Annotated in this window: 45 protein-coding genes, 1 tRNA gene and 1 pseudogene (2 of these 47 only partly in view); 20 read left to right on the forward strand and 27 right to left on the reverse strand. The window is 61.5% G+C overall.

Features of this window, described 5'->3' with window-relative positions:
* The 7 genes from tssH to tssA all read right to left on the reverse strand — a co-directional run.
* Positions 1–1,980, reverse strand: partial view of a type VI secretion system ATPase TssH gene (gene tssH / locus P7C00_RS19530; protein WP_404937147.1) — the 5' portion only. Its footprint begins 663 nt before the window's first position; only the first 1,980 of its 2,643 coding nucleotides appear in the window; the start codon lies at positions 1,978–1,980; its stop codon lies beyond the left edge, outside the window.
* A gap of 13 nt (positions 1,981–1,993) precedes the next feature.
* Positions 1,994–3,001, reverse strand: coding sequence for a type VI secretion system baseplate subunit TssG (gene tssG, locus P7C00_RS19535; RefSeq protein WP_404937148.1), 1,008 nt, complete (start codon positions 2,999–3,001; stop codon positions 1,994–1,996).
* Positions 2,965–4,752, reverse strand: coding sequence for a type VI secretion system baseplate subunit TssF (gene tssF / locus P7C00_RS19540; RefSeq protein ID WP_404937149.1), 1,788 nt, complete (start codon positions 4,750–4,752; stop codon positions 2,965–2,967). Before tssF ends, tssG begins: the two co-directional genes overlap by 37 nt.
* Before the next feature lie 196 nt (positions 4,753–4,948).
* The gene (gene tssE, locus P7C00_RS19545; RefSeq protein WP_404937150.1) at positions 4,949–5,356 is read right to left on the reverse strand and encodes a type VI secretion system baseplate subunit TssE; all 408 of its coding nucleotides are present in this window, start codon (positions 5,354–5,356) and stop codon (positions 4,949–4,951) included.
* 14 nt (positions 5,357–5,370) lie between these two features.
* A complete protein-coding gene (gene tssC / locus P7C00_RS19550; protein ID WP_053152386.1) occupies positions 5,371–6,846 on the reverse strand; it encodes a type VI secretion system contractile sheath large subunit in 1,476 nt (491 codons plus the stop codon).
* A 26-nt stretch (positions 6,847–6,872) separates the two neighbouring features.
* Complete coding sequence (gene tssB, locus P7C00_RS19555; protein ID WP_404937151.1) at positions 6,873–7,376, reverse strand: type VI secretion system contractile sheath small subunit; 504 nt, start codon at positions 7,374–7,376, stop codon at positions 6,873–6,875.
* 33 nt (positions 7,377–7,409) lie between these two features.
* Positions 7,410–8,966: a type VI secretion system protein TssA gene (gene tssA / locus P7C00_RS19560; protein WP_404937152.1), complete on the reverse strand. Its 1,557-nt coding sequence runs from the start codon at positions 8,964–8,966 to the stop codon at positions 7,410–7,412.
* Between the two features lie 646 nt (positions 8,967–9,612).
* On the opposite strand from tssA, the gene P7C00_RS19565 reads away from it, so the two are divergent.
* Positions 9,613–13,143, forward strand: coding sequence for an RHS repeat-associated core domain-containing protein (locus P7C00_RS19565; protein WP_404937153.1), 3,531 nt, complete (start codon positions 9,613–9,615; stop codon positions 13,141–13,143).
* A gap of 153 nt (positions 13,144–13,296) precedes the next feature.
* Here the strand turns inward: P7C00_RS19565 and P7C00_RS19570 are convergent.
* The 4 genes from P7C00_RS19570 to uvrY all read right to left on the reverse strand — a co-directional run bounded on the left by P7C00_RS19570 (position 13,297) and on the right by uvrY (position 16,497).
* Positions 13,297–13,372: transfer RNA gene (locus P7C00_RS19570), tRNA-Gly, on the reverse strand.
* Between the two features lie 65 nt (positions 13,373–13,437).
* Positions 13,438–13,998 carry a CDP-diacylglycerol--glycerol-3-phosphate 3-phosphatidyltransferase gene (gene pgsA / locus P7C00_RS19575; RefSeq protein ID WP_346636244.1) on the reverse strand — a complete coding sequence of 187 codons (561 nt, stop codon included), beginning with the start codon at positions 13,996–13,998 and terminating at the stop codon, positions 13,438–13,440.
* A gap of 32 nt (positions 13,999–14,030) precedes the next feature.
* Positions 14,031–15,854: an excinuclease ABC subunit UvrC gene (gene uvrC / locus P7C00_RS19580; protein WP_402887548.1), complete on the reverse strand. Its 1,824-nt coding sequence runs from the start codon at positions 15,852–15,854 to the stop codon at positions 14,031–14,033.
* A gap of 1 nt (position 15,855) precedes the next feature.
* Positions 15,856–16,497, reverse strand: a complete 642-nt coding sequence (gene uvrY / locus P7C00_RS19585) for a UvrY/SirA/GacA family response regulator transcription factor (RefSeq protein ID WP_011061841.1) — start codon at positions 16,495–16,497, stop codon at positions 15,856–15,858.
* Between the two features lie 280 nt (positions 16,498–16,777).
* On the opposite strand from uvrY, the pseudogene P7C00_RS19590 reads away from it, so the two are divergent.
* A pseudogene (locus P7C00_RS19590) lies at positions 16,778–16,941 on the forward strand (DNA-binding protein); the annotation flags it as partial.
* On the opposite strand, the gene P7C00_RS19595 reads toward P7C00_RS19590, so the two are convergent.
* Together P7C00_RS19595 and P7C00_RS19600 are read right to left on the reverse strand one after the other, a co-directional pair.
* The gene (locus tag P7C00_RS19595; protein ID WP_404937154.1) at positions 16,940–17,404 is read right to left on the reverse strand and encodes a GNAT family N-acetyltransferase; all 465 of its coding nucleotides are present in this window, start codon (positions 17,402–17,404) and stop codon (positions 16,940–16,942) included. The pseudogene P7C00_RS19590 and the gene P7C00_RS19595 overlap by 2 nt on opposite strands.
* Positions 17,404–18,159, reverse strand: a complete 756-nt coding sequence (locus tag P7C00_RS19600; RefSeq protein WP_404937155.1) for a carbon-nitrogen hydrolase family protein — start codon at positions 18,157–18,159, stop codon at positions 17,404–17,406. Before P7C00_RS19600 ends, P7C00_RS19595 begins: the two co-directional genes overlap by 1 nt.
* Before the next feature lie 157 nt (positions 18,160–18,316).
* Here P7C00_RS19600 and P7C00_RS19605 point away from each other — a divergent pair, with 157 nt between their 5' ends.
* From P7C00_RS19605 to P7C00_RS19665, 13 genes are all read left to right on the forward strand, one after another.
* Positions 18,317–18,451 (forward strand): hypothetical protein, encoded by a 135-nt coding sequence (locus P7C00_RS19605; RefSeq protein ID WP_404937156.1) that lies wholly within the window; start codon positions 18,317–18,319, stop codon positions 18,449–18,451.
* A gap of 346 nt (positions 18,452–18,797) precedes the next feature.
* Positions 18,798–19,889, forward strand: a complete 1,092-nt coding sequence (locus P7C00_RS19610; RefSeq protein WP_346636241.1) for a 3-deoxy-7-phosphoheptulonate synthase — start codon at positions 18,798–18,800, stop codon at positions 19,887–19,889.
* A gap of 205 nt (positions 19,890–20,094) precedes the next feature.
* Positions 20,095–20,376 (forward strand): peptidylprolyl isomerase, encoded by a 282-nt coding sequence (locus tag P7C00_RS19615; RefSeq protein ID WP_007924449.1) that lies wholly within the window; start codon positions 20,095–20,097, stop codon positions 20,374–20,376.
* A gap of 131 nt (positions 20,377–20,507) precedes the next feature.
* Positions 20,508–22,370 (forward strand): extracellular solute-binding protein, encoded by a 1,863-nt coding sequence (locus tag P7C00_RS19620; RefSeq protein ID WP_404937157.1) that lies wholly within the window; start codon positions 20,508–20,510, stop codon positions 22,368–22,370.
* Positions 22,370–23,434 (forward strand): microcin C ABC transporter permease YejB, encoded by a 1,065-nt coding sequence (locus P7C00_RS19625; RefSeq protein WP_102864941.1) that lies wholly within the window; start codon positions 22,370–22,372, stop codon positions 23,432–23,434. Before P7C00_RS19620 ends, P7C00_RS19625 begins: the two co-directional genes overlap by 1 nt.
* Positions 23,434–24,456, forward strand: coding sequence for an ABC transporter permease (locus P7C00_RS19630; protein WP_346636239.1), 1,023 nt, complete (start codon positions 23,434–23,436; stop codon positions 24,454–24,456). The genes P7C00_RS19625 and P7C00_RS19630 overlap by 1 nt, the downstream gene beginning before the upstream one ends.
* A gap of 14 nt (positions 24,457–24,470) precedes the next feature.
* Positions 24,471–26,045, forward strand: a complete 1,575-nt coding sequence (locus P7C00_RS19635) for an ABC transporter ATP-binding protein (protein ID WP_346636238.1) — start codon at positions 24,471–24,473, stop codon at positions 26,043–26,045.
* 184 nt (positions 26,046–26,229) lie between these two features.
* The gene (locus P7C00_RS19640; protein ID WP_404937158.1) at positions 26,230–27,648 is read left to right on the forward strand and encodes a sigma-54 interaction domain-containing protein; all 1,419 of its coding nucleotides are present in this window, start codon (positions 26,230–26,232) and stop codon (positions 27,646–27,648) included.
* Positions 27,649–27,934: 286 nt separating this feature from the next.
* Positions 27,935–29,326 carry a GntP family permease gene (locus P7C00_RS19645; protein ID WP_346636236.1) on the forward strand — a complete coding sequence of 464 codons (1,392 nt, stop codon included), beginning with the start codon at positions 27,935–27,937 and terminating at the stop codon, positions 29,324–29,326.
* Between the two features lie 7 nt (positions 29,327–29,333).
* Positions 29,334–30,107 (forward strand): 3-hydroxybutyrate dehydrogenase, encoded by a 774-nt coding sequence (gene hbdH, locus P7C00_RS19650; RefSeq protein WP_404937159.1) that lies wholly within the window; start codon positions 29,334–29,336, stop codon positions 30,105–30,107.
* Between the two features lie 124 nt (positions 30,108–30,231).
* Positions 30,232–32,187 carry an acetoacetate--CoA ligase gene (locus tag P7C00_RS19655; protein WP_404937160.1) on the forward strand — a complete coding sequence of 652 codons (1,956 nt, stop codon included), beginning with the start codon at positions 30,232–30,234 and terminating at the stop codon, positions 32,185–32,187.
* A 298-nt stretch (positions 32,188–32,485) separates the two neighbouring features.
* Positions 32,486–35,026: a PAS domain-containing protein gene (locus tag P7C00_RS19660; protein ID WP_346636233.1), complete on the forward strand. Its 2,541-nt coding sequence runs from the start codon at positions 32,486–32,488 to the stop codon at positions 35,024–35,026.
* A 51-nt stretch (positions 35,027–35,077) separates the two neighbouring features.
* Complete coding sequence (locus P7C00_RS19665) at positions 35,078–35,353, forward strand: peptidylprolyl isomerase (protein WP_011061856.1); 276 nt, start codon at positions 35,078–35,080, stop codon at positions 35,351–35,353.
* Between the two features lie 91 nt (positions 35,354–35,444).
* On the opposite strand, the gene P7C00_RS19670 is transcribed toward P7C00_RS19665, so the two are convergent.
* From P7C00_RS19670 to P7C00_RS19715, 10 genes are all read right to left on the reverse strand, one after another.
* Entirely contained in the window at positions 35,445–36,362 is a 918-nt protein-coding gene (locus P7C00_RS19670) for a sugar kinase (protein ID WP_346636232.1), read from the reverse strand.
* Between the two features lie 120 nt (positions 36,363–36,482).
* Positions 36,483–37,700 carry an amino acid deaminase gene (locus P7C00_RS19675; RefSeq protein ID WP_346636231.1) on the reverse strand — a complete coding sequence of 406 codons (1,218 nt, stop codon included), beginning with the start codon at positions 37,698–37,700 and terminating at the stop codon, positions 36,483–36,485.
* Between the two features lie 47 nt (positions 37,701–37,747).
* A complete protein-coding gene (locus P7C00_RS19680) occupies positions 37,748–38,512 on the reverse strand; it encodes an IclR family transcriptional regulator (RefSeq protein WP_404937161.1) in 765 nt (254 codons plus the stop codon).
* A gap of 169 nt (positions 38,513–38,681) precedes the next feature.
* Complete coding sequence (locus P7C00_RS19685; protein ID WP_102881511.1) at positions 38,682–39,071, reverse strand: RidA family protein; 390 nt, start codon at positions 39,069–39,071, stop codon at positions 38,682–38,684.
* A 1,123-nt stretch (positions 39,072–40,194) separates the two neighbouring features.
* The gene (locus P7C00_RS19690) at positions 40,195–40,740 is read right to left on the reverse strand and encodes a hypothetical protein (RefSeq protein WP_404937162.1); all 546 of its coding nucleotides are present in this window, start codon (positions 40,738–40,740) and stop codon (positions 40,195–40,197) included.
* Positions 40,741–40,786: 46 nt separating this feature from the next.
* Complete coding sequence (locus P7C00_RS19695; protein ID WP_346636227.1) at positions 40,787–40,966, reverse strand: hypothetical protein; 180 nt, start codon at positions 40,964–40,966, stop codon at positions 40,787–40,789.
* A gap of 135 nt (positions 40,967–41,101) precedes the next feature.
* A complete protein-coding gene (locus tag P7C00_RS19700; protein ID WP_404937163.1) occupies positions 41,102–42,535 on the reverse strand; it encodes an RtcB family protein in 1,434 nt (477 codons plus the stop codon).
* 224 nt (positions 42,536–42,759) lie between these two features.
* Positions 42,760–43,728: a hypothetical protein gene (locus P7C00_RS19705; RefSeq protein ID WP_404937164.1), complete on the reverse strand. Its 969-nt coding sequence runs from the start codon at positions 43,726–43,728 to the stop codon at positions 42,760–42,762.
* Positions 43,729–44,145: 417 nt separating this feature from the next.
* Positions 44,146–44,547 (reverse strand): hypothetical protein, encoded by a 402-nt coding sequence (locus P7C00_RS19710; RefSeq protein ID WP_404937165.1) that lies wholly within the window; start codon positions 44,545–44,547, stop codon positions 44,146–44,148.
* Positions 44,548–44,725: 178 nt separating this feature from the next.
* A complete protein-coding gene (locus P7C00_RS19715; RefSeq protein ID WP_346636223.1) occupies positions 44,726–45,550 on the reverse strand; it encodes a hypothetical protein in 825 nt (274 codons plus the stop codon).
* Between the two features lie 239 nt (positions 45,551–45,789).
* Between P7C00_RS19715 and P7C00_RS19720 the strand changes: the two genes are divergently transcribed.
* Positions 45,790–46,362, forward strand: coding sequence for a type 1 glutamine amidotransferase family protein (locus P7C00_RS19720; RefSeq protein WP_404937166.1), 573 nt, complete (start codon positions 45,790–45,792; stop codon positions 46,360–46,362).
* 118 nt (positions 46,363–46,480) lie between these two features.
* Here the strand turns inward: P7C00_RS19720 and P7C00_RS19725 are convergent, their stop codons facing one another.
* From P7C00_RS19725 to P7C00_RS19740, 4 genes are all read right to left on the reverse strand, one after another.
* Complete coding sequence (locus tag P7C00_RS19725; RefSeq protein WP_404937167.1) at positions 46,481–46,948, reverse strand: DUF6368 family protein; 468 nt, start codon at positions 46,946–46,948, stop codon at positions 46,481–46,483.
* A gap of 154 nt (positions 46,949–47,102) precedes the next feature.
* Positions 47,103–47,495, reverse strand: a complete 393-nt coding sequence (locus tag P7C00_RS19730) for a hypothetical protein (protein ID WP_404937168.1) — start codon at positions 47,493–47,495, stop codon at positions 47,103–47,105.
* Between the two features lie 156 nt (positions 47,496–47,651).
* Positions 47,652–48,740: a polyamine ABC transporter substrate-binding protein gene (locus tag P7C00_RS19735; protein WP_404937169.1), complete on the reverse strand. Its 1,089-nt coding sequence runs from the start codon at positions 48,738–48,740 to the stop codon at positions 47,652–47,654.
* Positions 48,741–48,790: 50 nt separating this feature from the next.
* Complete coding sequence (locus tag P7C00_RS19740; protein ID WP_404937170.1) at positions 48,791–50,092, reverse strand: NAD(P)/FAD-dependent oxidoreductase; 1,302 nt, start codon at positions 50,090–50,092, stop codon at positions 48,791–48,793.
* 136 nt (positions 50,093–50,228) lie between these two features.
* Between P7C00_RS19740 and P7C00_RS19745 the strand changes: the two genes are divergently transcribed.
* The 4 genes from P7C00_RS19745 to P7C00_RS19760 form a co-directional block, all read left to right on the forward strand.
* Entirely contained in the window at positions 50,229–51,149 is a 921-nt protein-coding gene (locus P7C00_RS19745) for a LysR substrate-binding domain-containing protein (protein WP_404937171.1), read from the forward strand.
* Positions 51,150–51,716: 567 nt separating this feature from the next.
* Positions 51,717–52,868 (forward strand): non-hydrolyzing UDP-N-acetylglucosamine 2-epimerase, encoded by a 1,152-nt coding sequence (gene wecB, locus P7C00_RS19750; RefSeq protein WP_404937172.1) that lies wholly within the window; start codon positions 51,717–51,719, stop codon positions 52,866–52,868.
* Entirely contained in the window at positions 52,865–55,042 is a 2,178-nt protein-coding gene (gene nrfB / locus P7C00_RS19755; RefSeq protein WP_346636215.1) for a cyclic di-3',5'-guanylate-activated glycosyltransferase NrfB, read from the forward strand. Before wecB ends, nrfB begins: the two co-directional genes overlap by 4 nt.
* Positions 55,039–57,671, forward strand: partial view of an NfrA family protein gene (locus P7C00_RS19760; RefSeq protein WP_404937173.1) — the 5' portion only. 532 nt of this gene lie beyond the right edge of the window; the window shows 2,633 of its 3,165 coding nt (coding positions 1–2,633); it begins with the start codon at positions 55,039–55,041; the stop codon falls past the right edge of the window. The genes nrfB and P7C00_RS19760 overlap by 4 nt, the downstream gene beginning before the upstream one ends.

Here is a 57,671-nt window from a genome sequence, read left to right on the forward strand (position 1 = left end):
AACGGTGTGTTTCTCCTGGAACTCGGACATGTTGATGGTGGTGATGAAACGCTCACCGCCATACAGCAGGTCTGCCAGGGCCAGGGCGGTTTCGGTCTTGCCCACACCGCTGGGGCCCACCAGGAGAAATACCCCGACCGGCGCGTCCGGTTTGTTCAGGCCTGCGGCCACGGCACGCATGGAACGATCCAGAACCTGCACCGCCTGGTCCTGACCGCGAATACGGGCACTCAGGTCAGTGGCAAAACTCGCCACCTTGGCGTTGTGCTCACGGGCCAGTTGCGCCAGCGGTACACCGGTCCAGGCGCTGATGACTTCAGCCACCAGGCGTGGACAGACCTCGAAACTGACCAGCCGCTCCCGGGCTTGTGCGTCGCTCAGGGCGCGATGGGTGTCGTTGAGTGCCGACTCCAGCTCCCCCACGCCAGGTCCGCTTTGCACATCAGTCTCCAGGCTTGCATCCGGCGAGCCTTCGTTCTCCGGTGTCGAGCGCAGGATGCTGGCGTCACGGGCCTTGGCCAATTGCACGCGCAACTGCAGCACGCGCTCGGCCAATGTGCGTTGCTCGTGCCAGAGTGTTTCCAGGGCCTGCTGTTGCTCTGCGGCTTCGGCCAGTCGCGCTTCCAGGCTGTCCAGGGCCTCCTGGTCGATCTTCAATCCGGCTTCGGCATCGCGCCGCAGCGCCTGGCACTGACGCCGCCCTTCAGCGCTCTCGCCCCGCAGACGCTCCAGACGCTCAGGGGCCGCCGCAAGGCTGATGCGAACCCGGGCACAGGCGGTGTCGAGGACATCGACAGCCTTGTCCGGCAACTGACGTCCGGCGAGGTAGCGGGCTGATAGCTCGGCAGCGGCTACCACCGCGTCATCACGCAGGTAGATACCGTGGCTCTTCTCATAGACCTGAGCCAGACCTCGCAGAATGGTCACCGCCTCGGCAACGGTGGGTTCGTGCAATTGCACGGGTTGGAAACGGCGGGCCAGGGCCGGATCTTTCTCGAAGTATTTTTTGTATTCGGTCCAGGTGGTGGCCGCAATGGTACGTAGCTCACCGCGGGCCAGGGCCGGCTTGAGCAGGTTGGCCGCATCGGAGCCTCCGGCATTGCCGCCTGCGCCGATCAGGGTATGAGCCTCATCGATGAACAGAATGATCGGCTTGGGCGAGGCTTTGACCTCGTCAATCACCCCTTTCAGGCGACGCTCGAATTCACCTTTGACGCTGGCGCCCGCTTGCAGCAGCCCCATGTCCAGAGAGAGCAGCTCAATGTCCTTGAGCACGGGCGGTACTTCTCCGGCGGCAATGCGCGAGGCCAGGCCTTCGACGACTGCGGTTTTCCCGACGCCGGCCTCACCGACCACAATCGGGTTGTTCTTGCGGCGACGGGCGAGGATGTCGACCATCTGCCGGATCGCATCATCGCGGCACAGCACCGGGTCGAGTTGGCCGTCTCGCGCCTGTTGGGTGAGGTTATGAGTGAAGCGCTGCAACAGCGACTCCCCCGCTGCCGCCGGCCCGCCGCCGGAGGTTCGTTCCTGTTGTGACAGGGCAAAATCCTTCAGGCGTTCGATGTCCAGTTTCGCCAACAACGGCTGGTAGCGACTGCCGGCATAACGCATCGGGTTGCGCAGCAAGGCCAGAATCAAGGCCGCCTCCTCGACCTGGCTTTGACCCAGTTCAAGATTGGCCACCAGTAACGCGTCCTGCAGCCACTGCACCAGTTCCGGAGCGAACACCGGGCTGCGTGAGCCGCTATCGCCGACTTGCGATTGCAATGCCTCGGTCAACTCGCCGGCATCAACTTGCGCGTCCTGCAACGCCCGGGCAAGCAAACCCTGGGGGCGCTCCAGCAAACCCAGCAGCAGGTCTTCGACCAGCACCTTGTTGCCGCCACGGGCGACACAGCGTTCAGCGGAGCGCTCCAGGTCGCGGCGGGTTTCAGCGTCCAGTGCCTGGATAAGTTGTTGCAGGTCTAGATTGATCATGGGTCATCTGTCCTTAATGAATTTTGCTGCCCAAGGTCACCACGCCGTCGGCCTTTTCATGACCGAGCCAACTGGTCCACCCCAGACGACAGGTGTTCTGTTCGCCGATGCACAGTTCGCGGATTTCCTCCTGGCGCAGCACCAGGCGAATGTCGTAGTTCAGCGGGTCGCGCAGGGTGAATCGCACCAACGCGCACAGCGGCTGGTAACCGAAACCGATCGGCAGGAACTCGTGGAAACGTTGCCAGTCGAGCTGACTGATATGAATGCGAAACTTGCCGCTGCGGTCGCGTACCCGCTCGCCCAGTACCAGGTCCTCACCGAGCAGGCTGTTGGCCTGCCCCAGGCAGTTGCGCTGTTCGTCGAGAATCTCTACCCGGCGCTCGATGCACTGCTCGATCACCAGATCGGCGTGTTTGAAGTAATAGCGCAGCACCGCCTCGATCAGGGCGGCCGAATGGGCGCGCAAGCTGAGCAATCCGAGGTAAGGCAGCAAGCGTTTCCAATTCAGTTCCTGGGCCTTGCGGATGTCTTCGCCACCCAGGCCGATCAAGGCAAACAACTGAGCTGAAAACGGGTCCAGGGCACCGCTCTTGAAGCTGGCACGGTAGCGATATTTACTCCAGATCGGCAGCATCAGGCGTTGCAGGCGGTGATGGAACAGATCGAGGAAGTTGCGCGTGGGGTTGCCCTCTTCGCTATCGCCCAGGGCCTGCTCGCCGTAGAACGCCGGCAAGGGCGAGCCCGCGCCGAACAACCCGATCAGGTTGAAACGCAAACGCGCACGCATCTGACCGTACTCTTCGAAAAACTCCACGCGATCGACATCGCTGCCAGGGAAACCCAGGCTCGGATTGGCCTGGAACTCCAGCTGATCGTAGAGTTCCTCGTCGCTCAGGTGCGGGTGGGCATCGCGCAAGCGATCGACGACCAACAGTACGGCCTGAAACAGCGAATACTCTCGTATTACCGTGCTCAGTCGGCTTAAAGCAGGGGCTGCAGCCCCATGCGTGGTACCCATTTGTACACCTCTCCCTGTGTACTTTTTACCCGCAGCTCGTGGTAGGAATTGAGACTGGCGTAAAGAGCAAAAAACTCGTTAAGAACCGACGCGAAAACGAACAGGTCGCCTTCACCGATATAGCCTTGGGGATCGATGCTCAGCTCGGTGCGCAACCCGCGCAGCGGCAGACCTCGGTGCAGGCGATCAACGTGCTCGTGACGAATCGACTTGAGCCCGCCCAGCAAACGCTTGCTGACCTTCTCCAGGTGCTGGTCGTAGTAGCGTGGCAAGTCGTAGGTTTCGAGGATGACCTTCAACGCATCAACGTTGGCCAACGACAGATAGTTGAGCGACATGTTGCTGATGAGCTTCCACAAAAAATCGCGGTTCAACGGCGGTGCGTAGCTCGACGTGACCGGCGTGATATTGCGGAAACTGAGGAACTCCGGGGTTTCCTCGCACAACTGGTTGATGTCGCCGAGCTTGAGCCGGCGCGGCAGGTTCTGGTTAGTGCACGTCAGCTCGATCGACAGGGTTTCCTGAGCATCGGTGTGACGGATACCGAAGCTCAGGTAGGTGTCGAGGCCGTCGTGCAGCAGTGATGAGCGCTGGCGAATGCTGTAGTGCGGACGGCTGTGGGGCACGTCGAAACTCGGATCATGCTCGAACGACTCGAAGGGTACATACGCCTGATAACCCAGGCCGCCCGGCTTCCAGCCGGTGACGCTTTCAATGGAAAACACGCCGCAATGTTCCAGTTCGTACTTGGCCGGCAGCAGCAGGTACTCGTCCTGCTTGCCGTCGAGACGAATCGGCAAAGCATCGTGCTTGAACAGATTGACGATAGGTGTGCAGTAGAGCTTCACGTTGTCCAGGGTCGGACGCAGACGTTGTACCCCACTGTTGCGAATATCGAAGCGCAACTCCAGGCCGTGCATGCGCTGGAGAACGTCTTGTGGCAGCCTCTGCAGCAGATCCAGGCCACTGAGGTCGACGAACAGGAACTTGTCCTGGAAGGCAAAATACTCCTGCAAGTAGCGATAACCGCGGAAGGTATTCAGCGGGTACGGGATCAGCGCTTCCTCTTCAGCAAAGCCCACGGGCTGTACAAGGTTGCCCGGTATCTTGAAGGACATCCCGCTGCCGTTGGCCCCGGCAAGCGGCTCGCCACCCGCCCCCAGCGGCACCAGTTCGATGCCCTCGAGGTTGCGCAGCAGGCTGAGGTAAAGCATTTGACTGATGTAGCGCTCACCGGCCAGGTGCAGGCGCAGGCGCTGCAGGTTCAGTTCACCGAAATGACCGTCGCAACTCATTTCCAGGCGCAGGCTCAACAGTGCACCATCGCCCTTGACCGAGTAGCTCAATGCCGTCAGGTCCAGAGGCAGCACCTCGGTCGGATAGCAGGTGCGAAAGCGACAGCTGACATCATCGATGGGCTGGCTCTCTACCGGCGTATCTCGCGGTATTCGCTGGGCAGGTCCGGACTGCTGCAGGGGGTCGAACTGCAAGATGCTGAACGCCGGCAATGGCCGCATGTAGTTCGGCCACAGCAGATGCATCAGCGAGTGGCTCAGCTCGGGCAGCTCATCATCGAGCTTCTGGCGCAGACGCCCCGTCAGAAACGCAAACCCTTCGAGCAGGCGCTCCACATCCGGGTCTCGTCCAGCCTGCCCGAGAAAGGGGGCCAGGGCCGGACTGCGCTCGGCGAAGCGACGGCCCAGTTGGCGCAGCGCGGTAAGCTCACTTTGGTAATAGTGGTTAAAGGACATGGGCTCAGTGCCTGGTAGTAGGAGTCATGGATCACTTCGGTGGAACGCGTTGCCGGTACCCGTGCCGCATTACCCCGCGCGCCAGAGGTCCCTGCTGTGTTCGCGACGCGTACGGGATAGCCAACAAAGGTCGTGGCCTGGGCAGTCAAAAGACCGGCTGGCGCAGACTGCATGGTTTCCTGTCATAGTCGTCTCCTTAACTGACCTTGACCTGTCCACTGCCATCCAGGCAGGCGGAAAAACTGACCTGACGCTTGATCCCTTCCACCTCAAGCAAGCCTTCAATACTGAACGCCAGCTTGAGCGGGTCATGATCACGCGGCAGAGAAACGACACGCACCTGACTGAGCCGCGGCTCGTAGGCTTCGATGAAATGCTCAATGGCCAACCGGGCCTGGCTCAGGGCATCGTGCAAGCTCAAGCGCATGTCGTTGAGATCGGGCAACCCGTAGTCGGACAGCGTTTGCACGCTCCCCGCTCGGGTGCTGAGCATCTTGCCCAGATGGGCAGCCACCGATGCCATCGCGCTTACCTCGCGGCTCCAGCCGACGCGCTGGCCGGCCTCGGCACTCAGGCGTTCGAAAAGGCTGCCGTATCCGTTCATGGCCTGACTCCCGGTTACTCTTTGTCCAGCTTGCCAACCAGAGAAAGCGTGAAGTCGGCCCCCATGTACTTGAAGTGCGGGCGTACGTTCAGACTGACGCGATACCAGCCCGGCTCGCCTTCCACATCGCTGACAATGATCTGCGCAGCGCGCAGCGGACGACGGCCACGGACTTCGGCACTGGGGTTTTCCTGGTCAGCCACGTACTGACGGATCCATTTATTGAGCTCCAGCTCAAGATCGGTACGCTCCTTCCATGAGCCAAGCTGTTCACGCTGCAGCACTTTGAGGTAATGGGCCAGGCGGTTGACGATCATCATGTAAGGCAGTTGCGTGCCGAGCTTGTAGTTCAGCTCCGCGGTCTTGCCTTCGGCGCTGATGCCAAAGAACTTCGGCTTCTGTACCGAGTTGGCAGAGAAGAACGCCGCGTTGTCACTGCCCTTGCGCATGGTCAAGGAGATGAAGCCCTCCTCGGCCAATTCGTACTCGCGACGATCTGAAACCAGCACTTCAGTCGGGATCTTGGTTTCGATTTCGCCCATGCTTTCGAAATGGTGCAACGGCAAGTCTTCCACCGCGCCACCGCTCTGCGGACCGATGATGTTCGGGCACCAGCGGAACTTGGCGAAGCTGTCGGTCAGTTTGGTGCCGAACGCATACGCGGTATTGCCCCACAGGTAGTGCTCGTGGTTGTTGGCAACGGTTTCCTTGTAGACGAAGGACTTGACCGGGTTCTCTTCCGGATCATAGGGATTGCGCAGCAGGAAACGCGGCAAGGTCAGGGCGATGTAGCGCGAGTCTTCCGATTGACGAAAGCTCTGCCACTTGGCAAATTGCGGGCCTTCGAAATGATCCTTCAGATCCTTCAGGTCCGGCAGGCCGGTGAAGCTTTCCAGGCCGAAGAAGTTCGGACCTGCCGCGGCAACGAACGGCGCATGGGACATGCAGGCAACGCTGGAGACGTACTGCATCAACTTCACGTCGGGAGAGCTGGGCGACATGAAGTAGTTGGCGATGATTGCGCCTACTGGCTGGCCACCGAACTGACCGTACTCAGCGGTGTAGATGTGTTTGTAAAGACCGGCCTGCATCACTTCCGGCGAATCTTCGAAGTCGTCCAGCAGGTCCTGCTTGGAGACGTTGAGGATTTCTATCTTGATGTTTTCACGGAAATTGGTGCGCTCCACCAGCAACTGTAGCCCCCGCCAGGCAGACTCCAGCGACTGGAAGTCCTCGTGGTGGAGAATCTCATCCATCTGCTGGCTGAGCTTGGCATCGATCTCGGCAATCATGCGATCGACCATAGCCTTCTTGACCGGCTCGCCACTGTTCTGCGGCTTGAGCAACTCCTCGATGAAGGCTGACACACCGCGCTTGGCGATGTCATAGGCTTCGTCGTTCGGAGTCAGACGGGTTTCGGCGATGATGCCGTCGAGAATGCTGTACTCGCTGCTCTCGTTGCTTTGGTGTTGCGCGGCACGGGTAGTCATGTGTTGTGGCTTCCTTGTCTGATGGGTCAGGCGTCTGGGGCGGCGGCGTTCAGGCCCAGTTCACCGAGCACGCGAACGCGGGATTCGTCGTCGGCGAGAACGCCTTCGATGGCTTTGCGGAACGCAGGGGCATTACCCAGCGGCCCCTTGAGTGCCACCAGGGCATCGCGCAGTTCCATCAGTTTTTTCAGCTCGGGCACCTGCTCTACCAGGCTGGCCGGGTTGAAGTCCTTCATCGAGCTGACCCGCAGACTGACCGCCAGCTCATCAGCGTCACAGCCCTCCTGAAGGCGGTTAGGCACGCTCAGCGTCAGGCTCAGTTCCTGCTTGGCCAAGACTTCGTCGAAGGTCATCTTGTCGATACTGATCGGCTTGCGATCTTCTACCTTGCGCTCGTCCGAGCGCTGGGTGTAATCGCCGATCGCCAACAGTTTCAGTGGTAGCTCAATTTCCTCCTGAGCTCCGCCAGTCGCGGGTTTGAAGGTGACGTTGATGCGTTCCTTAGGGGCTACAGAGCCTTCTTTGGCCATGGGTTCTTTCCTTGCGATTGTCGGCCCGTGGGCCTATTCGAGTACCACCTCGAGGTCGAGATGGCACAGCCTGCGATAAATCTCTTCCTTGCGTTCTCGCACTGCGTGGTTCTGCGGCAACAACTCACAGCAGCTATGCAGGAGGTGCAGCACTTCCAACGCAAGATCCGGCTCCCAGGCGTGCAAGCCTGAGTTCTGCAATTCTTGGTCAAGGGTTTCCAGCTGGGTCTTGGCCAGCTCGTACTTCTTGGCGATGAAACACAGCCGGGCCAGGCTGAAATGCCAGAAGAACCTCACGCGACCGCCACGCGCACTCTGCAAGCCGGGCTTGAGCACCTGCACAGCCGCCTTGAGGCCATCCTTGCGCAGAATCGGCAAGACCTCTTCCAGGGCTTGCTCCCAAATCGGCTGGCTGGAACTGGCTTCGACCTGGCGCGGCGCGCTGGTGGCGGATAGGTGAGGCATGACATGGGCGCTGATCCAGCTTCGGGTGGCCGGATCGGCGAAGGGGGTGCCGTCGTGAAAACGCAGCTCGACCACTCCCGGCAGACGCTGCAGCAAGAGCGCAAAGTGAAACTCGACTTCACGCATGGCCTGGTCGGCGTTCAACTCTTGCAAGCACTCCCAGACCAGGCGCTGCCCGTCGAACCAAAAGGGCGCCCTCGACAGGCTGGCTTCGAGCTCCAGCAACAAATCGGCGAACTGACCGCCGGCAAAGCGTTCCTGGTAATTATTGAGCTTGTCCCCTGGCAGCCCTCGCAATGCCGTGACCTGTTCAGCGTTACGCTCAGGGACAGTATCGATGGGCAACCACAGCATGGTGCGGTTCAGGCGCAGGGAACGCACATCGGTAGCCTTCTGCTTGAGCCACCAGGCGCACAGAGGTCGAGCATGTTCCTGCAGCGCACGCAGGACCCTCTGGGCATCCTTTTCGTTATCGATCGAAGAAGCCGATGAGAAGAGCTGGGTCGCGGCCTGCTTGACCTGTGCTACCACGGTGCCCACGGCGCCGGGCTCCGGCTGATGCTCGACGGCACGCTGGATCATGCTCGACAGGCGCCGACAGATGGGCAGCAACAAGGGGGCATCATCGCCAAGATGCTGGGTCAGTGCAGCATCAAGTTTTTCCAGATTCAGCACCAATCGACGGAACAGCGGCAACTGTTCCTTGATCGCGATACTTTCGCTTAACGCCTGCTCCAGTCGTGGCACCAGCCAACTGATGGCGGCACCACGGGTACGCGGTTTATTGGGATGGACAACGACCCAATGCTGTTCACACAAGTACTGCAAGAGGCCGGAACCCGCCAGCAATCCCGCGAAGGACTCACGCTGATACAGCGCCCAAGTGAGCCAGGCCGCCACCCGCAGATCCTTGGACTGCACGCGTAGCAGGGTTTCACTGTTTTCAAGAACTTTCAGCCAGTCGATCTGACCGCTTTCATGCATGGACTGGGCTTTACTCAACTCGCTTTCAAGGGCTTCATACTCACTCGAAAAACGAACATCAGCGCCCGCAAAACTCTCTTTGGAAATAGAGGTTTTAGCGACTTCAAGATAATGAGCAGACAGTTTATTTGAGTGGTTCATCCATGACCTATTTAAAGCTTTGCCGCAAAGCAGGCGGCTAATGCTTTAAAAATATACCCCCTAAGCCAGAAGCATTAATTTAAGAAAAATCCTAAATTCACGAGAATAATTCCCTGACTAATTCGGTTTTTCCTAAAAACGCACACTGCACCGGTTTTTTTGTTTCTAGATGACTCGTTCACGCCGTATGACCGCGACTTATTGTCACAGATCAATGTCTCAACTTACTATGTTGCATGAGCAAGCAACATCGAGCCGGCACGATCTCATTCAGCCATTGGCGCATCGAGAGACAAATAAAATTAACTGATAATTATCAAAAACATAATGCACTTATTTAGAAATAAACATTAAAAACAGTCTCCTTTCGAGGTCGCACCCAATGAAAGGAACACCGGCATAAAGGTGTAAACCCTCGCAATAGGCGGCACAACAGATCACCCAAAAATTGAAACTTTTCAGCAATCACTCTCCACATTAAAAATAAGCCAGACGTTATCCATGCAAGTTTCGGACTTTTCTTATATCGATCAGTTGCGAATTAAGTACAACCTCTTTGCCGCCATACAATTTTTCTGACTTTGGATTCACCACACACTCAGAAAAACAGACGTATTTAAACAAAGAACTCAGGGAGGGATAGTCAGTGCCGTTAAGGGATTCGTTCCTCAAGGAGTTGACCCTCCCACTGCTTCAGCGGATAAACACCGACGCGCCGGTTCAGGGTAAACAAGGCCAATCCCGGCAAGGGCCGGCCACCCAGGACCCATCCCCGCAAAAGGCCGGAACCTGCACCGGCAGCTGCGCCAGCATCAGTTTTGCCATGGGCAGCGAGATCATTTCCCATACCGATTTCACCTTGCCCGGCCCCTTCCCCATCGACTGGACCCGGACTTACCGCTCCAGTCTGGGCGCCTATGACCAAAGCGAACTGGGCGCACGCTGGATCACCCCCTTCACCACACGCCTGGACCTGATTGGCGACGGTTTGCGCTACCACGCGGCCGATGGGCGCAGCTTCGACTACCCACTGCCCAAGGTGGGTGAGGCCCACGATGATCGAGTGGAAAACCTCACGCTGATTCGCATCAGCGATGTGCAAATTGCCCTATGTCGCGGCTTCGATCGGCGGGAAACCTATCGCCGCGATGGCGAGCGTTTTTTGCTCGTGCAAATCGAACTGCGTGGCGGTGCCGGCATGCTGCTGGGCTATGAACACCGCATGGGTAAAAAGGCTGTGCTGTCCGACTTGATGACCTATCAGGACGAGCCCGGTCAGGTTCATACCCACCTCGGCACACTGGTGGATGAAGACGGGCGCATTACTGGCTTGTGGCTGATGGGTGAAAAAGAACCCCAGCGTCGCCTGAGTCTTTATCAATACGATGCCGCCGGGGACCTGATCCTCGCCCAGGACGAGAACGCCGCCACCTGGACCTATCAGTACCAGCACCACCTGGTGACCCGCTACACCGATCGCAGCGGACGCGGCATGAACGTGCGCTGGCAAGGCGAAGGCCCCGATGCTCGCGCCATCCATGAATGGGCCGACGATGGCAGTTTCGAAACGCGCCTGGAGTGGGACCGCAATATCCGTCTGACCTATGTCACCGACGCCAATGGCCACGAAACCTGGCACTACTACGACAGCCTCGGCTACCCCTATCGCGTTCTACACCCGGACGGTCTTTCGGAATGGTTCTTCCGCGACGATGCCAAGAACGTCGTGCGTCATGTGCATACCGACGGTAGCGAGGATCGCTACGCCTATGACGAACGCGGGGGCAACCTGCTTGAACATACGCAAGCCGATGGCAACACCCTGCACTACGCCTGGGATGCCCAGGACCAACTGATCAAGATCAGCGACGCCGAAGGCGGTCAATGGAGCCGTGACTACGACTTGCGCGGCAACCTCACCGAGGCCGTCGACCCCCTCGGCAACAAGACCGAATACCAGTACAACCAGATGGGCCTGCCCACTGCCATTACCGATGCCAATGGCAATGAAAAAAAGCTGAAGTACAACGACAGCGGGCAGCTCACCGACTATGTCGACTGTTCCGGCAAAGCCAGCGCCTGGGAATACGATGCCCGTGGTCAACTGATCTGTTTCACCGACGCCCTAGGGCAAAAAACCAGCTACCACTATGAAGCCGGCCAGTTGGCCGTCATTGTTCATCCCGACAAGACCGAGGAACGCTTTGAGCGCGATGCCGAGGGCCGGCTACTCGGTCATATCGACGCCCTGGGTCAAGCCACTTCCTGGTCCTACAGCGAAGCGGGACTGTTGTCCGAACGCATCGATGCCGCCGGACACACGCTGCGTTATCAATGGGACCGGCTCGGGCAACTGCAGCGCCTGCAAAACGAAAACGAGCAATACACCACCTTCGTTTATGACCCGGTCGGTCGCCTGCTTAAAGAAACAGGTTTCGACGGGCACAACACCCGCTATGAATACGCCCCTGAAACAGGCCGCCTCGCCCGGACCATCGATGGCCAGCGTGTCATCAGCCTCGAGTTCGACCCCATGGGCCGACTGACCGAACGCCGGGCCAGCCTCAGTATTGAAGGCGCCGACTCTTCGAAAGCCAAGGAGCAGCTTGAACGCTACGCCTACGATGGTAATGGCCACCTGCTGCTGGCCAGCAACAACGACAGCAAGTTGCAGTTCTTCCATGATGCCGCCGGCAACCTGACTCGCGAGCATCAGCACTACAGCTGCCTGAAACAACCCCAGGTCGCGGTCTGGCAGCACCAGTACGACGCCCTCAACCAGCGCATCGCCACCGTCCGCCCTGATGGCCACAAGGTCAGTTGGTTGACCTATGGCAGCGGGCACCTGCTCGGCATGCGCCTGGACGCGCATGAACTACTGGCCTACGAACGCGACGACCTGCACCGCGAAGTTGCCCGACACCAGGGCAACCATCTGCTCCAGAAGCAAAAATGGGACCCGCTCGGGCGACTCCAGGAACAACTGCTGGGCAGCGGCGACGGCAAGAGCACATTGATCAAACGCGGTTATCAATACGACGCTATCGGCCAACTGCTGCAAATCGACGACAGCCGCCGCGGTACGCTGAGCTATCAATACGACCCAGTGGGCCGCCTGCTCGGGGCAACGTCGCGCCTGGGGCAAGAGACTTTTGCCTTCGACCCCGCCAGCAACCTCCTCGACCCCAAAACAGCGGACCTTCCACAACGCGGCCTGCCCCGCAGACGCCTGCTGGACAACCTACTGCGCGAGTACGCCGGCACCCACTACCAATACGACGACCGGGGCAACCTCGCCCAACGCCTGCGCGATGGCCAGCGCAGCCACTTCACCTGGGACCTGTTCGACCGCCTGGTGAGCTGCCGCGACAATCGCCTACAAGCGAACTATGCCTACGATGCCCTCGGCCGACGCCTCTACAAACAGACCGAGGCCCACTACAGGGATCGGCCTAAAGCCGGCTCCGAGTTCAATCGCCTAGAGCGCCGCAAACGCAACAGCCAAGCCGGTTGCGGCGTGACGCTATACGGCTGGGATGGCGATACCCTTGCCTGGGAAAGCCGGGCTCCGGACCATATCGGAGAAGGCGCACGCACCACCCACTACTTCTATGAGCCGGGAAGTTTTGTACCGGTGGCCCAGGCGATAACCCATCAGTTCATTTATCTGATTCCTGAGCCCGAATACGGCGCCTTTTACCAACTGGACCATGACCCGCTTTGGGCCAATGCACCAGAACCCAATCAGATCGTTGCGCTGGCCTGGTATCAGTGCGACCACCTGGGAACACCACAAGAGTTGACGGATCAGAGGGGAGAAGTGATCTGGAGCGCGCAGTACAGGGCTTGGGGTGGGATCAAAGAGCTACATTCGGATACCGCTCGGCAGCAAGAGATTACCAACCCGATCAGGTTCCAGGGGCAGTATCAGGATCATGAGACGGGACTGCATTACAACCGGTACAGGCACTATGATCCGGAGTTGGGGCGGTTTGTTAGTCGAGATCCGATTGGGTACGCGGGCGGACTCAACGTCTTCCAGTACGTGCCGAACCCCGTGGGCTGGATTGATCCGCTTGGCTTACTGAAGAAGCGTCGCGTCGCGTCCCACCACACATTTCACAACAGAAACAGGCCAGGCATGTTTTGGGTGAGCCACAGTATGACAATCGTATAAAGCAAGGTTGAGCGTTTTGGGAGGTGCCCCATTCCGGACTTTAAAGCGCTGGATGGTGCTGAATCACTGCGGAACCCACAGAAACGCAAAAAGGACCCGAAGGTCCTTTTTGCGATCGCTGCAGAATTCATTCGAACTCTACAGCGCTATGTTTGGAGCGGGAAACGAGACTCGAACTCGCGACCCCGACCTTGGCAAGGTCGTGCTCTACCAACTGAGCTATTCCCGCATCGTCTTGGTGTTGCGCATTCTATAGAAATCCGAATGCGCGTCAAGCCCTTGATTCAAAAATACTTATTTTTTCTCGTTGTCGATTTTCAGATGCGGCCATGCAGCCCGCAGATACTGCAACATCGACCACAAAGTCAGGCCCGCCGCTACCAGCAGCAAGGCATAGCCTACCAAGACCCAGAAGCTGAAGTCCGAAGGGTTGGCCAGGAGGATCACCAGCGCCAGCATCTGCGCCGCTGTTTTCCATTTGCCCATGTTGGACACTGCCACCTGGGCCCGGGCGCCAAGTTCAGCCATCCATTCGCGCAGTGCCGAGACAACGATCTCGCGACCGATGATCACGGCTGCCGGCAAGGTCAGCCACAGATTGCCGTGCTCTTGCACCAACAGCACCAGGGCCACCGCCACCATCAGCTTGTCGGCCACAGGGTCGAGGAACGCGCCAAACGGCGTGCTCTGCTCCAGGCGTCGTGCCAGGTAGCCATCCAACCAGTCAGTGGCAGCCGCGAAGGCAAAGACTGAACTGGCCGCCATGTAGCTCCAGCTATAGGGCAAATAGAACAGCAATATGAAAATCGGTATGAGCAGGACGCGTAGAACGGTGATCAGATTAGGGATATTCATCGGCACAACTGGCTACGAGGTGATTGGGCATTCTACTCGCTGTGCAGGTTTGCATAAATCAACTCTGCGAGCTTTTTACTGATTCCCGGTGCTTTGGCTATCTCGTCGATGCTGGCACGAGACAGTTCTTGCAATCCACCAAAATGTTTAAGAAGGTCCCGCCGACGCTTCGGACCGACGCCCGCCACCCCTTCCAGGGTCGAGGTACGCCGGGTCTTGCCACGTCGGGCACGGTGACCGGTGATCGCGAAGCGGTGAGCCTCATCGCGGATTTGCTGAATCAGGTGCAACGCCGGCGAGTCGCCCTTCAGGGTGAACTCATGGGCGGCGTCATTCAGGTACAAAGTCTCGAAACCGGCCTTGCGGGTCGCCCCCTTGGCCACGCCGAGGAGGATCAGGTCCGGTACCGCCAGTTCGTTGAGCACGTCGCGAGCCATGGACAGTTGCCCCTTGCCGCCATCCACCAGAAGGATATCCGGCAGCTTGCCTTCGCCTTCCTTGAGCTTGCTGAAGCGGCGGGTCAGCGCCTGATGCATGGCGGCATAGTCGTCGCCAGCGGTGACACCTTCAATGTTGTATCGGCGGTAATCGGATTTCAGCGGCCCTTCTGGCCCGAAGACCACGCAAGAAGCCACAGTAGCCTCGCCACTGGAGTGGCTGATGTCGTAACACTCCAGGCGCTGGGGCGGCTCGTCCAGATTCAGGACTTCAGCCAGGGCTTCAAAGCGCGCTGCTACGTGCTGGCGGTTGGCCAAGCGTGCACTCAGCGCCTGTTCGGCATTGGTCACCGCCAGTTGCTGCCAGCGGGCACGGGTGCCACGGACCCGGTGACTGATGGTCAGCTCGCGGCCCCGCAGTTCGTCGATGGCGGCGATCAGGATCGGGAAGTCTTCGTGCACCACGTTGACGATCAACTCCGCAGGCAGATCGCGCTCAGGGCTGCTGACAAAATACTGGCCGAGAAAGGCCGACATGACTTGCGCCACGTCTTCCTCGATGCCCACCTGGGGAAAGAAGTTCTTGCTACCCAGCACCCGACCGCCACGCACGCTGATCAGGTGCACGCAGGCGCCGCCCGGGTTGACGAAGGCCGCGACTACATCCACATCACCCGTGCCGCCTTCCATGCTTTGCTGGTCCTGGACCCGGCGCAGCAGGGAAATCTGATCTCGCAGCTCGGCGGCCTTTTCGAAATCCAGGGTGCCGGCGGCCGCTTCCATGGCACTGGAAAGTTCGTCGGTCAGGGCATTGCTGCGCCCCTCCAGGAACATTACCGAGTGGCGCACGTCGTCGGCATAGACCTCAGGCTCCACCAGGCCGACGCAAGGCGCCTTGCAGCGCTTGATCTGGTACTGCAGGCAGGGCCGCGTGCGGTTCTTGTAATAGCTGTCCTCGCACTGGCGGACCATGAAGGTCTTCTGCAACAGGCTGAGGCTTTCACGAATGGCGCCGGCACTGGGGTATGGCCCGAAATATTTGCCCTTCTGCTTCTTCGCCCCACGATGAATGCTGAAACGCGGAAAATCGCCGTCCGAAAGAAACACATAGGGATAGGACTTATCGTCGCGCAGAAGAATGTTGTAGGGCGGCCGCCACTCCTTGATCAGCGTCTGCTCCAGCAGCAGTGCTTCGGTCTCGTTGGCGGTAATGGTGGTTTCGATCTGCGCGATGCGCGCCACCAGGGCTGCGGTCTTCGGTGCCTGGCCGGTCTTGCGGAAATAGCTGGACAGCCGGTTTTTCAGATTCTTGGCTTTACCCACGTAAAGCAGGCGTGCATCGCTGTCGAACATGCGATACACGCCGGGGCGGCCACTGCAGGTAGAAAGAAAAGCACTGGGATCAAACAGGTCAGTCATTTCAGAGGCTGGCATCAACCATGCCATGACGAACCGCCAGCAGCGTCAACTCGACATCACTACTGATCGACAGTTTCTCGAAGATACGATAGCGGTAGGTGTTCACGGTTTTCGGCGACAGGCACAACTTGTCGGAGATGATCTGCACCTTTTGGCAGCCGACAATCATCAGCGCAATCTGAATTTCCCGCTCCGACAAGGCATCGAACGGGGAATCGCTGGAAGGCTGGAATGATTTGAACACCAGTTGCTGAGCAATCTGCGGGCTGATGTAACGCTGACCGGCAAAAACCAGGCGAATGGCCTGGACCATTTCATTGAGGCCCGCGCCCTTGGTCAGGTAGCCCGCCGCTCCGGCCTGTAGCAACCGAGTCGGAAACGGATCTTCCTCGCAGACAGTCACTGCCACGACCTTGATGTCCGGATGACTGCGCAGCAATTTGCGCGTGGCTTCGAGGCCGCCGATCCCGGGCATCTTTACGTCCATCAGGACCACATCGGGCTTCAACTCCCGAGCCTTGAGCAGGGATTCTTCCCCTGACTCCGCCTGCCCGACTACTTGCAGGCCATCGATGTCAGCCAACATTCGTGTAATGCCCGTACGAACGAGATCATGGTCATCGACTACTAGCACCCTAATCAAGCAGACACCTCGCGATTTGGTCTTTATAGGTTGCCGGATACCTTAGCAAAAAAGCGACGTACAAACCTAATCACAAGCGCTATATAAAAAACATCAGCACGCGATAAGAGACGCCGCCGGCCAGATGCAAGAAAGCGCTCTGGCTTCAGGGCTCGGCGATCTGTGGCTTTTTGCGCAGGCTCTGGGTCTGCGACAACTCGCCAGGGTCCTGATCAGGCGACAGATTACCTTCTGATCGTCCTTGAACAGCACCCTCCAGCAATTTGAACGGCTTTGAACTATGCCCGGTATCCACATTGCCGCACAAGCCAAGCCTGACCGAACGATCAAGGTCAATCGGTTCAACAGTTTTCCCACGAGCACAGACTCGATCCTGTGCCCACCGATCAACCACTGGCAGGCCGCAAGAACGGCAAACGGGGTAAAGCCCACAAGGTTGCGCTCAATTGCCGCAGGAGCCTGCCTCAGTATCTGAGGCGCAGGAGCGCTCCATCCGCAAAAAACACTCCTCCTCCCCCACCACCTTCAACCCCATCCGCTCATATAGACGCTGTGCTGGGTTGCCTTTGAACACGGTCAGGCGCAGCAAACCCCGCCGCTCCGAGCGCGCCCTTTCCATCACCTGCAATAGAGTCCAGGCTCCGGCGCCCTGCCCCCGCCACGCCTCAAGTACATGCAACTCACGGATGTAGGCGGCGCGCAGGTCCCGGCTCAGGCTAACAAACCCCAATACCCGGGCTCCCGAGCAAATCAAAAGATTCTCACGACCGGCCCAAGCTACATCAAACGCTTCATCAAGCCACAGCAGATCATTGCGGATGTAATAACGCAGCATTGTGGAACGAGTCAGATCCCGGGCGAAGGCCAAATCCGCCTCAGCCGCCGGACGCAATTGAAAGGCGCTCATCAACCCGTAACCGCCCGCGCTTCGACCCGCCATTGCCGCCCATCGCGCCGGGCGATCAGCAGCGCTTCGCCGACGCCTTCCACAGCCCCCAGCAATTGCCCCTGAGTGCCCCAGATTGCGCTGCGCCCGGCACAAGACCAGCCACCGCTGGGGCCGCCATGGTTAGCCATCAGCACCAGTATCCCGTGGTCCCGGGCATACCCTTGCAGCAGAGCACTGTCGACGGCGTACCCGCCTTCACTGATCAACACCCCGGCGGCGTAGATGCCAGCGCCAGCGTCCACCGCAGCCTGCACATGGCTGGCATCACAGAAATCCGCGCATACCGCCAAGGCCAGGACCTCATCCCCCAACTGCAACGGCGCGCCACCGCTACCCGGAGCAAAAACTCGCTCCTCTCCAGGGTGCAGATGCTGCTTGCTATAAACCGCCAGCGTGCCGTCCGCCCCCAGCACCAGTGCGCCAATCAGCACCGGCCCATCGACGGACAAGCGAATCGGCATGCCCACCACCGTCGTCAGCTTCAGCTCGCGGGCCAGATCCCGCAGCGGCTGCAACTGCGGGGAATCGGGCGCCAGCGCCAGCTCAGCGGCCAACTGCGGTTCATAACCGGTCAGGGACAGTTCAGGAAACACCAGCAACTGCACCCCCTGCTGCGCTGCCAACCCCATCAAGTGCTGATGTCGAGCCAGATTCGCCGGCAAGTCTCCAGCAATGGACACCGATTGGGCGGCAGCGAGGGTCAGCATGGTCATGGAGGTTCCTTGGCAAGACAACGAGAGGCAGCGGCGAGTGTGGCATAAATCCTTTCACGGCTTAATCCAAGGCTCATTGCATCAGCCTCCATAGAAATTACTGATTGAATCGCGGCCCCGGCCTCTAGTAAGCTCGCCCCACTTCACGGAGAAACTCATGTTGTCCCAGACCCTTTCCCTGCATCGCCACACCGCCAGCGCACTGCGTTCGGTTGCGGCTGCCTGGGTCAACGGCACCACGGCTCCGATCAACTTTTATTTTGGGTATTGGTTTAGCCACTGGCGCGCCTGATACCCAACCGGCGCCCACTTTAACGGGTCGCCTACCAGAGAAATCTCAACCCCCGGTCGGCCTCCCGACCGGGGGTTTTGTTTTTTCAGGCCCAACGTTTTTAACCACGACTTTCAGCGACACACCGAACTTACTGAGGATTGCTCCATGAACTACGCCACCTATTACCGTTACGACATGTTCTGCGCCTGGCGATTTAGCAGCCTCCGCTCGGGACAGCCTGCCGCCTCCGATCGGTCACCTACCGGTGGCAATTGCACACTTGTGGCCAGTACGGCCAATTGTCGAACACCCCAGTAGGGCCGCGCGCGGGACATCGCCCGCCGCCCGCCCAGGAAGACCGAACATGAACTCGTCCGTATCCGCTCTGCCCCTGTCCGCCCACGTCAGCGCCAACGAAACTCTGACCCAGCGCCTGCCCAGCTCTCTGGAGCTCAAACAGCAATTGCCGCTGTCTCTGGCCCTGAGCCAGCAAGTTGCCGCCCACCGCCAGGCGGTACGCGCCATTCTCGAAGGCCGCGACCAGCGCCTGCTGGTGGTAGTCGGTCCCTGCTCCATCCATGACCCGCAATCAGCCCTGGAATACGCCGCCAACCTGGCCCGCCTGGCCGAAGAGGTGAGCGACCAGATGCTCCTGGTGATGCGCGCCTACGTCGAAAAACCCCGCACCACCGTGGGCTGGAAAGGCCTGGCCTACGACCCGGACCTGGATGGCAGCGACGACATGGCCGGCGGCCTGACCCTGTCCCGGGAGCTGATGCGCGAAATGCTGCGCCTGGGCCTGCCGATTGCCACCGAATTGCTGCAGCCCATGGCCGCCGGCTACTTCGACGACTTGTTGAGCTGGGTCGCCATTGGCGCCCGCACCACCGAATCGCAGATCCACCGCGAGATGGCCAGCGGCCTGGAAATGCCTGTGGGCTTCAAGAACGGCACCGACGGCGGCGTCGCCATCGCCTGTGACGCCATGCGTTCGGCTGCCCACCCCCACCGCCATTTCGGCGTCGACAGCCAGGGCCATCCGGCGATCATCCAGACCCCGGGCAACCCCGACACCCATCTGGTGCTGCGAGGCGGCCACAGCGGCCCGAACTACGACCGCCAGAGCGTGGCCCAGGTCCAGCGCGACCTGCACAAGCTGAAGATCCCGGCGCGGATCATGGTGGACTGCAGCCACGCCAACAGTGGCAAGGACCCATTGCGCCAACCGGCCGTATTCAACGACGTACTGGAACAGCGCCTGCAGGGCGACACCTCGCTGATGGGGGTGATGCTGGAAAGCCACCTGTTCGAAGGCTGCCAGCCCCTGAGCGGCCAGCTGCGCTACGGCGTATCAGTGACCGACGGCTGCCTGGGCTGGAACGCGACCGAGCAATTGCTGCGCAATGCCGCGCAACAACTGCAGCACGCACACAAGGTCGCTGCCGTTCCCGCCTGACCACGGCCCTCTGTAGGAGCTGGCTTGCCAGCGAAGACGTCCCCAAGAGCACCGCCCCCTCCAAGGAACTCTTCGCCGGCAAGCCGGCTGCTGCAATACCCGCCGCCCGCACAGGCGCCAGATGGCAACGCTTTGAAGGAACTTTGAGAAGAAATAGCCACCTGAATCCGGTAGGCTCTCAACTTTCTTGAAAGGAGCAATATCCATGGCCAAAGCCACTGCCCGTCACATCCTGGTTGCCAGCGAAGCCAAGTGCAACGAACTCAAAGCCGAGATCGAAGCCGGCGCCGACTTCGCCGAAGTCGCAAAAAAGAACTCCACCTGCCCGTCCAGCCGTGACGGCGGCAACCTGGGCTCCTTCGGTCCGGGCCAGATGGTCAAGGAATTCGACACCGTGGTGTTCAGCGCTCCGGTAAACGTGGTGCAAGGTCCGGTGAAAACCCAGTTCGGCTACCACCTGCTGGAAGTCACCAGCCGCCAGGACTGATCCCCTCGCGACTGCGTCTGCTCAACGGCCCGCCTCCTGGTGGGCCGTTGTGCATGTGAAAGCGGCTGGCCAGTCACGCGCCGCTAGCGTACAAATCGTGGTCATCGATCACCCGGCTCGTAAGGCTGACAATGCGACTGCTTTTCCCCACCGTGCTTTTCACCGCCCTGTTGCTGGGGGCCACGGGTGCCCAGGCGGCACCGCAACACGCCATGACCGTCTACGGCGAACCGGCCAAATACCCCCAGGGCTTCAGCCACTTCGACTACGTCAATCCCCAGGCCCCCAAAGGCGGGACCCTGCGCCGCTCGGCCATCGAGATCGGGCGCTTCGACCACGTGCTGCCTTATATAGACAAAGGCATCGGTGTGTCCCAGCTCGACGGCCTGGTCTATTCGCCCCTGGCCCTGCGCTCCCTGGACGAGCCGTACACCGTCTACGGTCTGGTGGCCGAAAAGATGGAGCGTGCCGAAGACGGCCTGTGGCTGCGTTTCTACCTCAACCCCAAGGCACGCTTCGCCGACGGCACTGCGATCACCGCCGAGGACGTGCGCTACAGCTACGACCTGCTGATGACCCAGGGCAGCATGCGCTACCGCACCCAATTCGAAGACGTCAAAGGCGTCACCGTGGAATCGCCACGAGTGGTGCGCTTCGACTTCAAAAGCAATGAAAACCGCACCCTGCCCCTGGATATCGCGACCCTGCCGGTGTTCCCCGAACACTGGTGGAAGAGTCGCGACTTCGCCAATGGCGGCGGCTACGAAGCCCCCCTGGGCAGTGGCCCCTATCGCGTGGACAAAGTGGACTCGGGCAACAGCATCACCTTCGCCCGCAACCCCGACTGGTGGGGCAAGGACCTGCCGGTCAGCCGCGGTTTGTATAACTTCGACCATTTCAGCGTCGAGTACTTCGGCGACATAGACGTCGCCCGCCAGGTGCTGCGCGGCGGCGCCTACGACTACAACCGCGAGTTCTCCGCCACCGGCTATTCCATCGGCTACGACAGCCCGGCCCTGAACGACGGTCGCCTGCAAAAGGCCCACCTGGCCCAGTCGGCGCCGCAACCGGCCCAGGGCTACGTGTTCAACCTCGACCGGCCAGTGTTCAAGGACCGTCGGGTGCGCCAGGCCCTGGCCATGCTCTGGGACTTCGAATGGAGCAACCGGCAGATGATGCGCAACCTCTACATCCGCCAGCAGAGCTTCTTCTCCAACACGCCCCTGGCCGCACGCAGCCTGCCGGACGCCGAGGAGCTGAAGATCCTCGAGCCCCTGCGTGGACAGATCCCCGACGAAGTCTTCACCCAGGTGTTCGAGGCGCCGAAAACCGACGGTAGCGGCGTGATCCGCGACAAGCAACTGCAAGCCCTGGCCCTGCTGGAACAGGCCGGTTGGAAAGCCGAAGGCGACAAACTGGTCAACGCCGAAGGTGAGCCCCTGAGCTTCACCTTCCTCATCACCCAAGGCTCCATCGAGCGCCTGCTGCTGCCCTACAAGCGCAACCTGGCGCAGATCGGCATCAGCCTGAACATCCGCCGCATCGATTCCTCGCAGTACGTCAACCGCCTGATGGCCCGGGACTACGACATGATCGTCACCGGCTACCCTGTGACTACCTCGCCGGGCATGGAGCTGTACAACTACTTCGGCTCCGCGGCAGCCAACGATCCGGGTTCCAACAACTACATGGTGCTCAAGAACCCGGCAGTGGACACCCTGGTCAATGGCCTGGTGAAGGCCACCAGCCAGCCGGAGATGTTGCGCTACGCCCACGCCCTGGACCGGGTGCTGCAGTGGAACTACTACTGGATCGCCAACTACTACCCGCCGGGCACCTCCACCGTCTGGTGGAACCGCTTCGGCATCCCCAAAGTGCCGGCAAGCAACGACGAAGCCATCGAAAGCTGGTGGGAAGTCAGCAGCACGGCACTGACCGATGAACAAATGGCCGCCGAACTGATCCGCCGTGGCAAACCCGGAGGACGCCACTGATGCTGGCCTACATTCTGCGGCGCCTGCTGCTGATCATTCCGACCCTGCTGATCATCCTCCTGGTCAACTTTGTCATCGTCCAGGCGGCCCCCGGCGGCCCGGTGGAACAGGCCATCGCCCGCCTGCAAGGCATTGGTGGCGGTGGCAGCGTCGGCGGCTCCGCCGATGCCATGAGCAGCAGCGGCTCCCGAGCCAGTCGCGGGCTCGATCCCAAGCTGATCCAAGACATCGAAAAACAGTACGGCTTCGACAAGCCGGCCCATGAACGCCTGTGGCTGATGCTCAAGAACTACGCCCAGCTGGACTTCGGCAAGAGCTTCTTCCGCGGCGCCACAGTCACCGATCTGATCCTGGAAAAGATGCCGGTGACCATTTCCCTTGGCCTCTGGGCGACCCTGATCACCTACCTGGTGTCGATCCCCCTGGGGATTCGCAAAGCGGTGCACCACGGCAGCCACTTCGACATCTGGAGCAGCACCGCGATCATCATCGGCTACGCCATGCCGGCCTTTCTGTTCGCCATGTTCCTGATCGTGCTGTTTGCCGGCGGCACCTCGCTGAACTGGTTCCCGGTACGCGGGCTGGTCTCGGACAACTTCGAACAGTTGAGCACCCTGGGCAAGATCGCCGACTACTTCTGGCACCTGGTACTCCCGGTAAGCTCCCTGGTGATCGGCGGCTTCGCCACCCTGACCATCCTCACCAAGAACTCCTTCCTCAACGAGATCACCCGCCAGTACGTGGTCACCGCACGGGCCAAGGGCCTGAGCGAGCGCCGGGTGCTCTATGGCCATGTATTCCGCAACGCCATGCTGCTGGTGGTCTCGGGGATTCCCCAGGCCTTTATCAGCGTGTTCTTCGCCGGTTCCTTGCTGATCGAGGTGATCTTCTCCCTCGACGGGCTGGGGCGCATGAGCTACGAGGCGGCGGTGTCGCGAGATTACCCGGTGGTGTTCGGTTCGCTGTTCATCTTCACCCTGTTTGGCCTCTTGATAAAACTCATCGGCGACCTGTGCTACACCCTGGTCGACCCGCGTATCGACTTCGCCGCGAGGAACGCCTGATGCTCAAGCTTTCTCCCGTCGCCCGCCGACGCTTCGACCGTTTCAAGAAAAACCGCCGCGGCTGGTGGTCGCTGTGGCTGTTCATCGGCCTGTTCATCCTGACCCTGGGCGGCGAGCTGATCGCCAACGACAAACCTCTGGTGGTCAGCTACCAGGGCTCGCTGTACTTCCCGGTGTTCAAGCGCTACACCGAACAGGAGTTCGGCGGCCAGTTGCCGTTCCAGGCCGACTACCGCAGCGAATATGTACAGCAGCTGATCCGCAAGGACGGTGGCTGGCTGCTGTTCCCGCCGATCCCCTTCAGCGAGGACACCCCCAACTACGACCTGACCCGTCCGGCTCCCAGCCCACCGAGCAACGTCAACTGGCTCGGCACCGACGACCAGTCCCGGGACGTGGCGGCGCGGGTGATCTACGGTGCCCGGGTGTCGATCCTGTTCGCCCTGGCCCTGACCGCCATCAGCGCCCTGATCGGTATCGCCGCCGGTGCCCTGCAAGGCTATTACGGCGGCTGGGTCGACCTGCTGGGCCAGCGCCTGCTGGAAGTCTGGTCCGGGCTGCCGGTGCTCTACCTGCTGATCATCCTCTCGGGGTTCGTCGAGCCGAACTTCTGGTGGCTGCTGGGAATCATGGCGCTGTTTTCCTGGCTGGCGCTGGTGGACGTGGTGCGTGCCGAATTCCTTCGCGGGCGCAACCTGGAATACGTCAAGGCCGCCCGGGCCCTGGGCCTGACAGACCGCAAGGTGATCCTGCGGCACATCCTGCCCAATGCCATGAACGCCACCCTGAGCTACCTGCCCTTCATCCTCACCGGCGCCATCTCGACCCTCACTGCCCTGGACTTCCTCGGCTTCGGCATGCCCGCCGGTAGCGCCTCTCTCGGCGAGCTGATCGGCCAGGGCAAGCAGAACCTGCAGGCACCGTGGCTGGGGCTGACGGCGTTTTTCACCCTGGCATTGATCCTCTCGCTGCTGGTGTTTATCGGCGAGGCGTTGCGCGATGCCTTTGATCCACGATCTTGAAGCGGATTGTAGAAATGACTGAAAACCTGATCGAAATCCGCCAGCTCAACGTCGCCTTCGGCGAGCAGACTGTGGTTCGCGACCTGAGCCTGGACATCCGCCCCGGCGAATGCCTGGCCCTGGTGGGCGAGTCCGGTTCGGGCAAGTCGGTGACCGCCCACTCGATCCTGCAACTGCTGCCGCAGACCGGCTGCAGCAGCTCCGGCAGCGTGCGCTACCGCGGCCAGGAGCTGAACGGCGCCACGGCTGCGACCCTGCAAAAACTGCGGGGCAACCGCATCGCCATGATCTTCCAGGAGCCCATGACCTCCCTCAATCCGCTGCACAGCATCGAGAAGCAGATCGGCGAAACCCTGCTGCTGCATCGCGGCCTGGGGGGCAAGGAGGCCCAGGCGCGAATTCTCGAACTGCTGGAACTGGTGGGCATCCAGAAACCCAAGGAGCGACTCAAGGCCTACCCCCACCAGCTTTCCGGCGGCCAGCGCCAGCGGGTGATGATCGCCATGGCCCTGGCCTGCGAACCGGAGCTGCTGATTGCCGACGAACCCACCACCGCCCTCGATGTCACCGTGCAGCGCAAGATCCTGCTGCTGCTCAAATCCCTGCAACAGCGCCTGGGCATGTCCCTGCTGCTGATCAGCCACGACCTCAACCTGGTACGGCGCATCGCCCAGCGGGTGTGTGTGATGAAGGCTGGAGAAGTCGTCGAACAGGCCGACTGCGAAACCCTGTTCAACGCCCCGCAACATCCCTACAGCTGTGAGCTGCTGCATGCCGAGCCCGAGGGCGAACCGCTGTGTCGCGACACCCGGGAAACCGTGCTGGAGGTGAATAATCTCAGCGTCGAATTCCAGATAGGCGGCGGCCTGTTCCGGCGCAAGGAATACCTGCGGGCGGTGGATGGCATCAGCCTCAGCGTGCAGCAAGGCAAGACCCTGGGGATTGTCGGCGAGTCCGGCTCGGGCAAATCCACCCTCGGCCAGGCGATCCTGCGGCTGCTGGATTCCCAGGGCGGCATCCGCTTCCAGGGCCAGGCCCTGGATGGCCTCAACCAGAAGCAACTGCGCCCCTGGCGCAAGCAGATGCAGGTGGTATTCCAGGACCCTTTCGGCAGCCTCAGCCCGCGCATGTCGGTGGCGCAGATCATCAGCGAAGGCCTGGAAGTCCACAGCCAGTACGACGCCCGTCAGTGCGACGAACAAGTGATCCGCGCCCTGGAGGAAGTGGGCCTCGACCCCGACAGCCGCCACCGTTACCCCCACGAGTTTTCCGGTGGCCAGCGCCAGCGTATCGCCATCGCCCGAGCCCTGGTCCTGAAACCGGCGCTGATCCTGCTGGACGAACCGACCTCGGCCCTGGACCGCACCGTACAGAAACAAGTGGTGGCCCTGCTGCGCCAACTGCAGGAAAAGTACGGCCTGACCTACCTGTTCATCAGCCATGACCTGGCGGTGGTGCGAGCCCTGGCCCACGACATGATCGTGATCAAGGACGGCAAGGTGGTTGAGCGCGGCGCCAGCCACGACGTATTCGAAACCCCACAGCATCCCTACACCCAGGAACTGCTTGCCGCCGCCCATCCCGGCTGACCCAAGGGCCCCTTCGCCGGCAAGCCGGCTCCTACACGGGCGAACACATTCACCGCCACCGTAGGAGCTGGCTTGCCAGCGAAGACGCCCGCAAGATCACCACTCCGCCCAAGGCCCCATTCGCCGGCAAGCCGGCTCCTACAAATCGGGCATAATCCCTGGCGCCCATTTTCAGGATGCCGCCATGAACGACAGCGAAAGCCTCAAGGATTACCAGCGTGTACGCCAACTGGCGATCCGTTCGCTGTTCGAGATCATCGAGCAGTCCAGTGAAGGCACGGTGATCGTCGATCGCGACGCTAATATCGTCTGGATGAACGAGCGCTACGCAAGGCGCTTCGGCCTGGAATCCGCTGCCTTCGCCATCGGCAAGCCCTGCGAAAGCGTGATCCCCGGCAGCCTGTTGCGAGAAGTGGTACGCACCGGTCGCCCGATCCTGCTGGACATGCAGGACACCCCCAAGGAGCCCCTGGTGGTGATGCGCCTGCCAATTCACGACGCCGCCGGCACAGTGATCGGCGCCATCGGCTTCGCCCTGTTCGACGAACTGCGCAGCCTATCCCCCATGCTCAAGCGCTACCTGAGCATGCAGGAAGAGCTGGCCTCCACCCGTTCCTTGTTGCGGGCCCGGCAGACCAAATACAACTTCGCCCATTTCATTGGCACCAGCGCCGCCAGCCTGGAAGTCAAACGCCGGGCTCGGCGCAGCGCCAGCGCCGAATCCCCGGTGCTGCTGCAAGGCGAGACCGGCACCGGCAAGGAGCTGCTGGCCCAGGCCATCCACGCCGCCTCGCCCCGGGCCCACAAGCCCTTTGTCAGCATCAACAGCGCCGCGATTCCCGAGGCCCTGCTGGAAGCCGAGTTCTTCGGCACCGCCCCCGGCGCCTTCACCGGTGCCGACCGCAAAGGCCGCGCCGGCAAGTTGCAGATCGCCCAGGGCGGCACCCTGTTCCTCGATGAAATCGGCGACATGCCCCTGCCTCTGCAAAGCAAGTTGCTGCGAGTGCTGCAGGAAAAAGAGTTCGAACCGGTGGGCTCCAACGAAGTGATCCACAGCGACGTGCGGGTGATCGCCGCCACCTCCACCGACCTTGAAGCCGCGATCAAGCGCGGCGAGTTTCGTGCAGACCTGTATTACCGGCTGAACGTGCTGCCGATTCAGGTGCCGGCTTTGCGCGAGCGCCTTGACGACCTGCCGGCCCTGAGCGAGGGGATACTCGAAGAACTGCGCAGCCAGCATGAGCTGGATCGAGAAGCCCTGGACCTGCTGGCGCAACATGCCTGGCCGGGGAATATCCGCGAACTGCGCAACGTACTGGAGCGCGCGGCACTGCTCAGCGATGACCTGATGCTCAATGCCGCGGACATTCGTGCGGCCATCGGCAGTTTCAGCCCGGTGCAGCGCAATGCAGCGGCGATGCCGGCCGAGTCGGCGGACCAGGAAACCTTCGCCGCGGCCCGGGAGCGATTCGATCGGCAATTGATCAGCACCACCCTGGCCCAATGTGCCGGCAAGGTGGATGAAGCGGCCCGACGCCTGGGGCTGGGGCGCTCCACGCTGTACAAGAAGATGGCGGCCTTGGGGATTGCCGAGTCTCCATAGCGAGACATCAATCTCCATTTGGAGAATTGGCCGGGCACGCTGCGCGCTTTTCGCTGGCAAGCCAGCTCCTACGGCGGGCTGAACGATCTTTGTAGGAGCTGGCTTGCCAGCGAAGAGGCCGGCCAATCCAAAAAAGTCTCAAAACAGAGACAATCAACTCCAGCCCGCCCCCAGAAAAATAAAAATAATCATATATTTCAACAGCTTACGCATCTGGCACAGTTCTCGCTATAAGCCTCTCCACACGCAACACCCGACAACAATAACAATCCTGGAGAGACACACCATGAGTGTGATCATTGCCTTGGCAGCCCTGGCGCTGCTGATGCTGGCTGCCTACCGTGGCTACAGCGTTATCCTCTTTGCCCCCATCGCCGCCCTCGGCGCGGTCCTGCTCACCGATCCCTCCGCCGTTGCGCCCGCCTTTACCGGGGTGTTCATGGAGAAGATGGTCGGCTTCATCAAACTGTATTTCCCGGTATTCCTGCTGGGCGCGGTGTTCGGCAAGCTGATCGAGCTGTCGGGCTTTTCCCGCTCCATCGTCGCCGCGGCCATCCGCCTGCTGGGCACCCGCCAGGCGATGCTGGTGATCGTTTTGGTCTGCGCCCTGCTGACCTACGGCGGGGTTTCGCTGTTCGTGGTGGTGTTCGCGGTCTACCCGTTCGCTGCCGAGATGTTCCGCCAGAGCAATATCCCCAAGCGCCTGATCCCGGCCACCATCGCCCTGGGTGCATTCTCCTTCACCATGGATGCACTACCCGGCACCCCACAGATCCAGAACATCATCCCCAGCACCTTCTTCAATACCACCGCCTGGGCAGCGCCCTGGCTGGGCGTGATCGGCACCATTTTCGTGTTCTGCGCCGGCATGCTGTTCCTCCAGCGTCAGCGCAACAAGGCGCAAAAGGCCGGTGAAGGCTATGGCACCGAGCTGCGCAATGAGCCAGAAACCGCCGAAGACCTGAAGCTGCCCAACCCCTGGCTGGCACTGTCGCCGCTGCTGCTGGTGGGCATCATGAACCTGCTGTTCACCCATTGGATTCCCCAGTGGTACGGCAAGACCCACAGCCTCAGCCTGCCCGGCATGGCAACACCGGTCACCAGTGAAATCGCCAAGCTCACCGCCATCTGGGCAGTGCAGGCCGCCTTGCTGGTGGGCATCCTGATGGTGCTGGTATTCGGCTTCTCGGCCATTCGCAGCAAGCTCGCCGAAGGCAGCAAAAGCGCGGTCAGCGGCGCCTTGCTGGCCGCCATGAACACCGCCTCGGAATACGGTTTCGGTGCGGTGATCGCCTCCCTGCCAGGTTTTCTGGTGCTGGCGGACTGGCTGAAAAGCATCCCCAACCCGCTGGTCAACGAAGCCATTACCGTGACCCTGCTGGCGGGCATCACCGGCTCGGCCTCGGGGGGCATGAGCATCGCCCTGGCGGCCATGTCCGAGAGCTTCATCAGCGCCGCCCACGCCGCCAACATTCCCCTGGAAGTGCTGCACCGGGTGGCCGCCATGGCCAGCGGCGGCATGGACACCCTGCCCCACAACGGCGCAGTGATCACCCTGCTGGCAGTCACCGGGCTGACCCACCGCGAAGCCTACAAGGACATTTTCTGCATTACCCTGATCAAGACCCTGGCGGTCTTCGTCGTCATCGCCACTTTCTACGCCACCGGCATTGTGTGAGGTATTCATGAGCACTCTTTCTGGCAAGACCGCCCTGGTCACCGGGTCCACCAGCGGCATCGGCCTGGGGATCGCCCTGGTCCTGGCCAAGGCCGGGGCCAAGCTGATTCTCAACGGTTTTGGCGACGCCTCGAAGGCAATCGCCGAGGTCGGGCAATTCGGCGGCCAGGTCGGCCATCACCCGGCGGACGTCAGCGACCCGGCGCAGATCGCCGAGCTGTTCGCCTACGCCGAACGGGAGTTCGGCGGCGTCGACATCCTGGTGAACAACGCCGGCATCCAGCACGTGGCGGCGGTGGAGGAATTCCCCGTGGAGCGCTGGGATTCGATCATCGCCATCAACCTGTCCTCGGTGTTCCACAGCACCCGCCTGGGGCTGCCGGGAATGCGTGCCAAGGGCTGGGGACGCATCGTCAACATCGCCTCGGTGCACGGCCAGGTGGGTTCGGTGGGCAAGGCCGCCTATGTCGCGGCCAAACACGGGGTGATCGGTTTGACCAAGGTGGTGGGTCTGGAAACCGCTACCAGCAATGTCACCTGTAATGCTATCTGCCCGGGCTGGGTACTGACCCCGCTGGTACAGAAGCAGATCGACGACCGGGTCGCAGCGGGCACTGATCCGCAACAGGCCCAGCATGACCTGCTGGCGGAAAAGCAACCGTCCCTGGCGTTCGTCACCCCGGCGCAACTGGGGGAACTGGTGCTATTTTTGTGCAGCGAAGCCGGCTCCCAGGTGCGTGGTGCGGCGTGGAATATCGATGGCGGGTGGTTGGCGCAATAAGGCGACACGCTGGCTGAGATCTTCGCCGGCAAGCCGGCTCCTACACGGATGTGGCGGTCCCTGTAGAGCTGGCTTGCCAGCCAACAGCCCCCCCCAAAAAAACAATAAGAACACGAGGCCTTGCATGTCCGAAATACTCTGGCAACCCAGCGCCGAGCGCATCGGCAAGACGCGGATGGATGCCTTTCGCCGCTTCGTCAATCAGCGCCACGGGCTGAATCTTCACGACTACCCCGCCCTGCACCAGTGGAGCATCGAGCAGCGAGAAAGCTTCTGGCAGGCCATCGTCGACTTCTTCGACGTCAGCTTTCGGCAACCGGCTGAAGCGGTGCTCCGCGAAGGCCCGCAGATGCCCAGTGCCCAATGGTTTCCAGGAGCCACGCTGAACTTCGCCGAGCACCTGCTCAAGCGCCGGGACGACGCTGTGGCGGTGGTGGCCATCAACGAGAACGGCCAGCGTGAACAATTGACCTACGCCGAACTGGCCGCTCAGGTGGCCGGCCTGCAACGCAGCCTGCGGGACGCCGGAGTCGGCCTCGGCGACCGGGTTGCCGCCTGCATGCCCAACACCTGGCAGACCCTGGTAGGCATGCTGGCCAGCACCAGCCTCGGTGCGGTGTGGTCCAGCTCCTCGCCGGACTTCGGCACCCAGGGAGTGATCGATCGCTTCGGCCAGATCGAACCCAAGGTGCTGATCACCTGCGCCGGTTATCGCTACGCCGGCAAGGACATCGACCAGACCGCCAAGATCAACGAGATTCTTGAGCGCCTGCCGTCCCTGGAACAGTTGCTCATCGTGCCTTATGCCCGCCCGCAAGCCCGGGTCGACGACTACCGTACCCCGGCCCGGGTCAGCCTCTGGGACGACTTCTATCAGCTCGGCGGCGAACCCGAATTCGTTCCGGTGCCCTTCGCCCATCCGCTGTACATCCTCTACTCCAGCGGTACCACCGGGGTGCCCAAATGCATCGTCCACGGCACCGGCGGGGTGCTGGTGCAGCACCTCAAGGAACACGGCCTGCACGCCGATCTGGGGCCTGGCGAGCGACTGTTCTACTACACCACCTGCGGCTGGATGATGTGGAACTGGCTGGTCTCGGCCCTGGCCACCGGTGCCAGCCTGGTGCTCTACGACGGATCGCCCTTCCATCCCTCCAACGAACACCTGATCGACCTGATCGATAGCGAAGGCATCAGCGTCTTCGGCACCAGCCCCAAATACCTGGCGGCCCTGGAAAAGGCCGGCAGCCGGCCGCGCCAGAGCCACTCGCTGGACCGCCTCAAGACCCTGCTCTGCACGGGCTCGCCGCTGTCGCCACAGAGCTACGACTACGTGTACCGCGAGATCAAAGGCGACCTGTGCCTGGCCTCCATGTCCGGCGGCACCGACATCGTCGCCTGCTTTGTCGCCGGCAACCCGGTGCAAGCGGTGCGCCGCGGCGAGATGCAGGGCAAGAGCCTGGGCATGGCCATCGAAGTGTGGAACGACCAGGGCCAGCCGGTGACCGGCGAGAAAGGCGAACTGGTGTGCACCCGGCACTTTCCAAGTATTCCCGTCGGCCTGTGGCACGACCCGGACCAGAGCAGACTGCGGGCTTCGTACTTCAGCCTGTTTCCCGGGGTCTGGGCCCAGGGCGACTACGCCGAACAACTGCCCCATGGCGGCTGGCTGATTCACGGACGCTCGGATGCGGTGCTCAACCCGGGTGGAGTGCGGATCGGCACCGCGGAAATCTACCGCCAGGTGGAGAAGCTGGAGCAGGTGCTGGAAAGCCTGGCCATCGGCCAGAGCTGGGAACATGACGTGCGCGTGGTGCTGTTCGTGCGCCTGCAAGATGGCGTGGTGCTGGATGACGGGCTGCAGGAGCGGATTCGTCAGGTGATCCGCAGCAACACCACGCCGCGCCATGTACCGGCGAAAATCCTCGCAGTGACCGACATTCCCCGGACCATCAGCGGCAAGATCGTTGAGCTGGCGGTGCGCAATGTGGTGCACGGCCTGCCGGTGAAGAATACCGACGCCCTGGCCAACCCCGAGGCCCTGGAGCAGTTTCGCGACCGCGAGGAACTGCGCAGCTGACCCCGCCCCCTTGTAGAAGCCGGCTTGCCGGCGAAGACGTCGTCCAGGTCGGTGCACCAGGCAAGGGCCTCTTCGCTGGCCAGCCAGCTCCTACGGGCAAAGCCTCAGCAGACGCCACGGTGATAACCGTTCAGCCTCTCTAGACTGGTCATCTGCCGCAAAAGCAGGTGAAAATAACCCCGCCCGAAACACCTACAATCCATCCGTTTGAATATGCACCGCATGTCCATGCGACTTTTCGAGTGAACGAGCCTGACGCCTCGCCGCGCACGACTGCTCCACCCAGGACACCTTCGACATGAATGGCACCCACTCCGGCAGCGAAGCCGCCCACCTGATTGCCCGTCTGGACTGGTCCGCCACAACCCTCGGTGAATCCGACCACTGGCCGCAAAGCCTGCGCACCGCCGTGGACATCGTGATCCATTCGCCGATGCCAATGCTGCTGCTCTGGGGCGCCGAGCTGACCCAGATCTACAACGACGGCTTCGCCCTGCTGGCGGGCAACAAGCACCCCAACGCCTTCGGCCAGCCCGCACACCTGACCTGGCCGGAGCTGATGGACTTCACCGACCCCATCTATCGCGCGGTGCTCAAGGGTCAGGTCCGCAGCTTCAGTGAGCAGCGCTTCAGCCTGCAACGCAGCAACGGCACAGAATACGACCTGTGGCTGGACCTGACCTACAGCCCGATCCGCGATGAGCGCGGCGACGTCGCCGGGATCCTGGTAACCGCCATCGAGACCAACGAGCGCCGGCGCATTGCCCTCGAACTGCAGCAACGCTCCGACGACAGCCTGCGGGCCCAGCACGAGACCGAAGAACGCCTGCAGCTGGCGCTGGCAGCAACCGACGCGGTGGGCACCTGGGACTGGGACATTGGCGAAGACCGCTTTATCGCCGACACCCATTTTGCCCAGCTGCACAGCGTCGACCCCCAGCAGTCCCGGCAACTGCCTATCAGCGAGTACCTCAAAGGCGTGCACCCGGAAGACCGCGGCATGGTGGCCCGGGGCATCAAGCACTGCATCACCCATGGCACCGAGTACGCCGAGGAATACCGCCTGCAATTGGCCGATGGCCAGGTACGCTGGGTGTTCGCCCGGGGCCGCTGCTACAAGGACCACCACGGCCGGCCGACGCGCTTTCTCGGCGCCGCCCTGGACCTGACCGAGCGCAAGCAGATGGAGCAGGCGCTGCGCCAGAGCCAGACCGAACTGCAACTGATCATCAACGCGATGCCGGTGCTGATCGGGTATGTCGACCGCGAGGAGCGTTTTCGCCTGAACAACAGCGCCTACCTGGACTGGTACGGCCTGACCCCGCAGGAGCTGTACGGCAAGACCATCCGCGAAGTGCTGGGCGACGAGATCTACGCCACCCGCGCCGAGAACATTGCCGCCGCACTGGCGGGCAAGCCCTGCAGCTTCGAAGCCAACTCGCCCCACCGCGACGGCCGCCCGCGCCATGCCCTGATGAAGTACCTGCCGCGCTACGGTGCCGACGGTGCCATCAACGGTTTCTACATTTTCGTCATTGATGAAACCGAGCGTAAACAGACCGAAGAGGCCCTGCGCAACCTCAACGAAACCCTGGAAGAGCGGGTCACCCGTCGTACCGAGGCCCTGGCCACCGCCAACCAGCGCCTGCAGAACGAAATGTTCGAGCGCGAGCGCGCCGAGGACGCCCTGCGCCATGCGCAGAAGATGGAGGCTGTGGGCCAACTCACCGGCGGCATCGCCCACGACTTCAACAACATGCTCACCGGCATCATCGGCAGCCTGGACCTGATGCAGCGCTACATCGACAACGGCCGCGGCGATGAGATCGGTCGTTTCACCGAAGCCGCCATGTCCTCGGCCAAGCGCGCCGCGTCCCTGACCCACCGCTTGCTGGCCTTCTCCCGGCGTCAGTCCCTGGACCGCCAGCCCCTGGACCCGAACCAGCTGGTGCGCTCACTGCAGGAGCTGTTCAACCACACCAAGGGCGAACACATCCAATTGCAGATGCAACTGGCGGACGATGTGTGGCCGGTAAACACCGATGCCAGCCAACTGGAAAACGCCCTGCTCAATCTGGTGATCAACGCCCGCGACGCCATGCCCCACGGCGGCCGGCTGCTGATCGAAACCGCCAACAGTTACCTCGACGGCAGCGACATCAGCACCCTGGAGCCGGTCAAGGCCGGCGACTACGTGATGCTCGGGGTCAGCGACAACGGCGCGGGCATGAGCCCGCGGATTCTGGCCAAGGCCTTCGACCCCTTCTTCACCACCAAGCCCATCGGCCAGGGCACGGGCCTCGGGCTGTCGATGATCTACGGCTTTGCCCAGCAGTCCGGCGGCCACGTGACCATCAGCAGCGAACCGGACCAGGGCACCTGTGTGCGCCTGTACCTGCCTCGCCTGCACAGCGCGCCCCTGGAAAAGCCGGAAGCCACAGGCAGCAGCGAGGCGCCCCAGGCCATGGCCGGGGAAAGCGTGGTGGTGGTGGAGGACGACCCGGCAGTGCGCATGCTGGTGCTCAACGTCCTCAGCGAACTGGGCTACCGCGCTTTCGAGGCCGAGGACGCCCGCAGCGCCCTGCCCCTGTTGGAGTCGCCGATGCGCGTCGACCTGCTGGTGACCGACGTCGGCCTGCCGGGCATGAACGGCCGGCAACTGGCGGAGATCGCCCGCCAACAACGGCCCGCGTTGAAAGTGCTGTTCATGACCGGCTACGCTGAAAAGGCCGCGGAGCGCCAAGGCTTTCTGGAACCGGGCATGGACCTGATGGCCAAGCCGTTTTCCATCGAAGAACTGGCGCAGAAGATTCGCCAGATGATCGGCCGCGAGTCCTGAATTCAGGCATAATCCGCGGCCGCCGATTTCCCGCTACAAGGTCACGCCATCATGAAAGCCCAAGCCCGCCACATCCTGGTGAAAACCGCCGAAGAAGCCGAGCAGCTCAAGCAGCGCATCGCCAAGGGCGAAGCCTTCGATGTCCTGGCCAAGAAATACTCCACCTGCCCGTCGGGCAAGCGCGGCGGCGACCTGGGAGAAGTGCGTCCGGGACAGATGGTCGGTGCCATTGATCAGGTGATATTCAAAAAGCCCCTGCGCACCGTACACGGCCCGATCAAGAGTAAATTCGGCTATCACCTGGTGCAGGTGTTCTTCCGCGACTGACCCACCACCCCCCGTAGGAGCTGGCTTGCCAGCTAAGGCGTCCGCAAGAACACCGCCCCATCCACAGGCCTCTTCGCCGGCAAGCCGGCTCCTACAAAGCGGCCTCTCGGGGAATCAACGCCCCCGGATGCTGAATCACCCGGCTCGCCAAGCGATGCCCGGCCTGCGCCGCGTCCACCGGACTGCCACCCAGCAAACGACAGGCCAGATAAGCCGCACTGAAGGAATCCCCCGCCGCCGTGGTGTCCACCACCTGTTCCACCTGCTGCGCCGGTATTTCGTAGCTCTCACCGCCACAGCGCACCAGGCACGACTCGGCCCCGCGCTTGAGCACCACCTCGACAATATTCGGATACGCCGCGAACACCCCATGGGCGTAGTCATGGCCAAACAACGCCTGCTCGTCATCCAGCGTCAGCAACGCCAGATCCACATGCTCCAGCACCTGCAAATAGGCCGCCCGAGCCTGCTCCACCGAGGCCCAGAGCCGGGGACGATAGTTATTGTCAAACACGATCTGCGCCTGGCGGCGACGTGCCTCCACCAACAGGTCAATCAGCTTCTTGCGCCCCGACTCCCCCAGCACCGCCAGGGTAATGCCGCTGAAGTACAGCACATCGTAATCCTGCAGATCCTCGAGGATCGGCCCCGCGGCCGCCGTATTGAAACAATCGCGCACCGCCGCTTCATTGCGCCAATACAGAAAACGCCGCTCCCCCCGAGCATCGGTCTGAATGCAATACAACCCCGGCAAACGCCCGGGCAGGCGCTGAACCTTTCCCAGGCCGATACCTTCCTCGGCCCAGCTCTGGCACATGGCATCGCTGAAACTGTCGTAGCCCAGGGCCGTGACGTAATCCACCTGTGCCTGCTGCCCGAGCTCCCGGCACAGATACACCGCAGTGTTCAAGGTATCGCCACCAAAGCTCTGTTGCAGACTGCCGTCGTGACGCTGTTGCAGCTCGATCATGCATTCGCCGATGGCGGCGATGCGCTTCTTGCTGTTCATGTTCCTGACCTCTCCTTCAAAGCACACACCACCGGGTAGGAGCTGGCTGGCCAGCGAAGGTGCCCTCAAGACCTGCGCCCTAGCCAAGGGCCTCTTCGTCGGCAAGCCGGTTCCTACGTGTCAGAAGCAGGTTTCCAGGCTTTCGATCACCTGCAGGTGCTCATCCACCAGCAAACCGGTGCGCCACTTGTCGAAGGTCAGGCACGGGTGCGATGTGCCGAAGGAAATGATGTCGCCAATACGCAGCTCCACTCCCGGCGCCACGGTGAGAAACGCGTGCTGATCCATCACCGCCGTCACCTTGCACGCCGCCACATCATCGCCGGCACCGGCCTCGGTTCCCGCGCGGTAACGCCGCAGCGGCACCGGCAACCCGGCGTCATAGGCCACATCGCGCTTGCCCAGGGCCACTACCGCAAACCCCGGCTCCGGCAGCGACTGCACATGGGCCCAGACCTCCATCGCCGGACGCAGGCCTTCGTGCAAATCACTGCGTCGATCCAGCACACAGCACTGGGCCTCTTTGTAGATGCCATGGTCATGGGCGACGTAACTGCCCGGACGCAGCACGCTGAGGAAACGCCCCTTGGCGTTGTGGGCCTCGAAGGACTCGGCAATCAGGTCGTACCAGGCCGAACCCGAGGCGGTGATGATCGGCCGCTCGATGGCAAACAGTCCGTCGTTGTGCAGATCCACCGCCAGACGCACCAGGGAATCGGCAAACTGGCGAATGCCGCTGATGGCCTGGTCGCCATGGATCACCCCTTCGTAACCTTCGATACCGCACAACGCCAAAGCCGGCTGCGCCTGGATCGCCTTGGCCAGGGCCAGTACTTCCTGCTCGCTGCGGCAGCCGCAACGACCGCCCACCACGCCGTACTCGATCATCACCTTGAGGGTGACCCCACGCTCAGCGAAAAACGCCCCCAGATCGGCCACGTTGTCCGGGTGATCGACCATGCAATAGAAATCGAAATGGGCATCCGCCAGCAGCTCGGCGATCAGCGCCATGTTCGGCGCACCCACCAGCTGGTTGGCCATCAACACCCGACGCGCGCCATGGGCGTAGGCAGCGCGAGTCTGTACCGCCGTGGCCAAGGTGATACCCCAGGCACCGGCCTCCAACTGCCGCTGAAACAACCCCGGCATCATGCTGGTCTTGCCATGGGGCGCCAGCTCGGCGCCGCTGTCGCTGACAAACTTCTGCATCCAGCGAATGTTGTGCTCCAGCGCCTCGCGGTGCAGCACCAGGGCCGGCAGGCTGACGTCGCTCAGCAGACTCGCGCCGTTAGCAGCGGCGCCCTTTTCCACCAGGGGCAGATTCAAAGCAGAAGACATGTTGGCACTCCTTATCAAGGCGGCTGCGCACAGCCGCGACACAGGCATCAATCGTTGATACGCCGGGCCAGACGATTGGCGCTGTCGATCAGCACCCGGCGATATTCCTGGTAATTGCGCTGGGCATCGGCCCTGGGCGCGACAATGCACAAGGTACAAATGCACACCCCGTGCGCATCGCGCACCGGCGCGGCAAAACAATGGGTAAAGGTGTCGGCGACACTGTCGAAGGAAAAGAAACCGTCGTCGGTGGCCTGACGAATTTCCTGGAGGAAGGTCTCCAGCGGCAGACGTTCACCATTGGGCAGCATGAAGTCCTGATCATCGATCATCTCGACGATCTGTTCATCGCTCATATGCCCCAGCAGCAAGCGCCCGGACGCGGTCCAGGGGATCGGCGCGTTCTCGCCAATGTCCGAGGAAATACGAAAATGCCGCTCGCCTTCCTTCATCAGCGCGACGGTGTATTTGCGCCCGTTGAGCAGGCACATCTGCGCCGTTTCCCGGGTCTGACTGACAATTTCCTGCAACGCCTGATCGGCCTCGCGGCTCAGATCGAAATGGCGCAAATGGGCCTGCCCGAGAAAATACAGCTGACGCCCCAAGTACACATGACCGTCCTTGCCCACCGGCTCCAGAACCCGCCGTTCCAGCAAGGACGCCACCAACTCATAGACCGTGGACTTGGGACTGCCAATGCCCTTGGCGATATCGTTGGGCCGCAGCGGCTGACCGATCTCCTTGAGGAAATCGAGAATATCGAACGCCCGATCCAGACCCTTGGCCCGGCGCTTGATGCTGTCTTCACTCATCTATCTGGCCTTCACAAAAAAACATGGCGCCCCTATCGACCCGTAGGAGCCGGCTTGCCGGCGAAGAGGCACTCAAACCTTGTGTCGCCCTCACGGCCGTCTTCGCTGGCAAGCCAGCTCCTACACAAGCCAGCTCCTGCACAAAACAGCCGAGACAAGTTCGCCCCCATCAAGGCTTCTTCTTGTAGGCCACACAATCGATCTCGACCTTACAGTCCACCATCATGCTGGCCTGCACACAGGCCCGGGCCGGCGCGTGTTCGGGCTTGAAGTACTCGCCGAACACCTTGTTGAAACTCCAGAAATCCCGCGGGTCTTCCAGCCACACGCCAACCCGCACCACATCCTCCAGGCCGTACCCGGCCTCTTCGAGAATGGCCAGCAGATTGCGCATCGTCTGATGCGTCTGCTCAACGATTCCACCGTGAATGATCTCGCCATCCAAAGCCGGTACCTGACCGGACACATGCAGCCAGCCATCGGCTTCGACGGCGCGAGCGAAAGGACGCGGCTGGCCGCCGCCTGCGGTGCTGCCGGTGCCGTAACGGGTGATGCTCATGAGAGGTTCTCCTGGTTGAAGGTTGGCCATCTTGCTGGCCACGCCCAAGAATGCTGTCCAACTCGCCGCGTGTTTCTGTGCAGTCAATACCGCAGAAAACAACGATGACCTGGAAAACGCCAAGGCTCTAAACAAAGACACTCCGCCTCAAAGTATTCCGCTACAACGGAATAAAATATGAAACAACGGAATAGGCGCCAGAGTGTGCCATGGAGAACAAAGGAGATGACAGGGGGATGGCAAAACTTTCCAGGAATGGGTCATCCCGTCGCCTTGATCAACCCTCAAGCTCCTTTGCTTGACCTGCTGACCTGCGCCATGACCACCCGCAATGCCGATCACCTCGACCTGAAGCGCTTCTCGAGCGTGACGACCTAGTTGTTACACAATGGCTGCGATGTGTTGCGCGTCACGGAACAACAAGCATTGCAATTGCCGACGCCGACTTGCCGGAGATGAGGCCCGCAAGACATGCAGCGTCTGGACCGACGTCTTCGCTGGCAAGCCAGCTCCTACACGAGGGGCGCGACACGCCGCTCCAGCTCCAGCTTCAGGCCGGCCGGCAGGCCGCCGTCGCGCTCTTGATTTTGATCTGAACGCCCCGTTAACCACGATGGCCGAACGCAGGCATTGAGCCGTGGGTAACCCGGCAGGACGCCGGGTTAGCCGCCATCAGGCCATGGATGGCCTGTGGCGGCGGCCCACGGATCAATGCCGGAGTGAGGGAATGCCGAGCCTAGGCGAGGCACCGAGTGGAGGGGCAAGACTTTTTGGTTCCTTTTGTGTCGTTTGACAAAAGGGACTCGCCGTAAGGGCGAAACCGCCAGTGGCCACACCCAAAGCAACGGATATGTACACCTGCCAAATCGGGGACTCCGGTTTACGCGCGCCGAAACGCCAACCGATCGACCGAGAGCAAGCTCCCTCGCCACAGAGCTTGTGTGGCCATGGCAGACAACTGGGTGACAGCGCAGCAACCGCTACCTACAACACCCAATCCACCGGTGTCCTCGATGCCGCCTTCGCTGGCAAGCCAGCTCCTACCCAAGAAACCCCATCGTGCGTGTCACCCCCGTGCCTGACCCAAACTCTTCCCCATGGAAAGCCTGGCGCCCACAAGGCATCAATCAACATCAGCAACGCACAACACCCACCAAAGATTTCGCGCCCCCTGACAAACCACATAGGCAGAAGAAATAGTCGAATCCCTGGTCAACTCACACCAATCGGAACTATCGAACCGATACACCACCAGCTCGGAAAACGGCGCCGGAAACACAGCATCCAGCGCTTCGAACACCACCTCGCGGGCATTGGCCACGGAACATCCACGGGTGGACGAATGACACCCGCCCCGCAGCAGCGCCGCCAGCAACGAGCCCTCGAACTCGTATCGATTGAGCATGGAAAAGGCCCCGAACTCAGGCTCGACCTGCCCGATGGCCGTCGACCTGGCGAGGCCGCTGAAACGCTCGAGAAACTCGGCCAGTCGCTGCCTCTCACCCAACACCTTGATGGCGGGCTCAGGCTTGAAGAAGCAGGACACCACTTCGCCACACTGGGCAAGCACGGCAAGCAGTTCGACAAGGGGTCGCTTGTCGACGACGAACTCGCTGGCACCTGTCAATGGCGCTACAGCATCGTATTTCAGACTTTCATCTTGATTCATGATCGAGCCCCCCACCTTGGCCGCAAACAGGCAATCACCAGAGCAACTACCGTGCCCTGGGCTTTTGCGGCCGCAGATAGAAGCCAGAAATAAGCGCAATCAGCACCAGCATCAACGCCAGGCTGGGATCACCTTTAGGCAGCATGAACTGATAAAGGCCAGCGCCCATCGAGAGCATCGACCCCATGCACAACACAAACCAAACAGCTTTTTTAAGCAACTTCACGATCTGATGACATCCCTTGCACAGATAACTTCAACGACACCGCTCAGAACGACCAGGCCGGGGGGCGACAATGTATCGGCCGCACAGTTGCACGGCAAACCCGAAAACCATCCCCGCCCCACAGTCCCTGCAAGCTTAAGCCTTGAAGGTCAAGATCGGCGAAAACCGCGCCATCACCGACACCGTGCCCTCTTCCACCTGGGACTGGATCACCTGGCCAATTTCCTTGTAGGCCCCCGGTGCTTCTTCGATCATCCGTTCTTCCTTGGTGGTGATGCACTCCACCCCCTGCAAACCGAGGAAAGCCTTGTCCTTCTTGGCCTTGAACACGATCTCGCTGCGGGACATGGAACGCCCGGCACCATGACTGGCCGAGCGCAGCCAGCGTTCGTTGCCCAACCCGGTGAGCAGGTAGGAGTCATGCCCCATGCTCCCCGGAATCAGCAGCGGCTGCCCGGCATAAGCCGGTGTGGCGCCCTTGCGGTGCACATTACCGCCTTCTTCGCGCAGCACGATGTTGTGCGGCACATCGACAATCAACGGCGCCTCGATGCCCGCGCCAAACACTTGCCGGGTGCGCTGGCGCACCATTTCCGCGATCAGCGCGCGGTTGGCGTCGGCGTAATGGGCGGCGCTGTGCATGGCCAGCAGGTACTCGTCGGCCATCTCGCCAAACAGGGCGAAGATCTTCGAGTCGGGGTGCTTGATCCCCTCCGGCCACAGAGCCTTGGCCTTGTCCATCCAGCGCCGCCCGACATAGAAGCCTACGTCCCGGGAACCGGTGTGAATCATCATCACCACCTGCCCCACGGACAGGCCCTGAGCAAAGCAGGCCTGACGGTCCACCAGCTCGGTGACCACCTGGATCTCGACAAAGTGGTTGCCGCCGCCCAGGGAGCCAAGGCCCGGGTCGCGGAGGATTTTCCGCGACCGGTCCTGCAAGGCTTCAGGCGCGTAGTCGGCGCTGCCTCGGGCGAAGGACGACTCATGCAGGCCCGACAACTCACGCTGCAACTGGGCGAAATCCGCCCCGGCAAACAACCCGATGGGGTCCTGCTGCTGCACCTGGGCCCAGAAGTCCCCCAGCCCGGCTTGAAACAGCGCGGTCATGGCCGTTGGGCTGGTGGGGATATTGCGCGTGCCCTCCAGCAGATCGCCACGGACCAGGGCGGTCCACTTGGCTTTCTGCGCCATGAACTGCTCGTAGTTCAGCCCCAGCTTGTGCAGGCGCATCCCGCAATTGATGTCGGTGCCGATGGCTTGCGGCACCACCATGTCGTGGCTGGTGACGATCACACTGCCCACCGGGATCGGGCTGCCTGTGTGGAAGTCCGGCGTGGCGCAGGCGCACTTCACTTCACCGCCATGGGGGTGGGCGACCTTGGCGAAATCCATCAGTTGGAGGATGGCTTTCTCTTCGATGGCAAAGCTATCGGGCAGCAGCAAATCCACCTTGAGCCCGGCGTCATTGATCGAAGAAATAGAGAGAGAATTGGAATTCAGGCGTTCGATAGCCACCCCGGAACGGGCGAGCTTGTGCTGAATTCTTTTCAGAGGAGTCTTGGTCATTTTCAACTGCTTTTCTTGGACGCAACAAAACAACCACCCTTTTGGTGGCTGGAATTGTCTGGTCAGCAGCGAAACTTAGACGGCGCGGATGATGCTCAGCGCAAGGCTGAATGTAAATACCCTACTGCAAATTATTTTCTGGATTGACTGACCCGCCTACCCTCCAGACTGCCCGAAGAGGATCAGCCTGGCATGCCTCCCTCAGGCTCAATACCTAGTGCGCTTTACAAACGCTTGACCTGAAAGGCGTTCGGGCTCGATGCAGCAATGTCCTCGCCCGACTTGCTGCAGTCTTCAGTCACGTCTTTTTTCAATTCTGCATCTTCAAGTGCGCAGGCCTTGGCAATTTTTTCACTGGTGCTTTTCTTCCAGATCGAAAATCTAACGACACTATTTGAAGTCTCTTTTCGTATAGCATCATCCAGCTGCTGAAAAACAGCATCAGTGCAACTTGTATATATATTTTTCAAGGCCGTCGCATTATATAACTTCTTATGATACGGATATTGCATCAATGTATTATTCACTTTGCAGTCGCGTTCTCTTTTCAACTTATAAAGCGCAACATCAGGTGTTTTTCTTATGCGATCCGTCCATATACCCTGATCCCAATCATTTCTCACAGCATAGCCAGCTGTCAGCGCAAGATCATACACAGTAGTGACATTACGAAGTTTCTCGATCGTCAAGTCATATGTGTCCTTGCTATCCACGCCCGCAGGCACCACAACCCTGCCAAGATAGTCTCGCGCATCGGGGAAAATTTCATTTGTCTTTAAATACGCAAGATCATAGTTACGCTTTCTTTCACTCACAATCTCGGTTGTAAACCCCCATTTCAAAGAAGATACAAGCAATGAGCCTTGAAGCAAACGCGATCTATGAGCCTGTTTGTACTTGAGATAGACACCTATATTTTCCGCCCGCTGCAACTCTCTCCTCTGTTGATCTTCTTGTATTTTTGAAGCTGTGCAAGAGGTGAAAAAAGAAAAAGCGCCTACCAATGCCGCCCCGACAAAAACAGGGCCAAAAATGTACTTTACCAGTTGATCCCTGTAACGTTCCTTCCGAACAGGAAAAGCACGAATCGCAGCATCTTTAATAGCATCTACAGCAATCTGCTCAATGGCGTTTCTTATATAAGCCTCCATCTTAAGATCGCTTTCAGTCTTATCTGCATCATCCTTACCCATTTGCACTCTCCCTAACGAGCTTAAACAAGGTAAAACAACTGACCGATAACAAACGCAGACACCACAAACACACCCACAAGCCACCAACCCCAGCCTAATAACAAGCAGCTATTTCAAGTAGTCCAAACATTCAAAGCAACAGCTGCCTTACCATTGCAAATATTAGCCGAGCCATAAGAAGCCACAGTGAAACCGATCAGAGGCAGTCGCTGTGATCGCAACCAAGCCAGCTCAATGGGGAAAGAATGTGGACGTGGCAAATGAAGGTGGGAAACTACCAGCCCAAGACAGGACAGAAGGCCAAGTTACGCACGCCGCACGAGCTTATCGAGGAGGCCGATCCGGGATCTCCGGCAGCCAAGGGCAGGACTGCCACCGCCTTCGCCAGCAAGCTGGCTCCTACAGAGCTGCGTGGGGTTAAAAGTTGAAGCGCACGTCCTTGACCACTGGCACGCTGCCCCAGTGAAAGTTGCACAACCGCGCCACTTCCAGATTGCCCTCGCTCACCGGTACGCAGCCGCCCTTGAGGGTGACGCTGCTGGTGCCTTGGCGCGAGAGCGGGTATTCCACGGCAGGTCCCGCGGGGATGCGGTGAACCAGGGTGACGTCTTCAGCGAAGTCGTCAGTCAGACTGAAGATCAGACTGCCGTCCACGATCAGGCGGTAAGTGTCGTGCTGAAAAGCAGCACCTGGGAGCAGGCACATTTGCGCGCTGTGACCCTGCACCTTCTGCTCCTGGCAGTTGGCTCCCGGCTCGGCTTGTGCCCCTTGCGCCAGGAGCAGTGCTGCCAGCGACCCCAACCATTTTGACTTGAACATCGGCCCTGCCTCCTTGGGAAAAGGCCGCTGTTATACCCGTGGCCGCGGGGAATCGCCAGCTACCGTCTTCGCGAGCAAGCTCGCTCCTGCCACAGCAGGTGTAATCGCCGCTAGCGGGGCTGCGGGCCAATCGCAAAAGCTTTAGTGAAACCTGCTCACCGTTGAGCAACAACCAGGCTCAACGCTCCCCGCCGTTTGCCTGAGAAAGGCGCGCGGACTTGTTCGGCCCGCCTTTCCACGGTGTGTAAAACACGCTGGCGTGGATCGGCTGCACCTTGCCCTGCTCGACCGAAAAACCCGGCATCTGCCGCAAGTCCAACTGCTCACATAGCTCTGTGGCGCGATTGCGCAATTGATTGTCAGGCTTGAACGACTCGGGTCGGTAACGCACTTCCCGCAGGTTCACCCAGCATTCCTGCACACGCCCCTGAGGATCGGCCTTGACCTGGAAACTGGCCACCCCGACGCTGTCCACCGGCAAGCGGGCCAGCGTGTGTTCCCAGAAGAAATGACTTTGGGCGTATTGAACGGCCTTGAAATCAAATGCCTTCAGCTGCTCGGACTCCAGGGTCAACTGAGGGAACATCAAAGTCCCTTTGACCTCCAGCACGCCGTCAGGCTCAAAAGCCGTGGCAGGCGCTAGAGGAAACACCGTATTCCAGCAGATTGCCTTGACCATTTCCCCAAGCTTCGGGTTGTAGGGATAGGCTTGTGCGCTAGGTGCCGAGCTGTTCTGCGCCTCACAACTGATGACCTGATTCTGCCGATCGAACTTCATGACCAGCTCCACGCTGCCCATCAGTTTCTCGCGGTTGGCCCTGAGGCTTTCGCGGTGCAACACCTGCTGTACAGTGGCGGCATAGAGTTGCGTATCTGTCCGCTGTTGCTGCTCTTCCTGGGATAGCAAGGTGCTGGGCGAGCCGGATTGGCAACCGGACAGCACCAGAAGAATGCCGCCCCATAACCCGCACTGCGCCGGGGTCCCGTTCAGAAAGCTGTACATGTTCAGTTCCTTTGATGGGTTCACTCACGAACCGCCTTGCTCTGTATTCAGTGACGTCAAGGCGCGGGATCTTAAGCGAGCCCCATCCTTAAAAGCCAACGACAATTGCCGGCTGTCACTGTCGTCCCACAGACTTCTACATTTACGCCTGTGCAGTAAAAGCTTCTCCATCCGCCAGCCGAAAAACGGGTTACCCTGACACCCTGCCAATGCTCATTGCCCCAAGGAAGGACAACCACGTGACCCGCGCCATCACTATCATCTGCGACAATTTCGCCGACTGGGAAACTGCCCTGATCAACGCCACCGGCCGTGGCTACTATGGCTTCGACTGCCGTTATGCTTCCCCCAAGGGCGCCATCGTGACCTCCATGGGCGGCCTGCGGGTGACCCCGGACCTGGCGTTGGAAGACATTCGTCTGGATGAAGTGGATCTGCTGATGGTCTGCGGCGGGAGCGTCTGGCAAAGCGACCAGGCGCCGGACATCGGCAACCTGCTGCGCGCTGCCCAGGCACACAACATTGTGATCGCCGGTATCTGTGACGGCACCCGCGAGCTGGCTCGGGCCGGGGTGCTGGACGCGGTGAAGCACACCTCCAATTCGGCGGCCAACCTGCTGGCAGTGAACTATGGCGGGGCCGCGCACTATCAGGAGGTGCCCCATGCCGTCGCGGACCAGCGCGTGATCACCGCCCCAGGCAGCGCACCGGTGAGTTTCATGGCACAGATTCTCGGCACCCTGGGCATCAACGACGACAACCTGACCTACTACCTGGGCCTGCACGCCGCCGAACACCAACAGAAGATCTGACCTCTCCCCTTTAGGAGCCGGCTTGCCGGCGAAAGCGATCTCACGGCCGCCTTCGCTGGCAAGCCAGCTCCTACGGAAGGTGGTGGGCGGGGCGGCAGTGCGGGCGTGTGGCCGTGGATCATTTCACCAGTCGAAAATCCCGGTGCCCCAACCATGCCGCAAAGTCCACAGAGCTGAAAATGCTCTCGCCCTCATGCTCGATGATCGCCAGCCCCGCCAGAAACTCGCTGTCCCGGGTGTAGGCATGGATGCTGGCGCAGAAGGCCACCACGCCATCCAGGCGCCGGACCAACGCCAGCGCCGCCTGTCCTAGCCGTTGGTGATCCAACAGATCTTTATCCATGGCCACCAGGCTCAGGATACCTTCAGGGAGCCATCCCAACGGCCCGGCCAGCCCGGCATATTCCGCCAGTTCCTCTGGATAATCGGGCCCTAGCGCGTAAAGCATGGGGCTGCCTTCAATGAAGAACGATCCCGTCCCCATCCAGGGCTGATCTGCTACTTCGGCCAAGCAGGCCCGTACCAGGCTTTCGACCAAACCATCGATCTTGCGCGGCAACAGCACCCTGACAGTCGGTCCGGCCATTGATTGATGTTCTCCAGCGGGCCGCCTGCGCATTATCGAGAGCGGACAAGTCATGGTTGCTTACATCCGCTCCGGCCCCCGGAGCGAATCACCGGGCCGGGAGTATACAGACAGCAAGAGGCGTGTACAAAAACCTGCGCTGCATTGATGCGACTCAACGCCTGGAGCCATTGACCCCAAGCACCTCCTCCAAGCGCTTCGCCTCCCCCTCCGACAACAACGGCGCAGGCGGCTCCATAGCGTGCCGGATGGCAACCTGCGCCGCAGGGGCAGGAGGCTTGGCCCTGGCGGTACGGCTGCGAGTCGAGCGGCTCTGCGGATACAGCGCCTCGTCCAGGCATTTGTCCCGCATGCCCTGGCTGGACAAACCCTGACAGCCCTTGCCGTTGGACCAGGCCCGGGCACCACAGGTGGTCTTGCTGTCGGGGTCTTGCAGGTCGACGCAGCCCAGGGAGCCAAAGCCGTGCCCGAGCACTTCAGCGGGATCGGCGGCGTGGGCCGCTGCGCCATATAGCAGCAGCGAAGCGATAAGCAGTGTCTTGTGCATGAGTGCGCATCCTTGGCGACAGCATCTCCTCGGCCCGATCCCACCACCGAGGCTTGCTGTGGTGTGGTAGGAAATACACTGTTCTATCAGCCGAAGATGACAGTTCCCCACCTCTGCCGCGCGCCCCTGCTCCGGTGGCTTGAAACGCCCCTGCCCTCAGGTGCCGCTGGTGATCCGGGTCCACAGGCGAGTGCTCAGGCGCATCCCGGCCGGGGTCATGGTCTTGATCGGGAACAGGGTGTCGAGCACCGATTGCGGCGGGTAGGCGGCCGGGTTGTCACGCAGCCGTGGCTCGATGTAAGGCAAGGACGCCGCGTTGCCGTTGGCGTACTGCACGAAGTTGCTGATATTGGCGATAACCTTGGGGTCCAGCAGGTAGTTCAGGTAGGCGTAGGCGTTTTCCAGGTGCGGGGCGTTCTTGGGAATCACCACCATGTCCATGGCCACGGTAGAGCCTTCCCGAGGGATGCTGTAGCCGATGTTCACGCCGTTTTTCGCCTGCTGGGCGGTGGCCATGGCTTGCAGCACGTCGCCGCTGAAACCCACGGCCACGCAGATGTTGCCGTTCGCCAGGTCGCTGACGTACTTGGCCTGGTGGAAGTAGAGGATCGAAGGACGGATGGCCCGCAGCGCCTCCTCGGCCTGCTTCAGGTCTGCCGGCTGTTCGCTGTGGGGATCAAGCCCCAGGGCCTTGAGGGTGATGGGTACCATCTGCGTCGGGTTGTCGAGGAAGGCTACGCCGCACTGCTTGAGCTTCTGGATGTTCTCTGGCTTGAACAGCATCTGCCAGGACTGGGTGACATCGGTGTTGCCGAAGATCGCCTTGATCTTGTCGACGTTGTAGCCGATGCCAACGGTCACCCACATGTAGGGAATGCCGTACCGGTTGCCCGGGTCGCTGGTTTCCAGCAGCTTCATCAGCTTGGGATCGAGGTTGTTCCAGTTGGGCAGCTTGCTCTTGTCCAGGGGCTGAATTGCCCCGGACTGGATCAGCCGCGGCAGGAAGTGGTTGGACGGGCTGGCCAGATCGTAGCCACTGCCACCGGTCATCAACTTGGCCTCGGTGGTCTCGTTGCTGTCGATCACGTCGTAGGTGGTCTGGATGCCGGTGCGTTGGGTGAACTCGCTCAAGGTGTCGGGAGCGATATAGCCGCTCCAGTTGGCGATGCTCACTGTTTCTGCCGCCTGTGCGCCTGTGGCGCACAAGGCCAGGGATAACAGTGCCGTAGTGGTGCGATTGATCATATTGCCGCCCTCTGTGCTCTTATTATTGCGGCGATTTTTCGCCGCGACGGTTAACGTTCGTGTCGCGCGCGCTGCACTTCCCAGCCCATGCGCAAGCTTGCTCCAATGTCAAAAAACGGTCGCGGCGGCAGGTAGCCGGGGCGGGCCTGGGACAACACATCGCGCAACAGCGGCGAGTCGCCGCCGGCCGCCATTTCCGCCAGCAGCCGCCCCCACAGGGTGCCCCGGGCAACCCCGGAGCCGTTGCAACCGGCCACTGTGTGCAGGCCCTCGGCTACCCGGCTGAAATAGGGTTCGCCAGAGCGGGTGCCGCTCAGGTGTCCGGTCCAGGTGTATTGCAGATCGGCATCGGTGATCCCGGGAAAGCGCTTTTGCAGACCCCGCAGATGTGCCTCGCGGCGTACCGCCAACTGCGCCAGCCCCAGGTCACGCTGGCGGTATTCGACGGTATTGCGCATCAGCAGCCGGCGCCCTGGCAGCAGGCGCACGGTGGCCGCTCCCGGCAGGGTGGAAAGCACGCCCCAGCCCTGCTCGTCCAATAGGCTCTGCCAGGGTTGTTCTGGCAGCGGCCGGGTGATGCTGGCGCTCAGCTCCAGGGGAAAGGTGCCGCTGTGCTTGACGCCAACCCGAGGCAGGAACGCGCCGACACAAGCCAGCACCTGGGCCGCCTTGATCTCGCCCTCTCGGGTCTGCGCCCGCCAACCCTCGCCGGGCACGGGTCGCAGGTCGTCCACCGGGCTGTTTTCATAGACATCCACGCGCTCGGGCAACGCTTGCAGCAGGCCCTTCACGTACTTGGCCGGCTGCAGCAAGGCGTTGCCACCGGCGCAGTGAATTGCCCGCTGATAGAAAGCGCTGCCCAGGCGTTGCTGCAGCGCCGGGCCTTCCAGATAGCAGGCCTGAGCCCCGACTGCATTCAAGGTGGCGACCCGCGCGGCACTGTCTTGCAGATGCTGGGGCTGATGCACGGCGAAGTGGTAGCCGCCGTCATTGAACTCGCACTCGATGGCCAGTTCGGCAATACGCTGGCGCACCTCCTCGCCGGCGGCGAAACCCACCCGCGAGGCGACCTGATAGGCCGGATAACCAGGGCGGTCGATCAGTTCGTCGGCACCCGGCAGTTCATGGCTGACCACAAACCCCGAATTGCGCGCCGAGGCGCCCTGGGCCGCACGCTGACGATCCAGCAGGACGATGCGCTGCTGGGGAAACATCCGCGCCAGGGCGTGGGCCGCCGAGAGGCCGGTAATGCCGCCGCCGATGATCAGCCAGTCGGTTTTCTGCACGCCCTTGAGTGTCGGCCGCTGAGGGGCTTCCCCCGCCAGGGCGATCCAGCCACATACATTGTTCAAAGCCTGCCACTCCTTCACAATCCATGCGCCAGGAGCATTCAACAGGGAATCCACGCCGGCGCCACATGCCGACAATCTATGGCGACCCAAGCTGGATTTCGAACGTTATTAATTCATTGATCTATTCGGAAAACGCATGGATAACCCTCTTCGACTGCCCTCGCTGCAAGCCTTGCAGACCCTGCTCAACGTGGCCCAGACCCAGAGTTTCACCGAGTCCGCCGCGCGCCTGCACCTGACCCAGAGCGCAGTGAGTCGGCAGATCCAGCAACTGGAGGAGCACTACGGAGTGACCCTGTTCGAACGCAGCAGTCGACGAGTGTCACTGACCGACCAGGGCCGCGATGCCTGCAGCGTGGCCAGCGAGATTCTCCGGTCCCTGGGAGCGCTGCAGGAACGCCTGGCCCCGGCGCCCCTGGACCGACCGTTCCGTATCCGCATCTTCGTGTCCCTGGCGGTGCGCTGGCTGCTGCCCCGGCTCAGTGGCTTCTACGCCGCCAACCCCGGACTGTGCCTGTCCATCGAGACGGTGGGGGGCGCCCTGGTGGACACCGGTGGCGACTGTGATGCCTATGTGCTGTACCTGCCCGAAGGCCTGGACGAACGACCGCTGACACTGCTGTTCGACGAGTACCTGGTGCCGGTATGTGCACCGCAGTTGAGTGACGGGCAACAGCCGCCGCGCTCCCTGGAGGAACTGGCGGGGCATGCGCTGATCCACGGCTCCATTAGCCGCCAGGAGTGGACCGCTTGGCTGCAAGCCCAGGACGATCTGACCCCTCGCAGCTACAAGCACATCCTGTTCAACCTCGACGACCTGGCCCTGGACGCCGCGGCACGAGGGCTGGGAGTGGCCATGACCGACCTGATCCTGGCCCAGGACTCGATCGCCCGGGGCAGCCTGCTGATACCCTTCGGCGCAGCACTGAAGACCGGTGGCGTCTATGCCCTGTGGCTGCGCGACAGCGGCGCCGCGCACCCGGCCTGCGAAACCGTATTGAACTGGTTCCAGGCCCAGGCCGCCGAACGGGATCTACCCACCCCGGACAATGGCTGAACCAGGCCCTGCTGATCATGGGCCGGGACAAACAACGCTGAAGGACCACTGAACAGGGTCCGGGGAAGGTTCGAAAAGTGCTGAGCGCTCAGTTGTAGACCGCCGTCATTGCCCAGGCAAAACACCCCAGCACCAGGGCCATTGCTACTACATACACCGCTAAAGCACGACCCACAGCACTACTCCACAAAACAGACTGCCACCCATACCTGCACCCCCCAGGACGGGGGATGACGCGCATTTTAACAGCGAGCGACATCATTTTGACACGATCGCACGCGACGGATTTTCAACCTCCCGACAAGTGGCATTAGCGTCAATTTTGTGACAAGCATTTCACTGACGTGGAGGTGCCCTGTCGAAGATCGAGAAAGCATGATCCTGCATCTTCAAAGCAGTATTGCGCCATACAAAGGAATTTAACCTCAAGATCGCCGCAACATCCTCTTTTTTCAGCAACTGCACACTTGAGCGATAGCACAGCGTCCCTGCCCCTGCTGGACAGGAGTAGTTAGCACTGCTTTGATTCAACGTTCGTTCCGATTGCATCGCACCCAAGGAGGGGACATGCCTTTTAAAGTCATGATGGTTTTCGGTACACGCCCTGAGGCAATCAAGATGGCTCCACTGGCCCGGGTTCTAAAACACTGGCCAGGTCTGCAACTGCACATCTGTTCCACCGGCCAACATCGGGAGATGCTCAAACAGGTACTGGATTCCTTCGAGTTGCAAGTCGACAAAGACCTGGAAGTGATGACCCAGGGCCAGTCCCTCAACGGCCTCTCGCAACAACTGCTGATCCATCTGGATACCACCTTCGAGCGCCTGCAACCGGACATCGTCCTGGTGCATGGCGACACCACTACCAGCTTTATCGCCGCCCTCGCCGCCTTTCACCGCCAGTTGCCCATCGGCCACGTCGAGGCCGGGCTGCGTACCGGCAACCTCAGGGCGCCCTGGCCCGAGGAAGCCAACCGGCGCCTGACCGGGGTCATCGCCGACCTGCACTTCGCTCCGACTGCCGAGGCCCAGGCCAACCTGCTGCGGGAAAACGTGCCCGTGGAGAACATCGAGGTCACCGGCAACACGGTGATCGATGCGCTGCTGTGGATGCGTCACCACCAGCAACAGACCCAATGGCGCCCCGCCGCCGATTCGCCCCTGGCGGTGCTGGAACACAACCGGCGCATGGTGCTGATCACCGGCCATCGCCGGGAGAATTTCGGCGACGGTTTCCGCGACATCTGCGAAGCCCTGGCCACCCTGGCCCAACGCTACCCGGACGTGCAGTTCGTGTACCCGGTGCACCTCAATCCGCAGGTGCAGAGCGCGGTCTATGGCCTGCTCTCGGACACACCCAACATCTACCTGATAGCGCCTCAGGACTATCAGCATTTTGTCTGGCTGATGGGGCGCTCGTACTTCATCCTCAGCGACTCCGGCGGCATCCAGGAAGAGGCGCCGGCCATCGGCAAGCCGCTGCTGGTACTGCGCGACGTCACCGAACGGCCGTCGGTGCTAGAGGGCGGCACCGTGTTGCTGGTGGGCACCGACCGCGAACGTATCGTGCGCCATGCCAGTGCATTGCTGGACGATGCCGAGTTCCATGCCCGCATGAGCCGGGTACACAGCCCCTGTGGCGACGGCCATGCCAGTGAGCGCATCGCCCGCCGCCTATGCACCTGGCTGGAGGCTCAAGCCCTGCGTGACAGGGCATGAGCCTGGACTTGGTCGATGCCTTCATCTACATCCTCTACGGCCTCAAATACCTGGCAATCAGCCTGGCCCTGCTGATGTTCCTGCTGGGCCTGGATGACCTGTTCATAGACCTGGTGTACTGGAGCCGCAGGCTGATCCGGCGCTGGCGGATCTACGAAAAGTTCAAGCCGGCAGACGAGGAACGGCTGTTCGCGACCCCGGAAAAACCGCTGGCGATCATGGTCCCGGCCTGGAACGAGGTGGGTGTGGTGGGCGAGATGGCGCGCCTGGCGGCGTCCACCATCGACTACGAAAACTACCAGATCTTCGTCGGTACCTACCCCAACGACGCCGAGACCCAGGCCGACGTCGACGCGGTGTGCCTGCACTACCCCAACGTGCACAAGGTGGTCTGCGCACGCCCCGGTCCCACCAGCAAGGCCGACTGCCTGAACAACATCATCGACGCCATCCTGCGCTTCCAGAGCGAGGCGAAGATCGAGTTCGCCGGCTTCATCCTGCATGACGCCGAAGACGTGATCTCACCCATGGAACTGCGCCTGTACAACTACCTGCTGCCCAACAAGGACCTGATCCAGATCCCGGTCTACCCCTACGCGCCGCAGTGGCAAGGTTTCACCGCCGGACATTATGTCGACGAATTCGCCGAGAACCACGGCAAGGACGTAATCGTGCGCGAGGCCCTGACCGGCCAGGTGCCCAGCGCCGGGGTCGGCACCTGCTTCAGCCGCCGCGCCATCAGCGCCCTGCTGGAAGACGGCGACGGCATCGCCTTCGACGTGCAGAGCCTGACCGAGGACTACGACATCGGTTTTCGCCTGAAGCAAAAAGGCATGAAGTGCATCTTTGCCCGCTACTCGATAAACGACCCCAAACTGGCCCTGGACTACCAATGGGTACCGGGCATGAACCGCCAGTTCGCCCAGGTGATCTGCGTGCGCGAACACTTCCCCCGAAACTGGCAGCACGCCGTCCGGCAGAAGTCCCGCTGGATCGTCGGTATCGTGTTCCAGGGCACTACCAACCTGGGCTGGAGCCGCACGGGCCTGCTCAACTACTTCCTCTGGCGCGACCGTCGAGGGCTGATCGCCTACCTGCTGAGCTTCATGGTCAACCTGCTGTTTCTGGTGCTGCTGAGCCTGTGGCTGATCACTGTGCTGACCCCGGATGCCTGGCACTTCCAATCAATCCTGAGCGACAGCTCGCTGCTGGTGGCGCTGCTCTGGCTCAACGGCCTGATGCTGCTCAACCGCCTGTTCCAGCGAGCCTGGTTCGTTACCCGCTTCTATGGGCTGGTGCAGGGACTGTTGTCGGCACCGCGGATGATGTGGAGCAACTTCGTCAACTTCTTCGCCAACCTGCGAGCCCTGCGCCAAGTACTGCAGATGGGCGATTCGCGACGTGTGGCCTGGGACAAGACCACCCATGAGTTTCCCGCCCTGACCAAGGCCCAGCGCACGCCCCTGGGCCAACGCCTATTGGAAAAGGGCCTGCTCAGTGAAGAGCAGCTCGAAGCGGCAATCACCAGCCCGGTGCGTCGGCGCCTGGGCCGCGAATTGCTATTGCGGGGCTACATCGACAGCACCCAACTGGTGCAGGAACTGGCGGCACAGTTCGATCTGCAATGGGCGCCACTGAACCCGTTCAAGCTCGATCCGCAACTGATCGCCAGCATGCCCCGGCGCATTGCCGTGCAATACGCTGTGCTGCCGGTGGCCGAGCAGGGCGAAACCCTGATCCTGGCTTCCGAAGACCCCGTGAGCCAAGTGTCCCTGGGGGCCATCAGTCGCCAGCTCAAGCGCCCGGTAACCTGCCGCCTGGCACCTCAGGGCCGGGTGACCCTGGGTATCCGCCACTGGTATGCCGGCCAACATCAGGGCGAGGAAACCCGACGCATGCTCGCCACCCTGGAACGGCGTCAGGACGATGAAGCGCTGCTGGAACGGGTCAGCCGTCATCAGGTGCAAATCGGCAGCCTGCTGCAAGTGCGTGGCCTGGTTCCGCCCAGCCTGTTCAACCAGGCGATGATCGACTACGACGCCGATCGCGGCTCCCTCGGTGAACATCTGCTGGAGCGCGGCATGATCACGCCTCAGGTGCTGCAACAGGCCCTGGCAGACCAGGCCAGTGAACAACAAGCGGCCTACCGCATCTTCGCGCGGGAGGATGCATGAACACGCGCAATCAACTGCTCCTGGGCGGCCTGCTGCTGAGCCTGTCCGGCCTGCCCCTGGCGCAGACCGAAGCCCTGAGCGAATTCGAGCGTTTTCGCAGCTATCCCTATCTGGATCGCAGCTACCGCGAAGCGCACAAAGGCAACTGGAAGGAAGTGGAACGTCTGACCCGGCACCTGTTGCAACAGGTGCCGAAAAACCAGGAGGCTCAGGGCCTGCTGGCCCAGGCCCTGGCCAGGCAACGCCGTTACAAGGATGCGTTGCAAGCCATGCACACCCTGCCACCAGACAGCGCGGCCCTGCTGGAGCTGCGCCTGACCTGGATCGAACAGGACCCTCCCGGCCCCCGGCAAGTGGAACGCTGGATCGACAGCAGTGCGCTGGAACATCGCATCCGCCTGTGGCAGGCCTACAGCATGAGCCTGGCCAAGTTCGGCGGCGCCGCCCGTGCCCATCAATGGCTGGCGAAACTGCCGGACAAGGGCGACGACAGCCAACTGCGCCTGGCCAGCGCCAGCTGGTCCGAACAGCTGCGCAACTGGGATGAAGTGATTGCCCAGCTCGAACCCGTAGCAGCCCGCCAGCAGCTCGATGCAGACGGCTGGCAGCGCCTGGCCAACGCCTACATGCAGCACCTGGACGAAAGCAAGCTGCAAGCCCTGCTGAAACAGGCACCCAGTCCGCAAGCTGCCCACAAGGTCCATCTGGCGATGATCGAACGAGCCATCGCCCTGGGTTACCGGGCCCAGGCCCAGCGCTGGATCCTGCGCCTGCCTATGCAGGATCAGGCCGATCCGGTCCTGCGGGTACAGCATTGGGAACTGGCCCGCCAGGAGAACGACAGCGAAACCGTGCTGCGCCTGAGTGCCGAGCTGCAGCGACCTTGCCTGGAAACCGCGGAGTGGTTGTCCCGGCATGACCCTGACGCCGCCCTCCGGCAGTTGCATCAATGCTCGCCCAAAGAGGACCCACAGGCCTGGTTGGTGCTCGCCCAGCGCCTGCAGGCCGGCGACCTGCTGCAAAGCCAGCGGCTGCCGGAGCCTTGGGACACGGCGCGCCGGGAGCGTCTGCTGGAGGTCTGGCTGAAACAGGGCCAAGGCGCCCGGGCCCTCCAGTGGTTGAGCCAGCAGGAGCAAACCCCGGCGGTGCTGAAACAGCGCGCCATGCTGTTGCAGGCCCAGGGCCGCACCCGCCAAGCCGCTGAACTGTGGGAGCGCCAGTACCGCCAGACCGGCAACCTGGCAGCCCTGGACCAAGCCTCCTACCTGGCCCTCGACAACGGCCGGAAGGCCCACGCTCAGGCCCTGCTGGAGCAGGCCTACGACCGCCACGGCGGCGGCTTGCCCGCCTCCTCGCTGCAACGCCTGGCCGGGCTGTACGCCGCCTCATCTGCGTTGACTCCGGCACAGTTGCGCCGCCTGGGTGCACTGCTCAAGCGGGTCGATCCCATCACCCGCGGTCAACTGCTCGCGCAACTGGCGCAAAACGGTGGTTGCGACGCGGTGCAACAAGCCATCGGCCCACGCCCAAGGGAAATCGGGGAATACCGGGCCCTGGGCCGTTGCGCCATGCCCGGACAACCCGGCGCCGCCGTGGCCTGGTACCAGGCCGCCGAACGCCTGGGAGATCGCAGCAGCCGCTTGCCGCTGGCCTATGCCCTTGAAGCCTCCGGTGATTCGGCCGGTGCCTTGGCCATCTGGCGCAGCGTGCCGGACAGGCAACTGAGCGACAACGCCCGCCTCACCGCCAGCCGCAGCGCCTTGAATCTGGGCGACAACGCCAGCGCCGAGCACTACTGGCAACAGAGCCAGACCCGTGGCGCCGATGAGTGGGCCCTGGGCGCCGCCATTGCCGAGCAGCGTGGCGACTACAGCGGCGCTCTGGAACGTCAGCGTCAGGCCCTCGGGCCGTCAGCCAATGGCGGGCACCACTACGCAGCCTCGGTAACCGCCCAGAAGGCCGGCGACCTGTCACAGAGCACCCTGTGGCTGGCCGAGGCCGTGCGCCTGGAGCCGAACAACCCACGCTTTCGCGCCGACTACGGCATGCGCCTGGCCGGCACCCGAACTCCGGAGCAGCGGCGCCTGGCCATTCCCTACCTGCAACAGGCCACTCGAGACTTCCCCGAAGACTATCGCCTGGGCGAGAGCCTGGCCTGGCGCTATGACGAAATCGAAAACAGCCTCGGCGCCCGCAAGGAACTGCGCCGGGTCATCGACCTGGAGCAGCATCCGGTGGCCGCCAACGATGAGAATGGCAGCATGCAAGCCCGTCGCTACCGTCAGCGCCGCGCCCACGAAACCCTGTCCCGGCGCGACAGTCTGACCCTCGCCAGCACCTGGTCGCCGGGCGGGGTCTCCACCCATAACAGTCTGTTGCCCAACAGCCAGCACCAGGGCCACCACCGCCGCCCGCAATCGCAGAACGTCCAGGTGGCCATGTGGGACCACGCCCTGGGCGAAGAACCAAGCCGCAACGGCAGCAGCCTGTCGGTCTACGGCCGCACCCTGCTCGGCGGCCGCGGGCGCTCCTCCTACGGTGAGTCGGCCGCTGCCGGCCTGGGCCTGCGCTACAAGCCCTGGGGCAACGCCAACATCAACTTCTACGGCGAGCTCTACAAGCAAAGCCA

It is taken from the genome of Pseudomonas sp. JDS08PS003, from assembly GCF_045013505.1.
GTDB classification, from domain to species: Bacteria; Pseudomonadota; Gammaproteobacteria; order Pseudomonadales; family Pseudomonadaceae; genus Aquipseudomonas; species Aquipseudomonas protegens_B.

What these genes read in the sequence shown, in the direction of transcription:
- tssG (WP_404937148.1), bottom strand. Translation starts at nt 3,001, where the DNA reads ATGGGTACCACGCATGGGGCTGCAGCCCCTGCTTTAAGCCGACTGAGC.
- tssF (WP_404937149.1), bottom strand. Translation starts at nt 4,752, where the DNA reads ATGTCCTTTAACCACTATTACCAAAGTGAGCTTACCGCGCTGCGCCAA.
- tssE (WP_404937150.1), bottom strand. Translation starts at nt 5,356, where the DNA reads ATGAACGGATACGGCAGCCTTTTCGAACGCCTGAGTGCCGAGGCCGGC.
- tssC (WP_053152386.1), bottom strand. Translation starts at nt 6,846, where the DNA reads ATGACTACCCGTGCCGCGCAACACCAAAGCAACGAGAGCAGCGAGTAC.
- tssB (WP_404937151.1), bottom strand. Translation starts at nt 7,376, where the DNA reads ATGGCCAAAGAAGGCTCTGTAGCCCCTAAGGAACGCATCAACGTCACC.
- tssA (WP_404937152.1), bottom strand. Translation starts at nt 8,966, where the DNA reads ATGAACCACTCAAATAAACTGTCTGCTCATTATCTTGAAGTCGCTAAA.
- pgsA (WP_346636244.1), bottom strand. Translation starts at nt 13,998, where the DNA reads ATGAATATCCCTAATCTGATCACCGTTCTACGCGTCCTGCTCATACCG.
- uvrC (WP_402887548.1), bottom strand. Translation starts at nt 15,854, where the DNA reads ATGACTGACCTGTTTGATCCCAGTGCTTTTCTTTCTACCTGCAGTGGC.
- P7C00_RS19595 (WP_404937154.1), bottom strand. Translation starts at nt 17,404, where the DNA reads ATGAGCGCCTTTCAATTGCGTCCGGCGGCTGAGGCGGATTTGGCCTTC.
- P7C00_RS19600 (WP_404937155.1), bottom strand. Translation starts at nt 18,159, where the DNA reads ATGACCATGCTGACCCTCGCTGCCGCCCAATCGGTGTCCATTGCTGGA.
- P7C00_RS19605 (WP_404937156.1), top strand. Translation starts at nt 18,317, where the DNA reads ATGTTGTCCCAGACCCTTTCCCTGCATCGCCACACCGCCAGCGCACTG.
- P7C00_RS19610 (WP_346636241.1), top strand. Translation starts at nt 18,798, where the DNA reads ATGAACTCGTCCGTATCCGCTCTGCCCCTGTCCGCCCACGTCAGCGCC.
- P7C00_RS19615 (WP_007924449.1), top strand. Translation starts at nt 20,095, where the DNA reads ATGGCCAAAGCCACTGCCCGTCACATCCTGGTTGCCAGCGAAGCCAAG.
- P7C00_RS19620 (WP_404937157.1), top strand. Translation starts at nt 20,508, where the DNA reads ATGCGACTGCTTTTCCCCACCGTGCTTTTCACCGCCCTGTTGCTGGGG.
- P7C00_RS19625 (WP_102864941.1), top strand. Translation starts at nt 22,370, where the DNA reads ATGCTGGCCTACATTCTGCGGCGCCTGCTGCTGATCATTCCGACCCTG.
- P7C00_RS19630 (WP_346636239.1), top strand. Translation starts at nt 23,434, where the DNA reads ATGCTCAAGCTTTCTCCCGTCGCCCGCCGACGCTTCGACCGTTTCAAG.
- P7C00_RS19635 (WP_346636238.1), top strand. Translation starts at nt 24,471, where the DNA reads ATGACTGAAAACCTGATCGAAATCCGCCAGCTCAACGTCGCCTTCGGC.
- P7C00_RS19640 (WP_404937158.1), top strand. Translation starts at nt 26,230, where the DNA reads ATGAACGACAGCGAAAGCCTCAAGGATTACCAGCGTGTACGCCAACTG.
- P7C00_RS19645 (WP_346636236.1), top strand. Translation starts at nt 27,935, where the DNA reads ATGAGTGTGATCATTGCCTTGGCAGCCCTGGCGCTGCTGATGCTGGCT.
- hbdH (WP_404937159.1), top strand. Translation starts at nt 29,334, where the DNA reads ATGAGCACTCTTTCTGGCAAGACCGCCCTGGTCACCGGGTCCACCAGC.
- P7C00_RS19655 (WP_404937160.1), top strand. Translation starts at nt 30,232, where the DNA reads ATGTCCGAAATACTCTGGCAACCCAGCGCCGAGCGCATCGGCAAGACG.
- P7C00_RS19660 (WP_346636233.1), top strand. Translation starts at nt 32,486, where the DNA reads ATGAATGGCACCCACTCCGGCAGCGAAGCCGCCCACCTGATTGCCCGT.
- P7C00_RS19665 (WP_011061856.1), top strand. Translation starts at nt 35,078, where the DNA reads ATGAAAGCCCAAGCCCGCCACATCCTGGTGAAAACCGCCGAAGAAGCC.
- P7C00_RS19670 (WP_346636232.1), bottom strand. Translation starts at nt 36,362, where the DNA reads ATGAACAGCAAGAAGCGCATCGCCGCCATCGGCGAATGCATGATCGAG.
- P7C00_RS19675 (WP_346636231.1), bottom strand. Translation starts at nt 37,700, where the DNA reads ATGTCTTCTGCTTTGAATCTGCCCCTGGTGGAAAAGGGCGCCGCTGCT.
- P7C00_RS19680 (WP_404937161.1), bottom strand. Translation starts at nt 38,512, where the DNA reads ATGAGTGAAGACAGCATCAAGCGCCGGGCCAAGGGTCTGGATCGGGCG.
- P7C00_RS19685 (WP_102881511.1), bottom strand. Translation starts at nt 39,071, where the DNA reads ATGAGCATCACCCGTTACGGCACCGGCAGCACCGCAGGCGGCGGCCAG.
- P7C00_RS19690 (WP_404937162.1), bottom strand. Translation starts at nt 40,740, where the DNA reads ATGAATCAAGATGAAAGTCTGAAATACGATGCTGTAGCGCCATTGACA.
- P7C00_RS19700 (WP_404937163.1), bottom strand. Translation starts at nt 42,535, where the DNA reads ATGACCAAGACTCCTCTGAAAAGAATTCAGCACAAGCTCGCCCGTTCC.
- P7C00_RS19705 (WP_404937164.1), bottom strand. Translation starts at nt 43,728, where the DNA reads ATGGGTAAGGATGATGCAGATAAGACTGAAAGCGATCTTAAGATGGAG.
- P7C00_RS19710 (WP_404937165.1), bottom strand. Translation starts at nt 44,547, where the DNA reads ATGTTCAAGTCAAAATGGTTGGGGTCGCTGGCAGCACTGCTCCTGGCG.
- P7C00_RS19715 (WP_346636223.1), bottom strand. Translation starts at nt 45,550, where the DNA reads ATGTACAGCTTTCTGAACGGGACCCCGGCGCAGTGCGGGTTATGGGGC.
- P7C00_RS19725 (WP_404937167.1), bottom strand. Translation starts at nt 46,948, where the DNA reads ATGGCCGGACCGACTGTCAGGGTGCTGTTGCCGCGCAAGATCGATGGT.
- P7C00_RS19730 (WP_404937168.1), bottom strand. Translation starts at nt 47,495, where the DNA reads ATGCACAAGACACTGCTTATCGCTTCGCTGCTGCTATATGGCGCAGCG.
- P7C00_RS19735 (WP_404937169.1), bottom strand. Translation starts at nt 48,740, where the DNA reads ATGATCAATCGCACCACTACGGCACTGTTATCCCTGGCCTTGTGCGCC.
- P7C00_RS19745 (WP_404937171.1), top strand. Translation starts at nt 50,229, where the DNA reads ATGGATAACCCTCTTCGACTGCCCTCGCTGCAAGCCTTGCAGACCCTG.
- wecB (WP_404937172.1), top strand. Translation starts at nt 51,717, where the DNA reads ATGCCTTTTAAAGTCATGATGGTTTTCGGTACACGCCCTGAGGCAATC.
- nrfB (WP_346636215.1), top strand. Translation starts at nt 52,865, where the DNA reads ATGAGCCTGGACTTGGTCGATGCCTTCATCTACATCCTCTACGGCCTC.